The following is a 57,671-nucleotide window of genomic DNA, read 5'->3' on the forward strand; positions in this document are numbered from 1 at the left end:
ATAAGTGCCTTTTAAGACAAAATTAAAAGTACGCAGCACTGCGCAAGAAAATAACAAATTGAGCTCTTGTGCTGGGATAAGGACCAAGTTAATTAGATATAGACTTTACTGGCGTGAATTTTGCAGATGAATTTGGCAAATATCTGCAAATAAAAGCTATCGCGATACAATGGCGTCGTGATCTCACTGAAACAAAAAAGCTTCGTATGAGTCAACAATACAAACAAGGTTAATAGATAAATGGTAAATACAAAAGGTGATTTAAAAATTAATGGCGAGCAATCATTGTTTAGCGCCCTTGCTAAGTTGCGTCAGATATTATCGCTTTTATTCATTTTACTTTTCACTGGCGAGGCCCTTTCGTTCAATAGCCTTGATTTTAGATATTCAAATAGTAGCGAAAAAACCCGCATTGTTTTTGAATTTCAAGACATCGTTCGATTTGAACATAAGACAAGTGATGATAAATCAACTCTCACGCTTTCAATCTATCATGACAATAAGCTATCACGTATAGATAGCACGATCTTTAATGCTGTAAACTCTGAATTCATCAAAACTATCACTTACCATGACGCCAAAACGACAGAATACGCTGATATTGTTTTTGACCTCCAAAAACAACCTGAAGTGAATATTTTCTATTTGAAACCGATTGAGAATAAAGGATTTCGGATAATAGTAGATTTAATAAAAAGGTCTCGCTTTACTATTTTACTCGACCCGGGGCATGGCGGTGTGGACTTAGGTTCGACCCGCGCGAACACTTTCGAAAAAGACATAAACTTGCATCTTGCTAACTATTTACAAAGCAAGTTATCTGCCTTAGACGGGGTTGAGGTTTTGCTAACACGTAACGACGACCGCTTTTTATATCCCCATGAACGCCCCTCTACACACGATCAAATAGCCGATTTATTTATATCACTACACGGCGATGCAATGAATGCTGGTCAAGATACTAAGGTGTCAGTATGGGTTTATCAAGACGCGTCATCATCAAGCGAGCTTGGACAAGTGTTGGTCAAAAACGAGTCCGAAGCTATTCTTCTAGGGAATGTAGCGGATTTAATCAATAATGTAGACCAACAAGAAAACCTGTCAGCGCAGGCATTAGCTCAAATATACAAGCCCAACACTAAATCCAGTAAGCGATTTGCCAATCTATTGACACGCGAACTAAACAAACGATTAGCTTTTGACGTGGCGTCTCCACAATCAGCTAAGCTTGTGATTCTGGCTAGTACGTCATTGCCTAGCATTCTTCTGAATATAGATAATTTGCATCATTATGAGCAAAGCAGCCAGCAAGAAGACGAAGACCCAAGGGACAACAAAGACAGCTTGCAATATCAGTTATATGAAGCAATCGTCGCGAGCATGAGTGCTTTTAGAAACGGAATCTAAATAAGGCGTTTCTAGCGAGCTCAAACTCGCTTGGTTGTTTGCAACATAAAGGTCTTGTATTCAAGGGTGGTAAATTGTCTATCTAATAAAACCATACCAATAATTGTTGTTAGCATCATGGTAACAGCAAAGCCGTATCCGTAAAACATAGGGCCTAAATTGATACTCAAATGCGCTAGTGCAAAGTTAAGCATGGCCATAAAAATAGTCAAAGCAAGCGCTTCATAACGCTTATCGAGATAATACATTACGTTTAAGATTGCCATCACAACCACTTGTAAACTCACGCCTACAATATCAACATATAATAGGTGTAAATAACTGACGTCAATGCCAAGTAAAATAAGTATGTCTTTCGCGAAGAATAACAATAATACACACGTTATACCCTGAACCTTAAAAATGTAATATATACTCGCCTGACATGCTTCGGTCATATCATTTTTTAAAGTCACTATTTTTTTATAGCTTGCGCCTTTTCTAACGGCTGCATAAAAATTAAGGCATTTATCAGCGAAGTCTGTTTCCATCTTTAACATGAATACCGCCATGCCCGGAACGATCGCTAAATAAGCAATAAAGATCGGCACGTCGTAAATATATGAAGCTTTAAAAAAATCGATGACTCTGTGTGATGTTTCGTCACGAAACCAGAACACAAACTTATCTAGCCACACCCCTAAATTATAGAAAAACCCACAAAAAAGTAAGGAATAAAACGTAGATTTACGATTTAAAAACTCGAACAACACCAAGGTTTTTGGAGGAAAACCGCGCACAATTGAAAAAATAAAAATGAAGGTTAGTATCGCTTGACAAGCAGTGAAAATAAGCATCAAACCAAATAAGGAGTCAGGATTGATAAGGAAGGTCAGTAATACCATCAGCAAATAGCTCGCCATGATGGTAAAGAATATTTGGTAATACTCTTTCATACCACTCAAAAAAATAATCGCCAGCCACTGATTGCATAAAAGTAGAAATGACATAAGAATGGTAATCTTTGTTGGCATGCTGATAGTGGGTGCAAACAAAAGTAAACTGACCGCCACGATAGCGCCAATAACCGTCGTAACCAACATTGCACCAAATAAATTTGCAACGATGCGTTTTTCTTGTTCAGCAAAGATTAAATCTGAAATAAATCGAGTCAGCAATAGCTGAAACAGGCCGCTAATAATTAGGGAACCAGCCATCAAATAAGTGACTATGACTAGAAATTGAATAATCACATCTGCTGATGTACGCATACTGACACTAATCATACCAATACATAAAAGCGCGAGTATCGAAATGACCCAAGGCCCAGAGCCAATAATGCCAGCTAGTCCATAGGCCTCAACAACGGAAAGTAATGAGCGTTTGTTAAGTATTTTTTTTAGTTCAAAGCCTATGCCCGCCATGTTTGGCCTCCTCATAAAGCTTTCGATACGCATTGAACATATCTTTTTCTTCGTAGTAAGTAGTAACGCGGCGACGGCCATTGTCACCGTACTGGCGCCATTTCACAGGGTCAGATAACAATGTTTTTAAAGCCATTGCTTTTTCATTGGGATTAGCAATAGGAACAATTATGCCAGCAGGACCTATGGCTTTATCTTCGTCGTTAGCGCCAATCAACATTTCACTACAAGCACCAACATCAGTCGCAACACACGGCACGCCAGCAGCAAATGCCTCAAGCAATACTAGTGGCTGTGCTTCACTTATCGAACTTAAAATTACTACGCCTAATTCAGGTAAAATTTCAGCAACATTTTGATTTCCCGTGAACTCAATATTGCGCTGTAAGTTAAGACTTTGCACCAATAGTTCACACTCTTGGACATATTTTGGGTCTTCCTCTCGCGGCCCAATCACAAGCCCTTTAATAGTGGGAAAATCTTCAACTAAAGAAAATATAGTCCGAATAAATGTTTTAATATCTTTGATGGGCACAACTCTGCCAATTAACCCAACCACCAATGGAGGCGTTTGTTTTCTGCACTCAAGTGCCTGGTCAAATCGGCGCGTCTTGATACCATTCACGATCACTTGGGTGCGTTGGTCAGGTGCGCCATCTAAAATTTGTTTTTGCTGATAACCACCAAATAAAGAAATGATGTGTTGGGATTGGTGATAGGCTGACAAACCAAGTTGTTCAAAAAAACGAATCCACATTTTTCTGGTATTTTCTATGTCTCGATGAATAGAATGGTCTATCTCACTGTGGCTGTCGCGTATCCATGGCGCTTGTGCCAAATCAATCTTGCGCTCTTTAGTATAAATACCATGTTCGCTAATAATTAAATTACGTTCTTTTCGTTGTTTAGCCAAGGCCCCCAAAAAACCAGCATATCCCGTAGAAATACTATGAAATAATCTAGCATTGGGTAGCTTTCTTGAAATTTCTGCTAATAAGAATATAGGTTGATAAATATTGCGGAATGTCCAAAAATAATCAACAAAAGACTTGTCAACAGCAGTACTTGCGTAGCGCTCCAACAGCACATCCCACGAGGCTTCACTTTTAAAGAAATCATCCAAAGTGAAGCCGCCTTGCACACCTAACTCATTTGAAATCTGCTTAAGTACAGCAGAACTAATGGGGTCTTTGCTGTCGTCGAAATAAGTTAAGAATTCATTCCAGATTTCTGCATTCGACTTGTCTTTAATTAAAGCTCTTCGTTTTTTGCTTTTGCTGTCCAGTGGTTCTAATAAGTAATATTCATCAAAACCAACAACGTTTTCGGGAAACTCATAAAGCTTTTTTGATAAGCGTCGGGGCTTCCACCCAAAAATACAATATAAAAAGTATACTCAGGCAATCCATTTATAAGTTGATGAATCCAGCTTGATACTCCACCTTTTACATATGGATACGTGCCTTCGAGTAACAAGCATACATCTACCGTATCGATAGAAGTCTTAATTTCGCTTGTATTATTTATTTCATCACTCTTGAATTTAATCATGACCAGTAGGCCTTAATCTGCGAAAACTTGTCTGAGTTGGTGTCGGAAATATGACTTAAGTAATTTTTCATTAGGTCATAGCGGCCGGCGTCAAATGCCGCTTCAGCTAAATATGGGGCAACTTGATTTTTATGTATGCCCATAGCAATACATCTTGAGAAGACTTTTATCGCATCAATCGAGTTACCTCGCGCCGTTAGCACACGTCCCAGCAATAGTCTTGCGGCAGTGGTTGGTTTTAATCTTTCGGCTTTAATAAGATAATTTTGCGCATTTTTTAAATACAACTGACGCGCGGCATGTGAGGCAATACCTAAATAGCACAATTCCCAGTATTGTTCTGCAATGGTAAGCGCGTCTACGTGATTATTGTTTTCGTTGAAGCGTTTTTGCGTGTCTACCAGATTTTGATTGATGTCTGTTTCCATTTTTTCAAGCGCAGAAAACGCGAGTAAACGTACATCGTCTGACGCATCGCTTATGGCAATCTTTAGGACCGGTATAGACGCTTTTGCTGGCAGGTGAATTGCTGCTTGTACAACCTGTTGACGTTGATAAACATCATAGTGATGAAGCAAAATACTGTTCATCGAGCCGCCACTATATTGAAACAATGAAAACTCACCAGGCGTGTCGGGTAAGTCAATAGTCTCGGTAATATCCCAAGTGACTGGCTGCGTATATTTAGGCAGGTAGAGTGCCAGAATAATCGCAAAAACACTCCCTAGCGGACCCAAAATAGGAAGAAAAAAGTTGAATATAAAAAAGAAGAAAAGATATCGATATTGATAATGTTCATCAATATATTGTGAAGGTAAGGATAAATAACAAGCTAAACTGATAAACAAAGAAGTGAATAAATGCAAAATAAACAAACATGGCCAGTAATATTCAAAATCTGGCGCATAAAAATAGACTACGGCAATCGCACTTTGCAAAAGTAGAAACAAAATGGCAGCGATTAATTTCAATTTATGCTCCCAAATCTTTTAGTAACTCTTGTATTCGGTCCCAATTTTGATGCAGTGATAAGGGCCCGAGAATATCAATATTCTTGCTATGTTGACCTAACTGACTTTCTAGTATTTTCTCTAAGCGCAACACATATGCTTGGGCGTCAACTAATTCAGTTAAAGGTAATAGCACCGCGAGTGCGGGCATCGCCTCACCTCCATATGTATTGTGTTGACAATTCCAGTACACGTCTGCGCCGCGGCGGTAATCAACCGCGTGTTTCAAGGACATTTCGTATTTACCTGAATGGTCAATACAAATAATAATTGAGCTATCGGTACCAAACTGCTCCATATTTTCTAGCGCGCGAGCAAGATATTGCCTAAACAAGCTTCCTTGGCTTGGCGCGAGACTAGGCGTTGAAGATTCGGGTGAAATCAAATCAGCCGCGTAATTCGCAAGCACCGACATTAACGCAATATTGATTTTAGTGAGCATGAAAAACTTCACTTTCTCGGCCAAAATAACCGCTTGAAGCTGGCCGTTAGTGTCGGTCAAAGGAATGCATAACTGATAACGTGATTGATGCTCTTCGGGCGTAACCGCTTTTGCAATTGACGCTAACTTTTTCGTTTTTAGCATATCTAAGAGCATAGGATCATTTGCATCATATGCATGCTGATTACCAAGTTTAGATAAGGGTTTGGGAACAATACAATTATTCTCAACTTTGTATATGCCAGCGAGTTCTACCCCGCCGGTGTCTCTAAAAATATCCAAAAAAGGATCGGCAAGATTCGCTAGCTCATAATTAGGGTGTTTAGCGGCTATCAGTTGCAATGCTTGCATACTTGACCGTAGATTAACCGTGTCAGATGCGATTTTTTGCTCTAGTTGATCGTGAGAAACTTTTAGTAGGTGGTAGTTTTGAGTAAAGCTATTAAGCTTTCTGGCCATGTAATCATGGTTTAATTTATATTTTTCGGTGTTCTTGTACCACAAATCATGAAATTCACCAGCGCACATAGCACACAAACAAATACCAACCGCGCTCGATAAAGAAAACTGCAAACTATCAAACAACACTTCGCTCATTAACAAAAAGCCAAGCACTGTGACTAGTGCACAAACAAAGCCCTTTGCAAAACCATAGCGAAGTGCAATCAAAAGTGGCCCCAGGACCGGCCACAAAAATACAGACTGCGAAGCTTGAAGTGAACTAGATTCTTCTATCATATACCAAACAAGCAAAGACAAAGCCGCTACAACAAGCGTTTCTAGCCAGGCAAATTTATTTATTTTATAACCAAATAAACGTTGTTGAATATTTTGCACGAATCACCTAATAAAAATATGCGAAGTTGACTAGCTATTTAAGTGATAAACCGTCTATTATATTTTCAATCACTTTGTGACCTGCCGCAGAGACACTTTCACGTCCCCATCCAGCACGACTACCCGACGACTTCCAAAGAGTTTCGCCACTGCTTGCAGAAATTAATTCAAGAGTGATACCAACGGCTGGCTCACCATCTAAACCGGTTTTATAGTGCCATTCTTGTATAGTGCCCGTGAGAACATAGTCGTAAGTTTGATTTGCTAACCACTCTTGGGCTTGTTTACGCTTGGCATTTTCATCTAGCATTGATGCAAGATCTGTTGCTTCATTTGCCGGATACATATCGCTATTAACACCGAGCTTAAACATAATAGAGCTTAAAATTTGTTCAGCTTGTTGTCCTGCCATGGGCGTTGTTGAGTGATTGATTATAGGCATAATTACCCAGCGTGCGTTCTTATCAACGCCCGGGCTTTCGCTTGTTTGATAACTTGCGCATGATGCAAGCATTAGCACTGCACAAACAATTAATAATCTTTGCATTGTAAACACCCTATTCATTTTTTATACCTACATAATTTATAAGCCATACGTATAGCCTAAAGAAAAATTTAAATATTCATCGCCAAAGCGGTCTGAGCTTTGCCAGTCAACTTTAAAATACAATTCGTCATCACCAAACAAACTTGCTCCTAGCCCTGCACTTATGTTCAAGTCGAATTCTTTAATACTGTTGTTATAACCAAGTGAGGTATCTAGCCAATAATTTGGTGAAGGCAGTGTTTTCCCGGGCGTACCGGGCTCGCCATAACTTAACCTTTGACCAATACTAAGACGCTGAAAACTCTTTTTCGTAAAATCGTCCACTCGATAGGAATTAAACCTTCGGTTCGTAAAATAACGATTGAAGGTAGCTAAATCATTGTCACTGTGCGAGTAGCCTTGCAAATTTATATCGGCATAAACTTGAAAAGCTGGAATATCGAAAAGAAGTTGTTCTGTGGCGCGAATGTTGAGGGACCAGCCTTGTGCAATATCTTCATCAAAGCGGGTAGATAACTTTCTAACTGCCGCTGATACACTTACATGCTCGCGGGCTGTTGGCAGGAACAAAAGATCAAAGCCTACGCGGTCTTCCTTACCTGCAATGTGCATAAGTCGGCTTTGTGTATTGGGCATATTTATGCCAGCGTGGAGCTTTGCTGACAAATAATCATTAAGCATCCAATCATATTCGCCTGACAAGCCAAATCGCTCTTTCGCTATTCCATCAGCGTAGTCAAGCTTTAGTTGCCATGAACTATCTTCTAGTTGACGCAAATAAGATACTTTCAATCCAGTTTCGTCGAGTTGCTCGTACGACAAACCACGGCCTGCCAAGACCATTTGTTTTTTATAGCCTTGCACTCGATAGTTTCCGTATTTATGCGGAGCATAGTATTCAAGATCCAGGCGGTTCTCATTCCACGTTGAATTTCGACTTTTTCTAATGCCTATACTATGAGTTTTTACAGGATGTTGCTGCACATGCAACTTGCGCAACAAGCTCTGATCGTTTTCTGAAATATGAGAATTGCCCAGATTTGACTCGCCCAATTGCCAAGCAATATAGTGTCTGCCGGCTTCCTGATTTGCTACGTATTTATCAGCAATGGGCAGATTGTTTGGTTTATCTAACAAACGTTTTACGTTTGTAATGTCCTTTGTTTGCAACGCCAAGGACAACTGTTGCCAATCAGGCAGTTGAAATTCAGCGAAGGCTTTTTGTTCTTGCCAGAAAAGGATCTTATATGCTTGGTTGTCACGCAGGTTTTGGGCATAAAGTTCAGATATCGCCACTTCGCCGCGTCTATCCATAGCGCTTTGGGTCACCATGTGTTTCGCCACAGCAGGACTAATAAATGTGTCAATTAACGAACGGTAACTGAGTTCGCCACTTGGAGTTACTTGCAATACTTGGCTTTGATGGGCTAACAGGTATCTGCGAATCAAATGTGCTTTAGGCTTATTACCCGTGCGGTCAAGTAAACTTGCGTAATTGAGTAACACAGAGACTGTGCTTTTTTGTGCATCCAGTGTGATTTGCGCTGGTTTATTCAGCTTCCCAGATAGACTTGGGTCTGCCGAGAGGACTTTCTGATACCACAACAAGGCATCTTGGCTTTCCCCTAAGTAGTCACTCATACTCGCCATAGCTAACCAGCTTTCGGGCTTGTCAGTATTATAGCGTTTAAAATGTGCATAAAGATTACGTAAAAAAGTGTCTTCTTTATTGTCGAGTGCAAACCATATCAGATTATTAAGAACGAGCGTATTTTCGGGGTCAATGGCTAGCAGTTGCAATAATGTTTGCCGCGCTTTATCACCTTGTTGCTTACTTTCATAATATTTTGCCTGCCACATCAAAATGCTGGTATTTTGGGCGTATTTTGGATTATCTAGCGTAGAAGCGATTAAGTTATCTATCAAATCAACGTCATTATTTTTAAATGCATAGCTAAGTAGCTGCATGTGCAAGTGTTCGTCTTGATACTCATTGTATAAAGCCAGTATTTCTTCGACGTTTGTGCTATCAACTGGCAACAATAAACGCATATATCGGTACAGATCAAAAGCTTCACTGTTGGTGTTTCTGAGACGTTTGAATGCTTGTAAGGCTAAGCTTCGCTCGCCGTTGTCATAGGCAAGGCGTGAAAAAAGTTCGAGGAACTCTTCAGGGCCCTTAGACCAATTTGAGACATTTTTTAGTCCGTCAAATGCCAGTTTAATATTATCTAACATGACATAAGCATGAGCCATTCGATAAGCTTGTTTGTAACTTAAGTTTTGTTGCTTCGCCAATTTCCCCAAGGTAGCAACCACTAAGTCATGCTTGTCGGCATAACTATACAAGCGACCTAATTCACCTAATAGAACCGGATGTTTAGGCTGGTCGTTGAGCACAGCTAAGACTTGTTCAGTCGCCTCTGGGCTTCCTAAACCTTTCTCAATTGCATCAATCCATGGCTTATATTCATCTTCTGCAAGCCAATGGTTTTGTCCTAACAGCACATACAAGCTGGCTTCAGTGCCAATGTCACCCAATGCTCTGGACTCGCTAATCCCTTTACGAACAGCTTCTTGTGTTGGATTAAGTGCAATACTTTGTAAACTGCTGCGCTGAGCTAGTAATATTTCACCAAGCCAACTATATATTTTATTAAGCTGCAAATAACCATCTGCGCTCGGTTTTAGTTCAAGCGCTTTATTTTGATACTTTGCTGCTCGAGGCAAATTATTAGCAGCAAGAGAAAGAGTCGATGCATATTCATAGTTAGCCGCATTCGGCTGCATCGCAATAAGTGCATCAGTAAACGACAAGGCAAAATCCAAATAAGCACTTTTCTCAGCGTATTGGGCTGCCGTCATTAAAAACTCAGCGTCGTTAAGTAAGTCACCATGGTATGTTTCTAAAAAATCACCTATTTCTTTACTCTGGTTCGCGTTTGATAAAATGGCTAAATATTGTTTTGCGTTTGCAAGCGTTTGTTCTTTTGCAAATAAAGTTTTTGCAAAATATTGCGCTTGGCTAAGAAGATTAGATTCAAGAGCGAGAGAAATTAGCGTAGTAAATGAAGCCTCACCTGAAAGTGCGGCATGAGGAGTTAGCAAATTTAAGGAGATATCAGGGCGTGCCAAACTGCGCGCTTGGTTGGCTAAAACAAGCGCTGTTTTTAAATCAAGTTGATACGATAGCGTTGCTTGAAAATATGCTAGCTTTTCAAGGACGACATTATTTAAGCTGCCATCGAGCGCATTATTGTGTTTACTTAGCGTATCAATATATAAGGCGACTACCTCATTTTTGTGTTGATATTTAGGATTCGCTAACACCTTATCTAGCAAGTCAATCGCTTCTGAAAACTCAGCTTTCGCGGCATAGTTTTTTGCCATGCTAAGGTCTATTTCTAATGACGCTTCATCTTGCATATGCAGTGCTTTCAAAAAAGCTAAGGAAATATCAGCAGTAGATGACTCCTCAATAAGATCAAGTAAGGCTTGATTGTTGGGAAATAAGATACTCAATCCTAATATCGATACCAACGCCAAGGCGAGTATGGTATTTACCGAGAATAAGCGTTTTGTCTCTTGCGATTTCAAGATGACACCCCGCTATTAGCCGTTGTGGCGTCCTTACAAGTTACTGTGCCACTTATTTCCCCGGAAAATTTACTCTTAATTATAAGTAAGTTTGCCGTCGTTCTAGTGAGACTAACTGGCATAGTGGCATCAACTTCACATAACTCTGCTTTTTGCTCTTTTCCGATTTGAATAATCAGTTCTAGAGGAACGTGCGATGCAATCGCCCACGTGATCGAAGCGCGTCCAAGCTGCCAATTTAGCACTTTTCCATTTGCGCTTTGCATGTATGTACCATGAGGCATCGTTTTTTGAGTGTCAAATACCGTCTTTTTATTTAGTAAACTTACGTATTTACCGTCTTGTTCTTCGTTAAAGCCCACTACTTGCATGGTATTTGGGAAACCTAATTCATGGGGTAGTCTGACATTTTTTATTGACTGACTCGATATTTGCCACTGACCGGTTAAGGTTTTAGCCACGCCAGAATCATATAAGACACGGGCTCTATCTACATATTCACTAAGGTACATTGGATGAATCGACTGCGTGTACGCCCACTCATAAATACTCTCTAATGCCTTAACTGACACAGGATATTGACCTGAATACATATGATAATAAATGCTAATGGGTTTTAACCTGCGCGGACTCTCTAACAAGTCAAAGGTTTCGATAACGCGTGAAAATCCGTCATAGTGTTCTGTCCACAAGTTGGTGTACAAATTTTCATTGATGATAGGTGCATAGACTTGTACCGCCTTCGGATACCAAACAATTGAAGGATAAACCTGGGTCAAGGGTTGATTACCATTTACGACATAGGTACTCGCCCCATTTATATTTCCTAAATTATTTTGTTCCGCTAACTCAAGAATTTCCTCTGTAGGGTTAGCTAATCCAGTCCACAGTATTAATTTTGCCTTTTTACCTTCAGGCGCTAAGGACGTATTGATGTAATCTATCGAGCCAACTATTTCTTTGTTGTAGTCGAGTTCGTAACCTTGAATTTCTAAATGTAAGCCGTATAAAGAATCTTCAACTTCATTTTTACGCCAAAAAAACGGGTGACTATAGGAATGCGAAGCTAATTCAACATTAGGTAACTCAAAAATAGAACGGGCAATATTTTCTAAGGCTTCACTTTCTTGCGAGTGCATGCCACCGCTATAAATTTCACCCTGGATAATCGAAATAGTATGCGGCATTTTATAGCGGCTAAATACTTTATCTCGCAGTACTTCAGCAGTATAAGGATTACCTATGAACGAACTCTTACTTGGAAAACCATCTCCATCAACATAGCTAAGTAGGATTCTTCGACCAGACTCTGTTGTCGCATCTATCACCGGAATAGCGGGAAGCTTTAAGGTTTTTTGAATCAGTTTGAAAGGGTCTAGCAACCATACGTCTTTTTCATTCGCGAGCAATCTTACTGGAAAAGGCCTTAATGCCGCTCCGCCCCAAGTTGATGTAAATACATAAGCAGTTTGTGTGGCATCTGCATCTTCAAATACGACCTCGACTTGGTTCTCTGTTTTTGTGTTACTCCAGCTATCTGATGGCTCAAAGTGGCTAAAGTGTGCTTTTTAAAGCTGTTTGTCCACTGCTGCCCTTTGACTTGTGAAAGGGGTGCGTTTATCAAGCCCCTCTCTTCAATTCCTAGCAAAGCTTGTATTTTAGGACTATCAGGAAACCCTCCTAAAAATAACATCGGCACATTGTTATAAGCTCGGTGAATCAATTGCTCAATGTCAGGAAATTTTTGATAGTCGTCAACCTCAAGCCATAAAGTGACAGCCGCATAAAGGTTCAAATCGACATTTTTGAAATCAAACGCATTTATGTCGTGGCACTGTGGAATATATCCGAGGTATTCAATTTGCATCGAGAGCATACGATGGCAAGAAGATGCGCGTTTTGATTCCCGCTTACTATTGTAAAAACCCAGCACCTTTCTGGCAGTTGGGATAATCGTGCTAACCCCCACCTCATATAACATGCCATCACTTATATAAGGCGTATAGCCCTTATTTAGTAAGGTTTTTGCAGCCTCGATTTGTGCTGGTTTAGCACTAGCAGGCACGTAGTCAATAACAATGACCTCTATACCTAGCGCTTTAATTTTGTTTAAGGTATTTTCTAACCATAAAGAATCTGAATCCTTTACCTTGATATAGCTGTCGGTAAGCGGTAAATACGCATGATGCATGGATTCAGCAACAACAGCATAAGGCTTTGTGCTTAGTTTACTAACAAGGTCAAACCCGCGATTCAGGATCAGTTTAGCGTGATCATTTGAAGGTGCAGGCAAGCGCTGAATAGTGTTAATGATGTCAAGCAGATGCTGTTGCTGTAGCGCGCTATCAGCTATAGCCTTAGGAAGCAGTTGGTAGCTATCTAAAGTATCTAAGAATATACCATCAAACCCTCTTTTTAAAAGTGCCTTCGCGCGAGTATACAAGTGACTTTGCCAATCACCTGACCCTAGATCCATGACTTTACTTTGCCAAGCCTCATTAATAAGCAGAACGTCATCTGATAAATCGTCCGGGAGGGTTTCGCTGCCAAACTCACCCACACTTAAATAAGCGAAGACTAAGGTATCACTTTGTTTAATCGTTTGTATTTGTCTGTCAGAGACTAATTGGGGCGTGAGTACGACACGATCAAAATTGACAAGATCATTGAGTCCTTCAACCTTATTGTAGTAGAAAGATATGGACTTTGTTTCTTTTATGGCTTGCTCTAGGCGATCATGTTGACTCTGGGCAAAGCTATTGTGAGTTATAGCAAGCGTAATAATCAAGATCGACTGTGACAGCCGACAACAGGCGGCTTTAGCAATAAAAAGAACAACGTTTTGAATGCTTGTTAAACAATTCACTGAGTAAATTTATCCGTTAAAAAATGATCATGGATTCCTATGCATTCCTTTATCGGCAATTTACATCGATTACTTAGCTTATTGAATTAGTTAAAAAGATAGCCTATTTCACGGCAATCACGCGTGTGCTTAGACTATGAAATAATTGCTAAGGTGCTTATTAGATTCATAAATAGTGGGCGAAAAAAACCACGCTAATTATGCGTGGTTTTTAATGTGGTTGCGGGAGCAGGATTTGAACCTACGACCTTCGGGTTATGAGCCCGACGAGCTACCAGACTGCTCCATCCCGCGCTTGAATTCTGGTGCGTTAGAAGTATCTCTCTTCAACGTGGGGCGTATTATACATACGAAAGTTCAGTATGCAACTGCTAAAATAATTATTTTTTCTAGATGCCTAAACTTTACACAAATCCTCGATATTAGCTCGATTTATGAACGAAAAAGCTCCATTTTTGTGGCCAACTCGAAATCAAGCTCGCTTATTCCATCCACATCATGAGTAACCAAGTCAATAACGACCTTATTATAAACATTTGACCATTCAGGGTGATGTTTTAGTTTTTCAGCCCAAATAGCAATTTGTGACATCCAACCAAAAGCACGAATAAAGCTTTTGAATGTAAAGGTCTTATGTAGCTTATCGCTTTTTATAACCCACTTGTCTTCTCCTGCTTTTTCGTTTAATAACTGCAAATGTTGTTCAATTTCACTGTCACTTAGCTTAGTCGCCATGCTTTGCTCCTATTTCTATGTTTGATGTTGAGTCTAACTTGGTGTTTTAAACTACGAAGCTAGTTTTTAATCACTAAGGTTAAAAACGTGCCGATTAAGGCCGGTTTCTCGCGCCCTTCAATAATAACTTTGCCTTCAAACTTATATAGTTCACCTAAGCCTTTTCTTTCAATATCTACTAGGGTGAACATATATTTAATTTTGTCATTTACTCTAACCGCTTCAATAAAGCGTAGATTTTCCATCCCGTAGTTTATCATAGTTGTGGTTTTCGGATTAAGCTCTATTGATTGTGCAAACATTTGTGGCATTAGCGATAGAGTTAAAAAGCCGTGAGCTACTGTTGTTTTATATGGACTAAACTTTTTACATTTCTCCACATCTAGGTGAATCCATTGATGATCACCCGTTGCATCAGCAAAGTCTTGGATTTGTTGCTGGTTAATGCAATGAAATTGTGGGCTCTCGTGTGAACTTCCTATGCTTAATTGCGTAATATCCATGATATCGCCTTATTAGTTATTGTAATCAAAATGTATTTTTACTATTAATTTGATTTATACATCAACTTTACTATAATGTTAATTACTTATTAATTACCATGATAGTTTACCTAGGAATTTGTTTTTATGAACCTGCATCGAATCGATCTTAATTTATTTGCTGTATTTGACGCCATTTATACTGCAGGTAGCCTAACTAAAGCAGCAGATGTTTTATGTATTACGCAGCCTGCGGTCAGTAATTCCTTAGCTCGTTTACGTGATATGTTAAACGACCCCCTATTTGTGAGAACCGGTCATTCAATGACGCCAACGCCCGTCGCACAAAACATCATTGTTCCTGCCCGTGAAGCCCTAGGTTTATTGCGTAAAAGTGTACAACAAAGCCATATATTTGAGCCTGAAACCTCGACAAAAGCTTTTAACTTTGCCAGTCGTGATTTGCTAGAGGTGAGCATTATGCCAAGGCTCTTGGCTAGATTGCAGCACCTTGCCCCAAACATCACATTGACGAATTATGAGGTAGGCCGTGAACACATCGTATCGTCGATGGCCAGCGGCAATCTAGATTTCTATGCTGACGCATCTACCTTCACCGACATACATTTGAAAAAACAAGTCATCGCCACTGACCGGCTCGTGGTGCTTGCTAGGAAAAATCATCCTGTTGTCAAAAACGAAATGACAATGGATGATTTTCTAAAACTGGGGCATATTCATGTTTCACAACGACGTACTGGCGCAGGCCCAATCGATATTGCGCTCGATAAACTAGGAAAAAAACGTCATATCGTTATGCGTGGCCAGCATTTTTTGACGGTTCCAAGTGCAATTTCAAAATCAGATCTCATTGGCTGTATCCCTTATCACTTAGCAAAGCATTATGATTTAGCAATGTATGAGTTACCTTTTGAATCACCACGAATAGAATATTATTTGTATTGGCATTTAAGTGCCGATCATGATGCCGCTCACAAATGGATGCGAGAACAAATTGCAGAAGTCGCCAAAGCTTATAATCCTACCTGATGTAGTCCCTTGTCTAGTGTAGTTATGGATTAATATACCTAATTATGAATAGTAGGCACACTCTTTCGCTATTTAAAGGTATCTTGAGTAAACCATAAACAAAATAGATAGGTTTACCATGAACTTAAAAAATATATTATTTGCGTCATCATTTATTGCTGCCACAAGTTTTGTAGCGCTTCCAGCTCATGCGAGTATCGAAGACGCGCTTGCAAATATTTGTAACATTGTTAAAGCCAATGACAAAGGCGAACTTCGCAAAAAAATGAAGAACGTACAAAAAAGTTATAGACTTCGTTTAGGTGATTACTATGAAGGCATCCAATGTGATGGTAATAGCTTGATCAGGTTTGCATTGATAAGTGATGCGGTAGATGCTGGCACCCTTTTAGTAAAAAAATTACCTAAATCTAAGCTAAGAGAACCCGAGGAAGATGGCATTGCGCTTACCGCTTGGATTGAATCCAAAGGCTTTTCTGACTCACCTATCGCCGCAGAAGTGAGCGAAAAAATCTAATTAACCCATTGTTTTATGCGCCGCAGGTACTACTGTGCGCGCTTAAAATAGTGTCCAATCAATACTTTTATGCGCAGTAAATGCGCGGTAGCACGCTAATGTTAAAATTATCTAAAATCCTTGTAGCAACCACAATCTTAAGTAGTCTTAGTATGCTTTCTCAGAGCGCAAATGCGGCTATTGAAGATGAACTAGCAAATATTTGCAACATTGTTAAAGCAAATGACAAGTCTGAATTACGCAAAAAATTGAAGGGGGTTCAAAGCAACTTCAATCTTCGATTATCAGACTACTACGATGGAATAACATGCGACGGCAACAGCCTTATAAGAACGGCTCTGCTAAGTGATGCAGCTGATACTGGTGTTTTTTTGGTGAAAAAGTTATCAAAATCGAAACTAAATGAACCAGAATATGACGGTATGTTGCTGTCAGCATGGATTGAAGCAAAAGGATTGTCGAACTCACTTATTGCAAGCGAAGTAAAAAGTAGAGCTTCCTGATTGCTGAGAACTCAGCATGCTTGCTAGGGAATATTGAGCAAAAATAAAAAGGTGAACAAATGTTCACCTTTTTTAGTTTTTGTCAGCTAACAAAGTAGCACGCTTAGCCTACTTTGAACAACTCAACGTCCATGTTCATCAAGTTATCAGAACCTGAATGTATCGCTGATACTAACGAACGGGTGCGCGTCAACATGCGATCAAAGTAAAATTTAGCGGTATGAATTTTTGCTTCATAAAATGCGATTTCTTCGCTGCCTTCATCTAATTTACGCTGCGCCACGACCGCCATTTGCAACCAAAAATAAGCAACCGTTATGTAGCCTGCATACATTAAATAATCTACCGACGCAGCGCCTAACTCATCAGGATTTTTTGCTGCCACTTGGCCAATGTCTTTAGTCATTTGTAGCCATTCATCTACGTGAGAATCAATTGCATTGATCCATGTGGTAAATTGAGATTCACTTCTTACTTTGGCGCAGTATTCTTTTATTTCCTTGGTGAATATATTCAATAACTCACCATTTGACCCCATGATTTTGCGCGCTAACAAATCAATCGCTTGAATACCGGTTGTGCCTTCATACATCGTGCAAATACGTGTATCACGGGCTAATTGCTCCATACCCCATTCAGCGATGTAGCCATGGCCTCCATAAACCTGCATACCATAACTCGTTGCTTCCTGTGCTGTTTCTGTCAAAAAGGCCTTAACAATAGGGGTTAACAGCGCTAATTTTGATTCGGCAAGTTTCTTTTCATCTTCATCATGACTGTAACTGCTAATGTCGACGAGCTGCATGCAATAGATTGCTAAGGCCCTATTGCCTTCAGCTAGAGATTTTTGAGTGAGCAACATACGGCGTACATCAGGGTGAACAATAATAGGATCTGCCGGCATATCAGGGTTTTTAGCGCCAGTCATTGCACGAAACTGTGTACGGTCTTGCGCGTAGCTGAGTGCACCTTGAAAAGCTGCTTCAATTGCTGACAAGCCTTCTACTCCAGTACCAATGCGGGCAACATTCATAAATGTGAACATGCAATTTAAGCCACGATTAGGCTGACCAATTAAATGCGCCTTTGCCGCATCAAAGTTCATGACGCAGGTTGCACTGCCTTTAATGCCCATTTTGTGTTCAAGTGAACCACATTTGACGGTGTTACGCTCGCCGACCTCTCCGTTCTCGTCGAGGTTGTACTTAGGCACAATAAATAATGAGATTCCGCGTGTGCCTGCGGGCGCATCGGGAAGCCTTGCTAAAACGATATGAATAATATTCTCTGACATATCGTGCTCACCTGCTGAAATAAATATTTTTGTGCCGGTGAGACGATAAGTGCCATCGTCATTTGGTTCAGCTTTACATTTCAGCATACCTAAGTCCGAGCCACAATGCGGCTCAGTTAAACACATAGTACCAGTCCAAGAGCCCTCTATTAACTTGTACAAAAACATGTCTTGCTGTTCTTTCGTACCATGGCTTTTTAGTGTTTCCATACACCCTTGGCTTAAACCTGGGTACATCGCCCAAGAGTGATTTGCACCTGAAAACCATTCAGCCATTGAGGTTGCTAGTGAATAAGGTAGCGCTTGTCCTCCAAACTCTTCTGGGTGTGCCATCGATGGCCACCCGCCTTCAACATAGGTTGCGTAAGCTTCTTTAAAACCATCAGGCGTGGTGACAACACCATCATCTATTTTACACCCCTGCTGATCGCCAATCGCATTTATCGGTGCCAATACATTTTCAGCAAATTTGCCCGCTTCGTTATAAATAGCCTTGACAAGATCTTCGCTGACCTCGTCAAAACCAAGCTTTTGATAGTGTGCTTGCATATCTAGAAGCTCGTGAGTAATGAACATTGTGTCTCGCTGGGGAGCTTTATAATTTTGCATTTGTATACCTATATCATTAATTTATTATGTTGATTATGCTTTGTAAGCTGAGAATTTCTGGCCTTTCTGGACAAGTTCTAACAAAAGTGGCGATGGCGTGAACCAATGCTTGCCATATTCACCTAAGGAATCGTGATAATGCTGCATACGCGCCAAAACGTGGTCTAATCCAATTTCGTCAGCATATTGCATGGGGCCCCCTCGATATACTGGGAAGCCATAGCCGTAAACGTAAATCACATCAATATCACTTGACCGCTGCGCTATGCCCTCAGCCAGAATGTTTGCACCTTCATTTATTAGCGGATAAATACACCGTTCAATAATTTCCTCATCGCTAATTTCACGTTGCGCTATGCCTAGTTCTTTTGCTCGGCGCTTGGCAATGTCCATGACACTAGGATCTGGGATTGGAGTACGACTCCCCTGCTCGTACAAATATACGCCTTTGCCTACTTTAAGTCCGACTCTGCCGGCTTCGACTAACTCATCAGACACGGTGCAGTAGGATGGGTCATGGCTAATAAACTCTTGGCGAGATTGCCTCACAAAGTAACCTATATCTAAACCAGCCATATCACCCATTGTGAACGGACCCATCGGTAGGCCAAAATCATAGATAACCTTATCAATTTGCTCAGGGCTTGCGCCTTCAAGCATTAAACGGCCCGCTTCACGCCCATATACCTCAATCATGCGGTTACCGACAAAGCCAAAGCAAACGCCTACAAGAACACCCACTTTCTTGATTGTTTTAGCTAGCTTCATTGACGTTTTTATCACATCATCTGCGGTTTTCGCTCCTTGCACTATTTCAAGCAGCTTCATTACATTGGCTGGCGAGAAAAAGTGCAGTCCAATTACATCTTGTGGCCTAGAAACGCACTCTGCAATTTCGTCTGAGATCTAATGTAGACGTGTTACTGGCTAAAATAGCGCCAGGCTTGCACACTTTATCAAGTGCTTGGAAAACTTGTTTCTTAACCGACATTTTCTCAAAGACCGCTTCTATTACGAGGTCTACATCACAAAGGTCGTCATAGCTAGTTGTGCCGCTAAGTAGCGACATTCTTTGCTCAACTTGCTGCTGACTTAACTTACCTTTTTTCGCTGAATTTTCGTAATTACGACGAATTAAGGCTAAGCCTTTGTCCAAAGCAGCTTGCTCTAACTCTAGTAACACAACAGGAATTCCTGCATTGGCAAAGTTCATAGCAATGCCACCACCCATAGTGCCGGCCCCTATAATCGCGACCTTTTCTATCGCGCGGACCGGTGTATCTTTTGCTATTTGGGGAAGTGCACTTGCCGCACGTTCAGCAAAAAAGAAATGCTGTTGTGCTCTCGCTTGCGGTGTTGCCATACACTCCATAAACAATTCACCTTCGCGTTTCAGTCCTGCCTCAAAAGGGAGTTGAAAGGCTGCTTGCACCGCATCGATACATTTTTGTGGTGCGAAGAAGCCACGGGATTTCGCCTTCACCATTGCCGATGTTTGCACACAAAGTTCTTCAATCTCTTTACTAGGCGATAATGCGATTTTACTTGTGGCTGGAATCGTTTTACCAATGGCATCTTTAGCCGTTTGTATCGCTTCCGGTAATAGTTCATTAGCCGCAACGATGTTAACAAACAGCTCGTTGATGCTTTTCACTGGCGTGGGTGCTCCCGTTACAATCATTTGCAATGCTTTTTGTGCTGCAATCAGGCGCGGCAACCGCTGCGTGCCACCGGCTCCTGGTAAAATGCCCAAATGAACCTCTGGTAGCCCCACGCGATTGTGCTCGCTTGTTACCCGATAGTGACATGCTAAGGCTAATTCAAGTCCTCCACCAAAGGCACCACCGTTTAGGGCCGCGACAACCGGTTTGCTGCTATTTTCGATGACCGCCAAAACCTCAGGCAACATCGGTGATAAATCACCACCAGAGAATTCAGTTATATCAGCGCCAGCGCTGAACAAGGCAAGTTCACTGGTAATAACAATCGCCTCGACCGTAGTATTTTCTAGCGCAGCGGTCATTGCGTCAATAAGCCCTATCCTTAGTGCTTTTGATAAGGCGTTTACTGGCTTATTTGCCATACTAATTACGCAAATGTTTTCATTTATTACGTGATTAACCACATTCATTTTCATCACCGTTGTGTTTTGAGCATTATTAAATTGATAGCAAAAGACTAAAACAAGTCGGCAATATCCACTAATTTATTGCTGTTATACTCCTGAATAAGCAAGTTTGATTATGCGTAGAATAATCTGATTAAATGACCGCAGCGCTTATTAAAGTTTATTGATTTTTGTGATTGGCACATTTTTATAAAGCACGCCATGATGTTAACATTATGTAAACTAAACAATCAGATGGTTGCGAACATATGGAGATTCTAAAAACCCCTGAATCCTGCTTTGAAAATTTACCCGGATACAGTTTTCAAGCTAACTATCAAGACGTAGGCGATACGCATGCCTTATTAATGCATTACGTTGACTACGGTCCTAAAACTGGCCCGATTATATTGATGCTGCATGGCGAGCCAAGTTGGAGTTATCTATATCGAAATATGATAAACGAAGCGGCAGCAACCGGTTATAGAGTTATCGCACCTGACCTAATTGGTTTTGGCAAATCAGACAAGTACGCCGACCCTGGCGCCTATACCTACAAAAACCATCTAAATTGGTTGGGCCGCTTAATTAGCAAACTAGACTTACATGACATTCATTTAATTTGCCAAGATTGGGGTGGACTACTAGGTTTGCGTCTTGTTGCTCAAGCGCCTGGTCAATATGCCGCTGTTGTAGCTGCCAACACTATGTTACCAACCGGTGAGCAAACACCCTCCAAAGCATTTTTAGCGTGGCAAGCATATTCTCAAACCAGCGAACGTTTTGACATTGGCGCAATCATTCAAAATGCAACCCACAAAGATATCATTGACGAGGTCATTGCTGCTTACAACGCGCCCTTTGTAAATGATCGTTTCAAAGCAGCAGCGCGCAGCTTTCCAATGTTAGTTCCAACAACTGAAGATGATCCTGAAGCTATAAATAATCGGGGCGCTTGGGAGGTCTTAGCAGAATTCAAGAAACCATTTTTAACTGTATTTAGTGACAATGATCCCATTACGCGTGGCGGCGAAAAAATATTTCAGCGCAAAATCCCTGGTTGCAAAGGTCAGCAACATACGATTATAAAAAATGGTGGTCACTTTTTACAAGAAGATTGTTCGCATGAACTAATTACCTTAGCAATTAACTGTTTTAAAGAGTAAATATATGGATAAATTATTAGATTTTAGTAAGCAAACAGCCATCATTACCGGTGCTTCTTCAGGCTTTGGTCGGGCTCTGGCAATCGCTTTGAACGCACGAGGATGTAGATTAGTTTTAAGCGATGTAAACGAACAAGGTTTGTCTGAGACCAAATCTATGCTTAGCGCGCCCCAAGATTGTGTCACCCTTACCCTTGACGTAGCGCTAGAAGAAAGCGCCCAGAGCATGGTTGCAGCCGCGCTTAAACATTTTGGAGAGCTTACCATCGCAGTTAATAATGCTGGGATAGCCCATAAACAAGCTGCTCTGCACCAAATGACCAACGACATTTTTGATCGTCAATTTGATATTAACGTGAAAGGTGTTGCATTTGGTATGAAGCATCAAGTCCAAGCGATGCTCAAACAAGGCCATGGCCATATACTTAATATTAGTTCTTTAGCTGGGCTTGGTGGCACACCAAAAGGAGCTGCCTACAGTGCTGCAAAGCATGCCGTGGTTGGCTTAACTCGCACAGGTGCTGTTGAATATGGTCGCTATAATGTGCGCTGCAATGCTATCTGCCCCTTCTTTAGCCCAACCGATATTATGAATATAGAGGGCTTGCATTCAGAAGCTGAAAAACAAAAGCTGGGAATGGGTAGCCCAATGAAGCGTATCAGCACCGTAGATGAGATTGTTAATGTTATGATTCTTATATTGTCGCCTGGCAATACTTATATGAATGGACAAACAATAGCCATTGATGGCGGTGTGACCGCATGGTAGAGACTCAAAAACACGAGTAATTTGTCCGTTGCAAGGCTTAATTTCGTGATTCCACATTTTTTTATCAATAGCAAACATTTTGTTTGCTATTGATACACAGAAATAAACATCATAAATACATAGACTTAACTTTTATCCGTATAAAGCCCAATACGCCGGTATTGCTTGCGTATCTTTTCACCACCTCTTTCTTTTGTATATTTAATCCCAAGACAACAACCAAGTTCGGGAAAGTATCATGTTGAAAAAATTACTTGTACCTACTTTAGCGATTGCATGTTGCTGTTTCTCAAACTTGGCGAACGCTCAGGTCGAAGAAGCATTAGCAAACATCTGCGCAATTGTGAAAGCAGACGACAAAAGCGAATTACGTAAAAAAATGAGACGAGTGCAATCGGATTACTCCGTAAAACTCAAAGATTACTATGGCGCCGTTACCTGTGGTGGCAACAGTTTGATTCGAGTTGCATTACTTAACGAGTCGACTAAAACAGGTACATTGTTGGTTAAAAAGATGCCAAAAAAGCTTTTAACCACGCCAGAGAAAGACGGAAAAACATTACTAACGTGGATTAACGAGCAAGGCTATGGCGAATCAGATATAGCGTTAGTAGTAAAGGACAGAATGTAAGCTCTTATCACCTTGTTGATAACCAGTTCAACATGGTAGGCAAAGGAGACTTTGCCATTTCGTGACCTCCTCCCCGGGGGTCACTTTTTTTGCTTGTAATTCGTGCTTTTGCACCAGCCGAAAGTTTTTTTAAGGCACTAAAATCACTTTGCCTTTTACCGCCCTTGAGGTAACTTTTTGTATCGCGCCTACCGCATTTTCAAGTGCGAAGGTCTCGTCTATAACGACCTTAACTTTACCTTCGGTGTACCAAGCTATCAGTTCTTTCATATTCATCATAAAATCTTGTGGCTGATGCTGGGTAAACGAACCCCAAAATACACCAACAAGCGAAAACCCTTTAACAAGTGCTAGATTTACCGCAAACTTAGGTATCTCGCCACCGGCAAATCCAACGACCAACAAGCGCCCTGCCCATGCCATTAACCTTGAGCAAGTATGGAACATGTCTGCGCCTACACATTCATAAACTACATCTACACCCTTCCCCTTAGTTAAGGCTTTTACTGTCTCCTTGAGGTCTTGTTCGGTGTAGTTAATTGTTATGTCAGCGCCATTTTGCTTTGCAACCTCACATTTTTCGTCACTTGAGCAAACTGCGATAACCTTCGCTCCCAAAATTTTACCAATCTGCACGGCGGCTAAACCAGTACCGCCTGCGGCGCCTGTTACTAAGAGTGTTTCGCCTTCACGCAATAGGGCACGCTGTTTTAATGCGTGATGCGCAGTCGCATGAGCCGTGACTAGGCCAGCCGCTTCTGATATTGGAATTGAATCAGGGATGGGCATAACTTGATTACATGGTATAGCTACTTTTTCGGCATAGCCGCCCAATTGACAAATACCGATTACCTTCATCCCTACTTTTAAATACGGGACGCCTTCTCCAATTTCACTGATTATCCCCGCCACCTCGCTACCCGGAATAAAGGGAAGCTCAGGTTTCATTTGATAAAGCCCTTGTACAAGTAAGCTATCAGGGAAATTAACGCCAGATGCTTCAACATCAACTACAACTTGTCCTTTCCCAGCGCTAGGTGTGGGAACTTCTTCGTAAGTTAAATCAGCTATTGGCCCAAATGCATTACATAAAATCGCTTTCATACTTAGCCCTTTTTTAGTGCTTGTTTGTTGTGACCCACCACCAAGTTTTTTCCTAATTGCATCATATGTACTTGATCTGGCCCGTCTGCTAACCTAATTGTGCGCGCATATGCCAGCGTAGCAGATAAGGTCGTATCTTGCGACGTGCCTGCTGCACCATGGATCTGAATCGATTCATCAATGACTTCGCATGCCATTTTCGGTGCGACTATTTTAATTGCGGCAATAATATTTTTAGCTACTTTATTACCGTATTTATCCATATTATCAGCCGCTTTTAGCGTCAACAGTCGTGCTTGTTCTATTTTGCAATACATCTGAGAAATACTTTCGCGAACCGACTGCTGTTTACTTAAGGCTTGCCCAAATGCAATACGTTGCTCTACTCTTTCGCACGCCATATCGAGGGCTCGCTGAGCGCAGCCAATCAAGCGCATGCAATGATGGATGCGGCCAGGGCCGAGTCTACCTTGCGCTACTTCAAAACCTCTTCCTTCTCCTAAGATAAGATTTTCTTTGGGTACTTTCACATTTTCAAATAAGACTTCAGCATGACCAATGGGTTCATCTAAATACCCCATTGCAGACATTGCTCTTACAATCGTCACGCCCGGTGTATCCATTGCCACCAATATTTGTGATTGTTGGGCATGACGAGCTGCACTTGGATCGGTTTTACCCATCACGATCATTATTTTACAATTATTATTCATCGCGCCACTGGTATACCACTTACGTCCATTTATTTCATAGTGATCGCCCTTGTCTTTAATACTGGTTTCAATATTGGTCGCATCAGAAGAAGCAACGGCCGGCTCGGTCATCGCAAATGCAGAGCGTATTTCGCCATCTAATAAGGGCTTTAGCCATGTTTCTTTTTGCGCTTGGGTGCCATATTTTGCGAGGACTTCCATATTTCCCGTGTCAGGTGCACTACAGTTAAAGACCTCGGAGCTCCATAACACTCTGCCCATTAATTCGCATAGTGGAGCATACTCAAGGTTACTTAGCCCCGCACCGTACGGTAGATATTCTTTGGGCAAAAAAAGGTTCCATAAGCCCTGTTCTTTTGCCTTTGCCTTTAAAGACTCCATTAGTTCTGGCGTTTGCCAACGGTCGCTATTGTTCGCCACTAAATCATGATATCTATCTTCAATTGGGTATATTTCTTGGTCCATAAATGCAGATAGTTTATCCATTAAAGCTTGGACTTTGGGACTATGGTCAAAATTCATTATTTTCTCCTTGCCACACATTAGCTATAGGTTATTTTCGCTATATGTTTTGGCGTATCTAAATGAGGAACATTATTGAAACTATTTAATTGAAAATTTTGTTTGTTAAAGTAAAACTGACTCACACTGGTATTTTTTATTTGCAAGTTAAAGGCAATCGCTTGTTCTACAGAGGTATTAAGAAGTGCCATCAAAAATACGGCCATAGCGCCGCCAGAACTCACGACTAATGCGTTTTTGTGACTGCCTTGACGAATAAATTCAGCGCCTTTTTTTACACGCTCGCAAAATTGTAACCAGGTTTCGCCGCCACTCAGTATTAATTCATCTTGTGACCACGCTAACATGGCACTTTTTAATACCTTATACCATTCACTCCGAGGAGATGATGGTGCCGGTTTACGGTCTGGATGTGCAGCTAAAAAAGCCGCGACAATGGTTTCAAAGTTAAACTCATTCCAGCAATTATCCGTTATAATTTTATTTTCTTGCCCAGACCTAAGAATGCCCATTGCGGTTTGTTTGTGCCTTAGCATATCACCAGTAACAACTATATCGAATGATTGCCCACGCTCGGCAAAATAGTCCCCGAGTAAAGCAGCCTGTTGATGCCCTAAATCACTTAATTTGTCGTAGTCTTTTGCCCCAAAAGAAGCCTGTGCATGACGTACCAAATACATTTGCGCCATTGTTTTGCCTGTCGAGTATTGTTATTGGAAGGTTAATAGGTTTATGAGTATAAGAGTAATTGATTATGTTGATATAGTCTTATTAGTTGAAAATATAGCGCTTGCTAGTCTGCAGTAGAAAGTCACTATTCATTAATATAGATCAAGTAAATATAACTAAAACGCTGGTAAAGTAAGCTCCATCAATAGTTTTGAGCTAAATATATGAGCGTTGCTGAGTTTTTTGACAAAAAAATATTAAATAAATACAACACGACTGGACCGCGTTATACCTCATATCCAACCGCGGTCGCCTTTTCGTCTGAATTTACCGATAGCGATTTTACACGTAGTATCTCATGTGTTAACAGTGAGGGGAAAAATCCTTCGCTTTCACTCTACCTGCATATCCCCTTTTGTCATTCTCTTTGTTATTACTGTGGCTGCAATAAAATTGTGACGCGAAATGAAGATAAAGTTGCGCAATATTTATCTTATTTGAAAAAAGAAATTCGAACACGAGCCAGTAAGTTTGATGGCTTTGTTGTTAATAACGTGCATTTTGGCGGAGGTACACCAAGCTTCTTAAGCGCACGGCAACTAGACGATTTACTGCAAGAAGCCCGTCAACACTTTAACTTTTCCAACGATATAGAACAAAGCATCGAAGTAGATCCTAGGCGAATAAGCTTAGATTACGTCAACGAACTCTATGCAGTTGGTTTTAATAGGCTGAGCATAGGGGTGCAAGATGTCAATAAATCGGTTCAAGAAAAAATAAACCGTGTTCAAAGTACCACCTTTATACGAGAACTCATTGCAAGAGCAAAAGTGGTTGGCTTTGCCTCAGTCAATATAGATTTAATTTATGGGCTCCCTGGACAAGATGAGTCAAGCTTAGAAAAAACATTGATTGAAGTTGAACGCATGGACCCAGACAGGATTTCCTTGTTCAGCTATGCTCACATGCCAAACTTATTCCCGGCCCAACGCAAAATTAAAGAGCAATGGATGCCTTGTGCCGATCTAAAGTTCTCTCTTTTTAGACAAGCCATTAATACTTTATGTAATTTAGGTTATGAATTTATTGGCATGGACCATTTTGCTAAACAAACTGATGAACTTAGCATTGCAGCAAAAGAGCGCAGTTTGGGTAGAAATTTCCAAGGATATACAACAGACCAAGCAGATTGCTTATTAGGTTTAGGCGTGTCGTCTATTAGTAGTTTAGGTACCGCCTATGCACAAAACGTTAAAAGCTTAGGGGACTATTATCGCGCCATTGACGGTAAACAGCCGCTCATTGAAAAAGGTATCAGTCTTAGCCAAGATGACGTGATTCATCGCGGGCTTATCAATCAATTGATGTGCAATTTTTTTGTCGACAAAAAAGCCTTTGAAAAAAAGTATCATATTCACTTCGATAGTTTCTTTGCAGATAATTTAGCACAACTACAGCCTTTTGAAGACGACAATCTAATCACCAACGACGAAACGAGTATTACTATTCATGCAAGAGGTCGATTGTTAGTGCGTAACATTTGTATGAGTTTTGATCAATATATTGAGTCACCCGCACATCTGCGTCGATACAGTCGCGTCATCTAAATGTAAAAAGCCGGTAAATATTGCAATTATTTACCGGCACATCCTTACTCAACGTTATAAGTAGGCTATATGGGTGAGCCCGGTGGCAATGCTTTTATCTTAAGTGACATCGGCCAAACACCATGTTCCCAATAGTGTTCAACATGCTTAAGCAATACTTTATTGGCTAACTTATTGTCGTACTTATCCAACCATTTTTGATAGTCCATCACTGTTTTTTGCATCTCTAATTTCACATCGCCACTCAATTCACTGTCGTTTAATGTGTCAAAAAAGACAGATAGTGCAATAAGCTTGATGCGTTGCGTAAGTACGTCTTTGTCGTTGTTTTTAATTAAGCGTGTAAACAGGAGTTCACTGACTTTCTGCACTGAAGGAATGTTATCATCGCTTGCATGCTGAAAGGCTAAGCGATTAAGACGTTCGCCTTGGAGTAAAATAGTAAGCGAATAGGCCGAAATTGATTCAGCAGCGCTAATAGGATCAAAGGCAATCCCCATTCTACTGGGCATACTTTCTCTTGAACGTGTACTGCCATAGGCTTTTGGTGGTATTAGTTCAATAATACGATTAGGTAGGCGCAAATAATCGGCGCCCGCACTCTCTAACATAAGGTCGAGTGCTTCGGACTGCTTTTCACCATCCACAAAACTCACCGGCGTCGGCTTTGTATTTTGTTTGACTGCATAGGTATAGTTCACACCAGAAATTTGCTTAACTAATGCATCGAGTTGATAACGATGAGCATAATACAAGGGAACAAGTCTTCTCTCTAAGTCAGAAAAATTCTCATTTAGCGGTAAATTAGCGCTGCCAAAATTATCCAGTGCAAAACGGCGAAGCTCAGTGACACGTTTAAACTCATCAATAGGGCTACTGCCATTGTCCCATAAATGTCCATTTGCAGAAGCGCGTTTTGGCGTTCTAGCATCTGGATCTGATTTGTATAAATAGCCTTTAGCAATCGCGCCATTTACTAAACTGCTCAGCATATCGGTTTCATCAAGGTTTTGCGCAAAATCTTGGTAACCATAGGCAATCGTGTATTTATCCCATTCTCCAATGCCATCCGCGTAGGCATTAGAAATATCTATAGTATTGTTTTTTAATTCAATTAAAGGATGAGGATAGTCCATTACCGAAGCGCGATCATTTTCACTAGCAGCAAAATTATGTGCTATGCCCAGGGTATGACCAACTTCGTGTGCAGAAAGTTGTTTGATTCTATTTAGCGCTAGTTCAAGTTCTTTGCTTGTGTCATGCACTTGGCCTTGTTCAAGCTCCACATAGGGTGCAGTAAAACCGGTTGCAATTAAATAATCTTGTCTAACTCTCAAGCTACCTAATGTGACATGTCCTTTAATAATCTCTCCTGTCCGTGGGTCAATGACAGAACTACCGTACGACCAACCACGAGTTGCCCTGTGCACCCACTGGATAACGTTGTAGTTAACATCCATTGGGTCTGCATCATCGGGTAATACTTTTACTTGGAAAGCATTAATATAGCCTGCCGCTTCAAATGCTTGATTCCACCACAAAGCACCTTCTTTAAGCGCACTCATCACTGGCTCTGGTATACCGGGGTCTAAATAATAAACAATTGGCTCAAGGGCTTCGCTTTTATCTGCGTTTGGGTTCACTTTGCTTAGGCGGTGGCGTGGAATAAAACGTTGTTCCATGGGAGCTTCAATTGGGACGGAATAATCGATATAGCTATGCTTCCAAAACCCAGAATAAGGGTGAAAGGCCCGTACCTGATAGCCGTCATCGGGCAAAGCAATGAAGGAATGATGCAAATGCACACTCACACTTTTTGCATCAGGCGTGACGTCTTTGATGTATTGTCCTTTTGGAGAGCCACCAAAAGTCACCAAAGCTTCAAGTTCGGTGTTGTTTTCAAAGGATTTTGTGCGTGCTAAGTAAATACCAGAACGCGTTTTATCAAGGCTATAGGCGCCCTGATTACTCGTACTTAAACGTTCTGAAATACCGTGAATATCAGATTGTAAAAAGTGTGTGTAATCAATGGCGAAACTTTCGTTTGTTTCATCACTAATTTCAAAACCCGCGATAACTGAGTCAGCAAACGCTTCGTCTATACTTTTTTTCTCAGCTGCGTTATTGCTGTTTGCACGATATTGCGTATTGATTTGTTTTAACAGTATTTTATTGCCAAAACGTTCAAACTTAACCAGTCTAGTTTGCCCTAACTGACCTCGATCCAAACCAATATCGTTTGAGCCAATCCCTTGTGGCAGACTGCTCTGAAAGATGAAGGCATCGGCCAATTGGTCTTTGTCTATGCGTAAATAAACAGTGTCTTTTGTGGCATCATGTAAAACATCTATCATCCCTGACATCACAGTTTTATTTGCCATAAACTCTTCCGGTTCTTGGGACAAAATGCTTGTGGTATAAGTACTTAACAATACAAAAGCGACTACACTCAAAATGCGCATCAAAAATGACTCCTTATTTATGTTAATCAATTGATCTGAATCACAGAACGTTTTATTCAATGACGTATACTAAAATTCTAATATTACGTAGTAAATACATCAACGATACTTGTTAGGTCTGCAGATCACAACCACGGAAGTTCTTCGAGGCAAAACAAGGCTAATCGCGCATCTTTGTCACATAAGGTAAAAGGTGCACTAAATTTTTTAATGGACCACAGTTAAATGGACCAAATAAAATGATACACGAAGCACAATTTTCGCCAACGCCAATACGAGCTCAAATGACGAAACCGGTAATTAAGTTAATGCTTGATTGCACAACCGTAATCCAATTAGGCGACAAACCTATTTTTGGTGTCGATATAACAATTAATGAAACTCTACGTTCTCTAGCGGGCAAAATAATCTTGCCAGGTGTTATCCTTGGGTGGGTTAACTACTTAGATATAAGCAAATTCGCGTGCATTACACCTGATAATCGTTACCTTGAAGCTAACAACTACTTATATACGGCACATAATCAAATAGTGGTCTCAAAAGCGATTAAAATTCACGAAATTGATGAAAATATGGCAAAAAGTAAGTACATACTGAGTTTCTCAGAAGTTGCCTAATCGCTGCTTTTAGCCTCATTTTCGTCAAAAGTTTCACTTAATTTAGACTCTATGCCGCTTACTCTATTTGCAGCATTTAATACCGTTTTCGTAAAGCGTTCTATGCTTGTAAAAATGTTAACTCGTGTTTCAGCGCGCGTCACGCCCGTATATAAAAGTTGTCTATTCAAAAAATCGCTATCCAAATGAGGAAGAAGGATATCTACGCTTTCAAACTCTGAGCCTTGTGTTTTATGGATAGTCATTGCGTAGTTCGTGCTAAAGGCGGGAAGATTATAAACTGGAAAAGCTTTGAGTTTATTTTCTACGCTAAAGTAGGCAACAACTTGTTTGTCTTTACCTTCCCAAATAATCCCAACATCTCCATTGAACAACGATAACTGATAATCGTTATGCAAAACCATAATAGGTTTACATTTATAAAGTCCATTGGGGTTAACCCACGCATAGTGGTTTTGTAATTGTGCTTCTATTTGATGATTTAGCGCATCACTGCCAAAAATAGACTGGCGAAAAGGCGTCAGTAAGGCATATTTGCTCAAGGCATCAAATGCGTCCTCGGGTGTTACTGCAGTTAATAAGCCTGTTAAATTAGGAATTACATGTTGTTCAACCACATCCTTTAACACTGACGTTAAGACTCCAAGAGTGTGGGGTTGTGAGGAGAATAAAGGAAGAATATTAACATCACTATATGCTTCAGCATGTTTCACAGTAGTGTTATCAAGCGTCTTGGTCATGTCATCAGGAAGACAAGCATACGATAAGGCTTCATCTACCTTGCCATTAAGGATTGCGTTAGCAAAGGCATCTATTTGCACACTATTGCGCCGACTTCCCAATAGTCGATTTACCGCACCTTTAGCGTAAGGTGATTCGTTCACAAGTGTGTCTAAAGCAAACTCTGTACAAGAAGATAATACTGGAAAAGCTTTGCAAAGTGAGTGCCAATGAGCATTACTAAATTGCCCAAAAGGATGCCTAACTAAGTCCGCAAGTAAACAACCGGTTTCTACAGAGGGCAATTGATTTGGATCGCCTACCAACACAACTTGTGCATCTGCTGATACTGATTCGATTAGCTTGTTCATCAGACTAATATCAATCATCGAGGTTTCATCAATAATTAACAGTTTTGCTTTCATTGGTCGTTGTGCTGAGTAGGCACTGATACCGGTTGTTGGATTCGTTTTTAGTAGCCGATTGATTGTTTTAGGTTGTAGTTTTCGCAATTGCTCGCATGTCGCATAGAGTTGCGGGATTTTTGCTAAGATATCAAGTTCTTTTGCCAAGGACCTAGCCATTCTGTTGGCCGCTTTGCCCGTTGGCGCAGCCATTTCAATAGCGCTAATATCCACCTCATTAACAATGCTTATCAAGATCACTAAACGACTAATGGTATAGGTTTTGCCCGTACCAGCTCCACCAGTAATAATAGAAAAGGGTAAGCTAAGTGCATTAAGTACGGCAATTTGCTGTAAATCTGCTTTTTCGTTAGCAAACACCGGCAAGGGAAATAACAAAGACATCGTATCATTTAGTACTTGCTGTTTGTTATCTCGCTTATTTTGCCATTTCAATACATGCTCACGGTCAAGGCTTGCGGCAATATAACGGCACAAGTTATTTTCGTAGTGCCAGTAGCGCTTGCTATATAATCGTCCTTTCTCTAGCACAATATAGGCATTTGTGGGCAATGCTTGAATTAATTGTAGGATGTTTTTTTGTAAAAGCGCTAATTCAGAAAAGAGATACGTCGTCCTAACAGAAGAAGTATCATCTATAGCCACTTGACTGTTTTCTACATCTTGCTCACTAGACCAGTATTCTGCACTAGCAAGGGTGTCTAGTGCCAAGCAAACACTCCCCTTGCGTTGAGCTTCTGACAAAGCTAGCAATATGTGAAAGACCTCTTCACTTGCTTGCTGACTTAGGGCAGCGAGCTTTTCATTTTCATCGTGTTGAGCTACATAGTGCTGATGGCTATAAATAATTTGGCGTGCAAAAAAGTAGTCAATTGCTTCGATGCCCGCTAAGGCTTTTTGACACTCAGCACTGCTTTTGTATGGGATACCCTCGACTAATGAAAAAATACTCATAGTTGCGTATCCTCAGCAGCGCTTTGTTCTTCAAGTAGAGAATCCGCAAACAACTGGTGTAAACGTAGTAAGAGAGTTTGATCAATCATCTCAAAAAATACCCCGTTCGCGTAAGGTAGTCCTTGTTCAGACCGTTGAACATCTCCTTGCATGCCTCTTAAGTATAAATAACATACGCCTCCAAAGTGTTTTTTGTAATCGTAATCAGCTAGGTTTGCTTGTAAATATCGATGCAGTGCAACACTGTAAATCAAATACTGAATATCGTAGTTGTGATGGACTATATCTTGAGCCAGAACGTCAGGATGATATTCATCAGCACGGTCGCCTAGATAATTAGATTTGTAGTCAGCAACGAAATACTGACCATCATACTCAAAAATCAAATCGATAAACCCATGCATAGCGCCTTCTATTAACTCCTGATTCAGCTTTAGTGGCGGCCAGCTTAAGGCACTAAACTTAGTCCTTAGTTGTTTGCGATAGTCACCGACTATGTTTGCCATTTGTGTAATATTGGTCGCTTTGATTGGAAAATAAAACTCAGCTTCTTTTAAGGTGCTTGATTTTGCTAAATCATGTAGGCGCAGAAAAGTGCTATCACTGCGCATTAAAATTGGGCTTGTAAGTATTTTTTCAAACCATAGACTCAATTGCGCTTCATCAATCTTATGCTGATTGATGGTGTGCGTATTGAGCTCACTTAAGGCCTCTGCAATATTAGCTCGACTAAAATCGATGTATTCCAAAATATCATGTAGCAGCGTTCCTGCGTCGGGGCCTTTCGGGAAGGTATAGCAATACTCATCACTTGTTTGAGTAGACAGGTCAAGGGCCATTGACTCAAGCCCAGCATCGATTTGTACTACACCTGCCGAAACACCTGCTCTTGCCCGATTTGTGGCTTCTTCAGCGTCTCTCTCAAAGTGCATACTAGCATCGCCGTTTTCTCCCATATTGTTAGAAAATTGTTGGACATAGACGCTATTTTCAAATTTGTTCGACAGCTTGCTAAACGATGTTACTTGCCAACGCCTGTTTACCGTCGTGTTAAACTGCAAGAATTCAGTGTCGGGTAAGTTCTCAATGGGAATTTCATTTTCAATAGCAAGTGGCACGTCAGCCATCGTTAAAAAGATGTGCTCAGCAATATCAGATAGGTTTTGCGCAATGTTATTTAGTGTAGTTCTGCCGGTGTCATCATTCTCTTCATTTGCATCCACTGGCGTATTTAATGCCCTTGTAAGTGCGCTAGAATTACAAGTAACCGCACTAAAGACACCTAAATAGCAGCGCAAAATAGGACGAGTCAATGAAACATAAAGTAAACGCATATCTTCTGCTTGGGACTCTGCAATGATCGACTCTTTTGCTTTAGCGCTCATGCCTAACTCAGCAATACTATTGTTATTGTCTGAATAGTAAACGGCCACATGCTTTGGTGTTCGCGTATTCACGTAATTCGCGAAGGGTAAAAATACAATAGGATATTCAAGTCCCTTTGACTTATGCTGCGTAATAATTTTGATTAATTTTTGGTCGCTCTCTAAACGCAGTTCATTGGCTTGAGTTTGATTTTTCCCCGTAATCTCTTTATGTAGATGATAAATGAGCTGTAGTGGTGATGTTTCAGTTATGGATGCTTCAGCGAGTAACTCAGCGATATGCATGTAGTTTGTAAGTTGTCGTTCGTAATCACTGCTATTTAGTGTTGATTTTTGAATCAGCGTTAAGAGTAAAGCATGCACTCCTTTTTGTTGCCATAAAAGCAGGTATTCGCCTAGGCTTTTATAGGTATATTCCCATGCAGGATGCTCATCATTTAACAATAGTTCTTTGGGATCTAGTTTTAGATCTGGACTCATCTCTACAAGCCCTGTACTAATTGCTCGTCGAACGTTATCCCTACTTGCTTGATGCACAGCTTGTAAAAGCCATAATATGTGTAAGGCTTGTTGCGATTGAAACAAAGGCGACCGTTCACCTAAAAAGACACTTGCTATACCATGCGTCGCAAGTACCTTTTTAACTTTCGCTACTTGCTTGTGCCCTCTTACCAAAATTGCGATATCTTCACTTTTCACCAGGCGCGTTTCGCCCTTTTGTTCAATGTACACATCAGCAAGTAGTCGCTTTATTTCATGCGCTATCCAATTGAGTATCTCATCAATTTGAATATCGCTGGCGGTATCGTATTTTTGCTTCCTTTTGGCGTTGGGTTTAACTTCCCTTGCCGCGTTTGCACAGATGAAAGAAAATGCCGCATTGCCCTGTAAGGGATTGTTGTCAATTAAATTAAGCGCACTTTCTAAGACTTTCTTAGGTGACTCAATAATGGGATAGTGGATATTAGTATCAAATAGAGGCTTTGCTTGCTCTTCTAAAGGTGCACCGTGGAAAATACGATTGTAGGCAGCAATCACCGCTTTACTTGAGCGATAATTAACATCCATACCAAATGGACTCTCTACCTTGTCTTTTGCTCTCATATAGGTATGAATGTCGCCCCCACGAAAAGAATATATAGCTTGTTTAGGGTCGCCAATCATTAATAGGAGGCGCGCTTTATCTTCTTTTGGGTACAAGTGTTCTAGTATTTCATATTGATGTTTATCGGTATCTTGAAACTCATCAACTAATGCTGCGGGATATTCTTGCTGTAGGCTTTCAATCAGTGCCTTGCCATCGTCGTTCATGGCATTGGCTACACCTTGAATTTGGTCGTCAAAACCAATAACGCTGTAGCTTTGTTTATGTTGTTCAACTTTTTCTTTTAAGGTCTTTACTATACTGTATACCAACTCATAAAAAGGGACGCTTTTAATACTCTCTTTTAGACTTGTTTTGGCTGGTGCCATTATCCCTACATCTTTAATCCCTAAAAGTAGCGCTTTTCCATCGAGCAAAAGCGAATGCTCCTCGCTCATACCGCTTTCTAGATAATTTTTGATTCTTGCATCACTAATCAATTTTTTAAAAGCATCATTTAAGAGTCTGTCATCGATTTTTTTACTGTCATCACGTGTGTAAGTACCAAGAGCAAGCCATCGTTCAATAAGCTCTTCGCCCTCTGCCAAGGGGATTAATTCTTCTTGTTGTACCCATTCGATCGCCGCATCAATTAAAGCTTCATTGGCTTTATGACCCGTTTTAGTGCCTTTGATAAGAATTGCTCGTTGTGCATCAAGCTCTAGCGCTAGCCTAGCCCTTGCCGCTTTATGCTTTTCCCAACACGCATTAAACTGAGCCACCGCCTCTTGCTTAAGCGAACTTACGCTATGGACTTTCAATGCACCTGCTTGGTCTATGGCATTTCGAAAATGCTTCATAAAGTTGACAGGATCGTGTAGCGATTCATTTTCTAATAGCAGATATTGATCTGGTGAGGTACGCAAACTCCTGATGATATCACTTAGATAAGCGAGTTTTATGCCGTCAAAATCACTTAGCAGTTCAGCATGTTGCGGCAAGGACATACTTAGACCAAAGCGCCCTATTATTCGTTGGCAAAAACCGTTAATCGTATAAATTGAGGCTAAATCAAGCTCTAATTGGGCGAGTTTGAGTAAATGAAGGGTTTCTTGCGCGCCAACCTTAGCTTGCAAAGACAAAGAGCAATCGCAAGGCGCCCTATCAAAATCATTAATTAATGTATCGATGAAAGACGCAATTCTTGCTTTGATTTCTTCGGTGGCTGCCTCTGTGAACGTCATCACCAAGATTTGTTGCACAGACAATTTCTTTTCAACCAGCAAGCGCACGTAAATCCGAGTAATATTGTGGGTTTTACCCGTCCCTGCGCTCGCCTCAATCATATGGCGCCCGCTTAAATCGATGCTTAGGGGATTGAGTATGTCATAGTCTTTCATATCCATTCCCCTCCATCGTTACGGTCTCGTTGTTGCTTAAGTCCCAAGCGCTTAAATCAATATCTTTTGTATTTTCGAAGTGCTGACGCATATCACCAAAACAATCAAAATATACTTGTAGGTTGTCAATCGTAAATGCGGGCATTTCACCCAGCAAAAACGCAAATTCATTGTTAGGGAAAAAGTTAGGTCCGCTCTCGGGTGGATGAGGGCAAGCCGCCCATTTAGCCATTAAAGACTTTGACTCAAAAGCCTCTTTCGCCGATGCAAACTCTAGTATTTCTTCTGCTAAAGACAAATCAATCAACATTGGCGCTTCAACAGCGCGTTGATAAACCTTGACCAAGGTCGCTAATGCTTTACGAGGATTCGCTTGTGGAGCTAACGTTAACCTGCACACGCCTATCGATTTGCCCGCTCCTCCTTCAACAAAATGCATACCTGCGCCAAAACGAGGTAGAGTATTTACTTCATCTTCTGCATTCTTTTTTAGATCGCTCGCTTGCATATCCTCATTTTCATAGGCCACAAAGCTATTCTCATTTAACACACTCTGGGATTGCAAAAACTCACTATATTCTTCATCTTCTTGTACATGAATAAGGAGTATCAGATAGTGCAACCACAGTTCAAGCAAGTGGCGTAATGATGGTGGGTTTGGGTTAAGTTTAATCTGGCGAATACCCTCATTCAAATCATAATAAAAATCATAGTCTATGTTGCAGTCATCAAGGTTTATTTTCCCTTTAGCTCGGCGTTTGTTTTCGTTGCTCGGTAAACTAGCCTGCAATGCTAGCGTATCAAAAAACGCCGCATTCAAGTCGTCTTTTATGCCAATTAAAAATGGTAAGTTCCCTGATAGCAACCATGTTTCTCGCGTTTTCAACCATGACGCTAATACCCTTTCTATTTTCTCTTTATTGGCACTATCAACAGCTAACACTCCCTTGCCTTCGCTGTGCGCCTGTAACATAGAAAGTATGTCAGCGCGCAAACTGTATTGATTCAATCCGTCAATGCTGTAGTTTGGTTCGTAATCTCTTACTTCAGGTGAATCAATATACAAATTGAGCTGGTTTTTTGCGTAAAAACGTAAACTTGCTTTCAAGCACTTGATAATGTCTTGGCTTGTAATAAAGGGACTTAGCTCTGCAGGTGGGAGGCTACTGCGTTTTTCAATTCTTCGCGGGGGCGCGCCGTTTTGCACAGCAGTCAAACAACCGTACCAAGCACAATCATAACTTCCTTTATAGCCTTGTTTGGGCACAAAGCTGGCACTACTAAATGGATGAAGGGCATGTTCAATAATAGGCAAAGAGGCTTTAGAAAAGTGTTGATGGCAATAATCAAGCAACATCTTTATGACTAATGAAGGCTCTCTAATATTATTATTTTTTATGTGCCTGTGCTGAAAACTGAGATGTAAATAATGCCTTGCCGATACCAATGACTCAAGAAACAAATAACGGTCATCTCCTCTTCGAGACCGATCACCACGGCGACTACTAGTAGCTTGCATTAAGTCGATTTCAACGGGGTTATCTTGGCGAGGGAAATCACTTTGATTTAAGCCTAATATAGCAATGACCTTAAATGGAATGCTACGCATCGGCAACATAGAACAAAAGGTAATGTTACCAGAGTAAAACTGTGATCTGACCTCGGGTATACTCAAAACACTTTTTAAAGCTTCTTTTATTATGGGAAGTTCGATGCAGTCGTGATACTTGGCAAGCATGACGTTTTGTTCAATAGTAGAGATAGCATCAATCAAAAGCTTATGCGCAAAGTTATCGGTCTCGTCTTTTTGTAAATAGCTTTCGCATACAAATAGCAGGTTTTCAGTCCATTTTTCAATCGTTTGTGGCGGCTTTAATAATTGGCTGACGTGCTGTAGTGCTTCTAACGCTTGCAAAAAACGACCAAAGATCAGGGTAACCTGCCCTTCAAGATAAGAAATGGGGGCAAAACCGTCAACTAATGCATCATTCAGCGTATTAATCATGCCAACCAATAGCCGAGAAAGCCCCCAATCCCAAGTGTGCATATCGTCATCTATATGCGTACCAATCTCTTGCGATAGATGCGCTGCATTTTTACCCCAATCAATACCTGCATCTTTTAACCAATTAGCACACATATCAATATCTGAAGGTGATAACGCGAATTTGTTGGCAAGTGCTGGCAAAGACAATAAATCAACAATATCGCCTGCATCAAAACGGGTCATCGGTAGCGACAGCAATTGTAAGAATGCCACAATGTATGCTTGTGATTCAATAGGTTGCCGATCACTTATACTCACCGGTAGATTCAACTTAGCATCACAACTTTGCGTAAATATAGAACGAATATAAGGGGAGTAGCTTTCAATACTCGGACACATAACTAATATATCTTTGGGTTGTAAGTCAGGTATTTGAGTGAACTTATCCAACAATATGTCTTTTAGCACTTGTAATTCACGCACTTCACTATGGCATGCATGGATAGCGATACTCGCATCAAACTCTATCGTTCTGTTGTTGCTAACGCCACTCAAAATATCTTGTTGTAATTGACCAAGCAAATGAAGGCTGCCATTGTTGTTTGCACCTTGTTCTTGGGCACTAATATCAAAGGCCGCTATTTCTTGATGGGTCATTTGAGCGAGTAAATTGTTTAAATCGCGACCTTGTGCGCCTAAGTTTCTAAGTAGAGGGTGCACTTGGTCTTCATCTAAAGACTGCGCCATGGCTTGTTTTCGTTGTAACTTTGCAATCGCCACATCAGATTGAGAGTCTCCCCAATAATTTACGCAAGGGTTTAACTGGAACATATGGACGTTTGTATATTGGCTAATTGCGTCAAAAAAAGTCAGATAAATTGGCGATAAACTGTTGATTGAAAAAATATAGATGTCGTTAGGCAAAATATGCTGACGTGAGGACAATGCCGCAATAGCCTTATTTTGAAGACTCACAGGATGCTCGTGCGTCCACTCAAGCAATTGATTCCAAAACCATAACTGCCATTTTTGGAAATGTTGATAACGGGGAGAATCAAAATGTTGACTTTGCTGTTGTTCCCATGCAAGCAGCCAATCGGGTCTAAACACAAGATACTGCTCGAATAAGTCAGCGAGTTCTCGTGCAAAGCTAAACATGCGCCGGTGTTTATCTATTGAAGTGTCAGCATGACGCCAATAAAGACGCAATTGAGCATAAAAGTCACATTGTTTGCACGCGTCGCTTTGCACTAATTCGTATATTTTCCATGTAAGCACATCACGTTTGTACGGGCTTTTTTGGGGTATATTCTCTGCGCCAACCAAGTCTCGACACAAATCCCATATATACCGTGTAGGCATTGGGCAATCAATATTCATTGATACCCCAAGGTGGTCACACAATTGCATATTTAACCAGTGCTGCATGCCCGGGTTTGGCACCAGTACCTTGGTAGGACTGAGGATGTTTTTAGGCCGTACTTTAACTACTTCGGCCAGCAGTATCGCTAAATCTTCTAAACGGTTTGAGGGATATAAATAAAGCAATTTCTACTCTCTTATGAACACACGTGGCGTCGAAAAAATTCCATTTTGAACAAAAATGAAGGGGCCTATAGCCCCCTCATTTAGTGGTTCATATACTAGCAAATTTACTAATCAATCCACACTACTTTATCGGTGTGTTGGTCGACAATAACCGATTTGAATTTCTCTTCAATAATGTGCCGTTTTACCTTAAGGGTTGGGGTTAACAAGTCATTTTCTATAGACCACTCTTCTTTAAATACGACAATCCGGTCTAGTCGTTGATGACTCTCCAACGTTGCATTGACTTCCCCTAAGGTGTCTTGAAGTGTTTGGGTTACCAAATCTTTCGAATGCTTGCGAGCCTCTTCCGACAAAACCAGCAAAGCAATTGGTTGTGGCAGGCTCGTGCCCGTCACGCATACTTGCTCAACAACGGAGTTTTCCATTATTTTCGCTTCAATGGGTGCGGGGGTAACGTATTTGCCTTTTTCTGTTTTAAATATGTCTTTAAGACGTCCGGTGATGTAGATAAACCCTTCGTTATCCATAACGCCCTTATCACCAGTGCGCAAATATTCATCATTTGTGAACACCCCAGAGGTTTTTTCTGGGTCCTTATAGTATCCAATCATATTACAAGGAGATTTAACCTGTATTTCACCATCATCTGCAATACGGATGCTCACGCCAGGATAAGCCGAACCTATGGCGCCAATCTTATCGGTTCTGAAAGGTACACTGCTGGTTCCATAGGCAGAGTTTTCGGTCATTCCCCAACCTTCAGATATGTCTATTCCTATTTTATGAAACCACTCTATGGTTGCCGGTGCTAATGGCGCCGAACCCGAGGCCCATAAACGCGCAGACCCCAAACCCATTTCATCGCGTATTTTATACGCAACTTTTTTGCCAACAAAAGGAATGTTCAGCAAGAAGTTCAGCTTCTTCTGTGGAATTTTGGCGAGAACACCCATTTGAAACTTCGTCCATAACCTCGGAACAGAAATAAACAAGGTCGGTTGGCACGCCTTCACATCACGAGTAAAGGTCTCAAGCGACTCTACAAAGTGCAATGTCATTCCCGAATAGAAGCTTGCTAACTCAATCAACACTCGCTCTGTAATATGTGCTAAAGGAAGATAACTCATCGCTCTGTCTTGATCACAAACACTTAAAGCATGCAGTGAATTTTGGGCGGCCCAGCAAATAGTTTGGTAAGTATGCACAACCCCTTTGGGTTGTCCCGTGCTGCCTGAGGTATAAATAATTGTCATGATATCGTTTAGATCAGGTATCGGACTTTTATCCAAGGGCGCTATATCTATAAACTCTGACCATTTTACCTTTGCTTCGATTGAGTCGTAGGGAAGTCCAACTGTCACTAGTTCCTCTGTCGTAGCTTCTTTCGCAGCGCTGTTGTCATCAAGCTTTCCAATAAACATCATAGGACACTCGGCATGCGCTAACACAAACTTAATAGTCTCAGTGCCTGCTGTGGAAAAAATAGGCACCGACACATGGCCTGCAAGCATGATGGCAATATCAGTGATAATCCACTCTGCTGTATTTTTACCCAAAATGGCAATACGCGTACCCTTTGGATAGCGATAGCTGTTGATGCGCGCGGCTAATTTACGCGCTAAGTTCATGGTTTCGCCCCATGTGAAGATACGCTCTTCTCCATTTACAGGTTGGATCATGAACTTTTCATCGGGTTTTTCGGCTTCTCGTTGATAGAGCATTGCCAATGGTGAAACAAGGTCTGTCGTTATTTCTACGGTGTTATCTAATGGCATACAAAGTCCCAATAATATTTTACATAATTTTTACATACGAATTATAATGCGTTATTGAGCAGATTTAACAACAGTTTTTTACAAAAGAAATCATTAACTTTAATCGATGAATGAATATTTAGCGATTTTGATCTTTTATATTGTCTAAATAACGAACGTTGTCTGAGCGAAATTCCGGTAAATTTTCATACCACTTTTTGTGTATTTGTTCAGCAATATGCTCATAAGGCAGTGGTCTGGTGAAATAATAGCCTTGAACATACTGACACTTTTGTTTTTGAAAATAACGCAATTGCTCGATAGTCTCTATGCCCTCTGCCACCGTATCTAGTTGTAATAAATTGGTCATCATTAACGTTGACTCCATGATAGATTCAGTACCTTTATTGTTAACAACATCTTGCACAAAAGAACGATCTATTTTCAGCACATCTAGCGGGAAGTCTTTAATGTACTTAAGTGATGAGTAACCTGTTCCAAAATCATCTAACGAAATTTTAAAGCCCAGCGAACGCATTTCGTGCATATAATCAATGGTTGTTTTGTCATTACTGACTAACAAGCCTTCGGTAATTTCGAATCGCAGACAACTGCTTGGTAGTTGATACTTTTGCAACCAGCCTAATATCGTTTCGAAATCAGGTCGTTTGGCAAATTGTTTTGCAGATAAATTGATTGCCACATAGCCCGTAAAACCACCTTTGTACCAGGTAGCCAAATCGATAATAGCAGTATTAATAGCGTGCATGGTCATGTCAACAATACAGCCGACCTGCTCAGCAATGGGGATAAACTGCTCTGGAGAAACATACGTACCGTTGTCGTACCAGCGCATCAACATTTCAAAGCCAGCGGTTTCGCCTGTTTCTATATCGACGATCGCTTGATAGTAATTCTCAAATTCTTTTTGAGATGCAGCCGCTTTTAACCTATTTTGCAATATTGTGTTGGATTGCAACTCAGTGTTCATCGATTCCGTAAAATGAATATATTTATTTTTGCCTTCTTGCTTTGCGCTGTACATTGCAATATCAGCATTTCTCAGCAGATGCTGGGCGTCGGTTGCATCGTTAGGATACATAGCAATCCCTATGCTTGCAGATACGCTAACGGCTTGCTTACTGATGGTAATAGGAAGCTCAATTATTTGCAGCAATTCTGAGACAATCACATTGACATCTTGTACATCTGAAATTTCTTCTAATACAACCACAAACTCATCTCCTCCGAGACGAGCAACACTGTCTTGCTCTCTGAATTTTTCACGCAAACGATTGGCAATTTCAGATAAAACCGCATCACCTGCAAGATGACCAAAACTATCATTGATTGGTTTAAAGCCGTCTAAATCAATAAATAAGGTTGCCAATTGGGTTTTGTGACGCCTGGCAAAATGAATGGATTGCTTAAGGCGTTCTAGCAGCAAAGTCCGGTTTATTAGGCCTGTAAGCACATCGTAGTTAGCGAGTTTTTGTAATTCTTTTTGCGCACTAATTTGATCTGTAATATCGGTGGCTATTATTAAATAGTAGTCAATAACCGAGGGATCATCTTTCATTGCTATGGCATTAAAATCGGTGAGCAAGGTGAGCTTTTTACCCTGTAAATCAATGCTGAATTCACTCTTCCAATGCTGTCCTGCTTGCATTTTAGCTAATTGCTTTAAGGTCCTATGATAGGCCTCTTGGTATTCAAAACTATTAGAATTTTGGTCTTTTTCAAAGCCAAACGCTTTTTGCAAGGCTGGATTGGTAGCAATCAACTCTCGGTTTTCGTTAAAAATTAAGACCCAATCCCGCGTGTGCTTAAATGCGTTGCCAAACAACTTAAGCTTTTCTTGCGAAACCAAAGAACTCGTCAAGTTGGTGTACGTTCCTTTCACATTAACATCGCCGCTTTCAGACTTCACGATGCTTCCCACATCGCGATAGAAGAAAGTCTTGCCATTACGCGCCTGCATCCTGTAGCTAATATCGAGGGCTTCTATCTTACCTTGCATAAAAGCAGACCATTGGCTTTCAAACTGCCCTTTGTCGCTCTTGTGAATAAGGGCAATGTAGTCATCTAGGGGCATAGTATCGGTGATGTTTCGCGTTTGCGCATTTTCGCGCAACAATTCCACTATGCGTTCGCCGCGCACTAAATTGCTATTTGCGTCCCACTCCCAAATATTCGCATTGGAAGCGACTAAAGCGTCTTTTAAGCGTTTGTTATATACCGACACTTGCTTATTTGCCGTTTTGATAATCTTTTGTGTACGACGCTGGCCGTAGTAAAAATAGCTAAACAAAAGGCAGAGTATTATTGCATAGCAAAAATAGGCAAAAGGAGATGCAAAAAGCGGATAGGCTACATTAATATTCAAAGAGGCTATGGCTAATGGAGATGTGGTATTTGCTCTAAAAATTTCAATTTTGTGTTCACCTGGCGATAACAAGGGCAAAGATATCTTATTACTTTCGGTACTAGGGTAATTTATTATTTCACCACCACTATTAATGCGATATTGATATCGCGTTCTTGCAAAAACATCAAAATTAAGCGACGAAAAATACAAGGTGATGCCCACATCTTCAGCATCTAAATTTATCGTCCGCCCGTTTAAACTGGCTAAAGGCAGCGCTAAGTCGCGAGTACTGAGAGTAACTTCAGTTATAGTAGTAGCCGCTTGAGTCAGTCTGTTGGCTCGTTTTATGTCTTGTGGATTAAATATCGTAAAACCTAAATTCCCACCGTACAGCATGCGACCATCCGACAATAAAAAGTTTGCACCTTCATTAAATTCTGAAGAAGCCAAACCATTGATAAAGCCCAATGACTGGGTTGTCATTGTTTGTGTATCAAGTACATGGATACCTGAGTTTGAAGAGAACCACAAATCGTCTTGCTCATCAAACATGATGCCGTAGATTAAGTTGGTGGGTAAAAATCTATTAAGGCTGAAACTCTCAATAACCTTAAAACTATCGCCGTCTAATTTATACATGCCGTGCCCAGGATAACTAACCCAGACCTCACCATTTTTAGCTCGCAACCAATTTCCAGGGAAGATAAAGTGTGAATTTACAGAATCTATCCCATGTATTTTTGTTAACGCTAAGGTCTCTACATCAATTGCCCACACACTCTTGGCTACCGATAATATTACGCTATTCGTTTTTTTATCCATTCCTAAGAACGTGTTTGCAGTTAAAAAGGAGACATCAAAAGGAGCTAAATCAATTGTCTTAACCGCTTGCGTTGACAAATCGATCACATATAAACCATCACTTGATATCAGCATAAGTTCGGATTGGTTTATAAATTGAATTCCATAAGAGAATTGGTTAAATAGTTGTAAAATCTCATCACTTAAATAAGCTAAATCAGCATACTTGTTGGCCTTTACATCAAACTTCCGAATACCCGCCCCGGTCCTTAACCACAAAAAGTCTCTGTCGACTGCGGTGATGCTATAAATATCAGATTCGGTGTACTGTGCGAAACCAAAATGTTGACGCAAGTATTGCGTAATTTCACCACTGTCTAGTAAGTATTTATTGAGTCCGTTTGCAGTAGCAACGTAGACGGTATTTGCATCATATTGATAGGTCGCATACACCTTATTATGTGATAACGAATGTTCAGCTTTTGTAAAAACTGAATTGTAAACATTGGTAAAAAGTAAACTAGTTGGTGACCAATACATTGCCCCGCTGCTATTGGTCCCCATCCAAATATTGTGGTGACGGTCACTGGCAATACTCTTTACATCCAAAGAAGATAGCACTTCTAAGTTTTTACGCGGCTGAAATAAATAGTCAAATTCAAAACTACTCAAATCTAAAGTGTAGACACCAATATCAGTTGCAACGTAGGCCTTATCTTCTGGCGTAGCAACGATATCCCAAATATTTCGGTTTTCGTTGATTATTTGAAGCTGAGGTATAGGCCAAGCATCATTAAACACTTTGTCAATCTCGCCTAGTGCATAATAGTAAAGGCCCTCAACAGTGCCTACAAGTAGGGTTTTAGCATCGAATGAATGCAAATATTTTACATTTTTCTTATCAGAATCGACGTTCAAACTCTCAAACAAGTCAATATTTGTGTTTGTAGATAATTGATGCGCAATAAGTCCACTTACCGACCCCACATACAAGATATCGTTGAACAAGTATATTGAACGAATTCCATTGCCTATGGCCTTATCATCGTCTGGAAGCTCATATACTAAGGTGTTTTCTTTGGTTTTGACATTGTGTTCGTATACGCCTTCGCTTAACGGCACAAGAAGATTACCATTTGGCAGCTCAATCATATCCTCAGCGTACTGAAACCACTGCTCATTATCAGCATAAGATTTAGCCAATACCGTAGTCACGGTCTGCGTATTTGTGTCTAAACTTACAATACCTAAATTTACTGTACTTAAATAAAGTAGACCACTACTATGTTCCAAAATATGAAAAACACTATTCGCGTTTAAGGCTGAGTTTTTGCCCAGCACGGGGAGTACTTTCACGCCATCAAATCGATTTAGACCTTCATCGGTTCCAATCCATACAAAGCCTTGTTTATCAACAACAATATCGTTAATGGTATCTTGGTTCAGACCGTTGTTTGTATCTAAATACGACAAACGAGGAGCGGTAACAGCTGGCTTTGCATCCTTGGCGTAAGCATGAGGTAAAAACGCAAAGCACGACAGCAAAATGCTAAGCCCAACTATAACTAGCGGCTTACTATATATTGCGCATATATTACTTATAAAATTCAAACACTTACCCCGAAAAACAAAACTACGTTAAGCGCTCTTTGCGGCTTATTTACAAAGCGCATTTAAGTTGTTAACACCTAGTGTATAGTTTGTCGGGACTTAAGTCATTGTACAATTAATGGCAGCATTGACAATTCCGCTGAGTTTTTTCCATTTTGCCTACGCCAGGATTAAAAGAGTTTGTGGGATCAAGTTGCTTGTAAAATTGTTTTAATGGGCCTTCAGCTTCGTAGAGGTGGCCAACATTGTGCTCAGCGGGATATTTTGCCCCCCTTGCATCTAGCAAGGTTAACATTTGTTTTTTCAGAACTATCGCATCTACCCCCTTTTTAAGCACATAATCTTGATGAAAAACATGACAGAAAAAGTGACCATAATATAATTTTTTATCGATCTGTTGTTCAATTTCAGCTGGCAGATGTTCAAACCAGTTTTGTTCATTGCGAGGTACGGCGATATCAAGAGAAAGAATGTCTCCCAGTTGGTTGGCATGCATAGTTTGATAGCGCACTGCTGCTCCTGCAGCTGCAAATCGATGCAAATAAGCTCTTTTAGCTTCATTTTCACTACATTCAAAGAAATTACCTGTATTTGATTTACTAAAGTAGTCGCTGAGGATTTGGCGTCCCTTAGCAATAGCAGCATCACTTAGCTTGAGCGTTAGGTGATGTTCGTACAACGCCCTGTATTTTAGCATTCTATCGGGCAAATGCTGCGAAAAAGCACGACTTGAAAACTGCATAATTTTGTCGGTAAGGTAATTTGGCAACCAAGAAACACGATTAAAAATACTATCTACCCTGCCCTTTAACGCAAACATTTTTGGTAGTCGTTGGGTTCCCAAATACAGTACGCTTAGGAAAGTGTCTTTACCGTACTTTTCAGCTACATCGAAAATATCACGATGCATGTATTCCCCAACGTCAGGTAGTTCGTCTAATTCGCTCAACAATTTACGACGAATTTCATAAAGCTCTCGGGTATCGTTTGTGCCTATGTAAAAGCTAGCTTCTGTTTGAGCGACTGGGTGACTATCGACTCTCACCGCAAAAACAGCCAACTTACCTGCGCAACCACTGCTTTCGTATAAACGCCTCGGATCTGCGTTAAAGCGGCTAGGAGTATCAGCATCAACATCTTTGATGCGCGCCTGATAAGATTCATCACTTGCTTGCCGTGAACCTTGTGTTAGTTTTTCCTTGCTAAAATTTCCGCTGCTTAAGTTGTTAACAATTTCATCTGGAGTATCCCCTAAATAAATTCCCAGATGATTAACAAGGTACAAACGGCCATGTTCATCAACTTTTGCAAACACAGATAACTCAGTATACGCAGGGCCTCGTTTTACTAAAGCTCCCCCTGAATTATTGGCAATTCCACCTACAATAGAGGCACCTAAACAAGAAGATCCAATCACAGAGTGAGGTGCTCTTTTAATTGCAGCAAGTGATTGCTCTAATTTATGTAAGGTAGCGCCTGGCATGCTAATGACTTGTTCACCTTCATTAACTAAATAAAGCGCGTCCAGAGCGAGTGTGTTGATCACCACCACTGGGCGGTCGTAATCATTACCACTTGGCGTTGACCCTTCGGTTAGTCCAGTATTCGCGGCCTGCATTACAATGATCAGATTATGTTCCACCGACACTTTAATGACTTCCCATAAATCAATCAGCGATTGTGGAAACAGCACCGCCAAAGCACTACCACCACCGGAACGCCAGCCTTTTCGATAGTGTGCGTTCTTTTTTGGATCAGCACTTATATTCACGCTTCCCAGTATAGTTTCAAAGCTTCTCAATAAGGCCGCTTCATCAAATGATGATGGGGCTTGAGACTGGCTTACGCCTGTTTCAAACTCAATATCAAACTCACTACAATGAACTACAGTCTTATCTGCGTTCTTTGACATATTTTTTATGTTTACATCGCTATTTTGTGAATGATGAGTATTAATTAAGCCTTCATTTGTTTCACTATCAATACCGGACGCATCGCTTTTAATTTCGTTCATTTGTATTCCTACCTAAAGTAAAATGTGGAAGCATAGTAATGTTTAGGACAACATATCGGTAAAACCAAATCCATAGAGTGCGAGCACCGCAATAATACCTGCAAAAACCACATAATAAATAGTTGGTAATATTGTTTTACGCAGAGTTGCTCCTTCTTGACCAAGCAATCCAACCGTTGCCGACGCCGCCACGACATTATGAATCGCTATCATATTACCTGCGGCCGCACCCACCGCCTGCGCTGCAATGGTAATGGAGGGCGCAATGTTCAAACTCATTGCCGCTTCATATTGGAATTGGCTGAACATCATATTTGATACCGTATTTGACCCGGCAATAAATGCACCCAGGGCGCCTATTGTTGCACTGACCATAGGAAAACCAGCGCCAAACACGCCTGCGAATAATGCTGCACCCGAGACTGGCATACTTGGTATATCAGACAAATTCACACCCGAATTAATAAAGATACGCACCATAGGTATTGTAAATATCAATACAAAGCCAGCTCCTAATATTGTCTTACTTGACTCCTGAAAAACAGCACTTAATGCTAGCGTCGACTTTTTCGTCTGCACCAGCGCTGCAATTAGGGCACAAACCATTAATATTCCACCAGGTAGATACAATGGCGAAAAACCTGCGCTTATACCCGCCTCACCTAAAATTGACGAGAAAGATAAAGTAAAGTCCGTTAATAGGGTTTTAAACTCAACAAAAACTCGCGAACAAACGAGCAATAATGCGACAAGTAAATATGGTACCCATGCAAGCAGTGGTGACATTTTCTCTGCGCTTAGTGAAGCTGCCCCATCGGTCTCTTGATTAAGGGATAACTGGCCTAACCAAGAGGCAGGCCATTCACTTGACGCAGGAAAATCCCAAGTTTTTTTAGGAATTAAAAAGCCGTGTTTTGCGGCGGTCACAACAACGGCCATGCTAACTAAGCCGCCCATTAATGACGGAAACTCTGGCCCTAAAAAGATACCGGTAAGTGCGTAAGGGATCGTGAATGAAAGCCCAGCAAACAAAGCAAAAGGAGCTATAGCAAAGCCTTCTTTCCAGCTTTTATTGCTACCAAAAAACCGAGTCAACATAATAACCATGAACAAAGGTAAAAATGTACCTATCAAACCATGCATTAAGGCAACCTGAGAAGTAATCAATTGCATAAACGCTTCCCAGCTGCTGCCGTTTGCAATTAATAGTTCGCTTATAGCTGGCGCATCAAGCCCTTTGTTAACACCTATCACAATTGGCGTACCCACGGCGCCAAAACTAACTGGCGTACTTTGAATCATCATCCCCATTAACACCGCTGCTAGCGCTGGAAAACCGATGGCTACCAGCAAAGGAGCGGCTATTGCAGCAGGTGTACCAAAACCAGATGCACCTTCAATGAAAGTACCAAAACACCAAGCAATAATGATTGCTTGTACACGGCGGTCTGGCGACACTTGTGTAAAACCACCACGAATAATTTTTATAGCACCGGTATGTTTTAAGGTATTTAATAAAAATATTGCCCCAAATACTATCCACAATACCGATACGGTAATTACCAATCCTTGCAAGCCTGATGCAAGTACGCGATTAACTGTCATATCCCAAGCAAATATCCCTAATCCTGCCGTCAACGCTAACACTATTGGCATTGCGCGTTTGGCAGACCATTGCAGCCCAAGCAACAATATGCCAGTTAAGACAATTGGAAATAAGGCAAGTAGCCCATAGCTCAGTTCATTCACAATCTTTTCCTCTTTTTCGATCACATTTTGTTGATTAATTGCCCTAACACTTGCAAATGAATTGTTAATGCTAGACTGACGTCTACTGTAGCTAGCTTTAATTTATTGATATATATACACTATTGAACTTCATTTTTTCTTTTTATTACATAATCATGTTGTTAAAAAGGAAATATCAACTAGGTAGACAAACAAATGATTAAAGCAGATGACGTCCTTTTATTCGTCCAAGTAGTTGAAAATGGGTCATTTTCTAAAGTAGCTGAGTTACTTTCATTGACCAATTCTGTGGTCAGTAAGCGTATTACTAGGTTAGAAGAAAGCCTCAACGTGCAACTATTGTATCGAACTACCCGCAAATTAAGTCTAACAGACGCGGGGCGCTTGCTATACGGCAAAGGAAAGCTGGCAAAATCTGCTATGCAAGATGCGACCAATGTCGTAAATGGATATGGTGACGAAGTTCGTGGAACGATAAAAATTACCATGCCTGTCGTGTCTGCTAACTTGTTATTAAGTAAAGCGCTTGCTGAATTTTGTACAATATATCCTAAAGTAAATGTCAATTTACAAGTAAATAATCGCGTTGTCGATTTAATTGAAGAAGGCTACGATTTGGCAATCCGTACAGCTCATTTAGAAGATTCAAGTTTAGTGGCACGACGCCTCGTTGATTCGCAGTGGGTTGTGTGCGCCTCACCTGAATATTTAAAAGCCAATGGAACACCGCTACATCCAAGTGAACTGCATGGACATGAATGCTTATTATATAAATATGATGGCGCAGGTACTGATACTTGGATTTTTGCAGACAAGGGGCAAGAGCAACAGGTTCAAGTTAAAGGACGGTTTAATACAAATAGTTTACATGCTATCGCTGCCGCAGCCTCAGCGCATCTAGGTATAGCCTTCTTACCTCAAGCACTGGTCTTTGAAGATATAAAAAACGGAAGGTTAAAACCAATATTAGAGAGCTACGCAAGTAAAATGTTGGGGATTTATGCGGTATATCCAAATTGCCGTCAACCTGATAAAAAAATCAAACTGGTCATAGAACATTTACGTAAGGCATTTGTAAAACAAGAGTCATATTTTCATTAAAGATAGCGACATAAAGACTGAGTTTTTTGTTCAAATTGATATGATAAAGAGCATTTAAAGTGCAATTCTGGGTGCGCTGATTTCTTTTCTTTTAATAGACATACGTGGCGCCAAGCTATATAAATCGCCATTTAAGCCCACTAGTGATTTCTCTACCCCATGCTTTTTGGCGACTTCAGAACAGGCTAATAAATGCTTTGGTTCACCATGCACCGGGACTATACATTTTGGTCGTACCCAGTCGAATAATTGCCCTAAATCGTCTTCATTCGGGTGACCAGACGCGTGGATTGTGTAATCACAATTTGCCGATTCGATAACATTTATGTCTCGTTGTGTTAGAAGGCTTGTTAATCGTTTGACGGCATTTTCATTTCCGGGAATAACAATACTGCTAAAAATAACGGTGTCATCTTTGTCTAAATCACAATCTCGGTGAGTATTCATTGCAAGTTTATATAAACCTGCTCTTGGTTCTCCCTGACTGCCTGTCGCCACAATCAGTACTTCATGTTTTGGAAGGTAGCCAATATGTCTGCGGGGAGTAATTTTAAATTCTTCAGGCCAAAATCCTGTGCTCCTAGCAATACTAACCATATTCTCAAGTGCTGGGCCGAGTAAACACATATATCTATTGCTTGCCTGTGCGATTTTAGCCAGTGTGATGAGCCTAGCAATATTGCTAGCAAAGCAAGTCACCACTACCCGCCCCTTTGCACGGCTAATAATACTACCTAAGCCATATTCGCAGTCTTTTTCTGATACCGAGTGTCCTGGGCGATTAGCATTAGTAGAATCACAGACCATTGCACTTATGTTTTTACTTGCTAAATTTTTATATAACTGTTTATTGAAACGTTTACCCACCACCGGACTGTTATCTATTTTCCAGTCTCCAGTATGCAATACTCTCGCAACGGGCGTGGTGATTAAAAGTGCATTGGCTTCAGGAATAGAATGGGTAGTGGGTATCCATTCTATCGTAAATGGGCCAATATCGAGTACATCTCCTGGGCTCACGACAACAATAGGCAGGTCGTAAGGTACTTCTGCTTTGTAGGCTTTACGCCTTAATACTTCCGCGGTGAAGGCAGTGGTGTAAATTGGACATTGCAGCTGCTCCCATTGGCTTACTACTGCACCGAGATGATCCTCGTGAGCATGCGTTAAAATCATGCCACATAAGGCGTCCCGACGGTTGGCAATAAAGGAGATATCGGCACTCACCATATTATGGCGAGCTACGCCGCTATGTTCATCTTGTTCACGCAGCAGCGGCACGTCAAAAGTAACGCCGCAATCGACCATCAGCCACTGTCGACTGTGGCCATATAGGTTTACATTCATGCCTATTTCGCCCGTTCCGCCTAAGGGTAGAAACCACAGATCATGTTCAGTTGGTAAATATTTCAAGGGAACAACCTTTTGCAGTGTTTGCCTATGGCAATAAATAAAGATGAAACGCACTAGTTAGCAATACATTAAGTTGCCATGGAGTTGTGCAATCACAGCCCGATATTAATCAAATTGTATCACAGGACTTTTCTTATTAAGCCTTCAGATACAACCTTCTACGCGGCCTAGCGAATTTACGTTCATTAACTAGTAAGACCAAGTTCATTAACAAAATTTAATCTAAATCAGCCCTTTGGTGCTAATCCATTCAAAAAAAAACGAGGTAGAAAATATCCGGAAGTTTCATCATTTAAATAATAAGGAAAAAACCATGAAATTATTAAAGGCAGTTCCAGTTGTTATGTTAAGCGGCTTGTTACTTGCGGGTTGTGGTAACGATCTTGACGATCCACCTGTTAACGTAAATACTCCACCACTTGTACCCGCAGAGTTTGCTAATGTGAGAGTCGTACACGCCTCACCTGACGCGCCTTTAGTTGATGTATTTTCAGGCACTACTGCAGTTGCGTCAATGCAAGATGTTGATTATCAAATGGCGTCTGGCTTATTAAATTTAGATGCAGGCACGTATACGTTCAGAGTTGAGGCAGAAACGCCGGCAGGTAATGTTGAGGTACTAAACGTGCCAGCAACGCTAAGTGATGATACGGTTTACAATGTGCTCGCCGTTGGCGACGTTGCTGATTTAGAGGCATTACTGGTAACAAGTCCAAAGGCTGATATTGGTGACGGTAACATTAGAGTACAAGTGGTACATGGCGCGCCTGAAGCGCCTATGGTTGATGTGTATGTAACTGCCCCAAATACAGCAATTGACGCAGAACAAGCCCTTGCTACTTTATCGTTCAAAGAGTTTACGCCACAAGTTGAAGTGCCCGCTGGCGACTATCAGGTACGCATCACTGTAGCTGGGACAACAACGGTAGTGTACGACTCTGGCAGCCTATCATTAGGAGCAGGCGCAGACTTTTTGGTAACAGCAACTGAAAATGTTGCAACCGGTCCTTCACCGGTTGCTTTACTTGTGGCTGATGGCACAGCTTCAGCTGTCATTTATGACGTGAACACGAAAGCAAACGTTCGCGCTATCCACGGCATTGCCGATGCTCCCGCGGTTGATGTTTTCGCAGTTGTACCCGACGCAGACGATATATTATTGTTTGACGGCGCTCCCTTCAAAGGAGTAACACCTTACATCGAGGTCGCTGGCGGAGACTATATCCTGGATGTCGTTGCTGACGCAGATAATAGCATCGTGGCAATAGATGACGCAGCGATTAGCATAATGAACGCAATGCGTTACACGGCCTTGGCTAACAACACCTTAGCATCAGCAGATCTAGACCTGATTGTAGATGACCGACGTGCCTTAGCGACAGCCGCACAAGTGAGAATATTTCATGCTTCGCAAGCTACTGGGCCAGTCGACATTTACGTAACTGCTGATGGAATGATTGACAACGTAGAACCTGCTTTTGCGGGAGTTGAATATATGACCGCTGCCTTGGCAGAAACAGGCTACGTGCAATTAGCGCCAGGCAGCTATCACGTAACGGTAACCGCTAATGGCTCAAAAGAGGCAGCTATTGCAACCGGTGAATTAAACCTGATGGCAGGTGGTATATATACTGCCCTAGCGGTTGACGGCGATACAACCGACATGGGTCCACAGCTTATCCTTGCTGATGACTTTGTGGTGCCACGTAGAGCTCAGTAAAAACAAATCAAGATTAAACAACTGACACATCTGTTGTTATACTTCAAAAACGCCTCAATTTATTGCAAACTGAGGCGTTTTTTATCACTTAAGATGATACTGTATTGTCATGCAACGAAATCTCACACTCGACATCATTCGCACTTTAGCCATCGTATTGATGGTAATCTTCCATTTCATTTACGACCTAACTTTTTTTGGCTATGCGAGCTGGGATATTCCAGATGGAAGCGGCTGGCGAGAGTTTCGCTGGATCATCATTAGTTTGTTTTTTATTTGCTTAGGCATATCGCTAAGCTTTGTGCACAAGTCATCCTTTAAAGCTAGAAAGTTTTTAAAACGACTTGGACAAATTAGTCTTGCTGCTTTGTCAATTTCAGTGGTTACCTATATTGCTATCCCCAAAAATTGGATTTTCTTTGGCGTATTACACTTTTTAGCTCTTGCTAGTTGCATCGTCGTGTTTTTTGTTAGGTTGCCAAAAGTTTGCTTGTTAATATCGATTTGTTTTTTAAGTGTTGGTGCGATGCAGATATTGCCAAGTCGCTGGCCCTTTGATTTGTTTTTCGATAACTTGCCACGATACACAAACGATTACGTCGCCTTATTCCCATGGTTAGGTATGGTATTTCTAGGTGTAGTTATTGCCCATTCAACTTGGTTCTTAGCTGATCCTTGTTTAAAACACATCGATCAAAACAAAGTATCGACAAGATATTTAGTTTGGCCCGGACAGCATAGCTTGAGTATTTATTTGTTGCATCAACCCATTTTGATGGGCTTGGTTTATTTGAGCACAAAAATCTAAACAACTTACTTTGTGCATCTTATCTACCATTCTTTATATGGAAGGCTTTTAGCTTGCAATTGAATAAACTTAATATCAATTTTATTGTCTGCATTTCGCAGCAACACCTCAAAGCCTAGATGGTCACTTGTTTTCTGTAGGTTGTTAATTAATAAGGCTTTACTTGCTCCGTAAACATAAAGCATCTGTGTATCAACCGAATTTTGTTTTATCACTTGCATCGACACATATTGACTATATACGCGCATGAAAGATTGCATTTGGGCGACTTGCGCTGGTGTGAATTGAGAGAAGCTAAGCACATATTCAGTGTGTGAGTTTGTATCGCGTTGACTTGTTAATGCTGCCTTATAAACAGACATATTGTTACTTGACGAGCTGTAAGCACATGCATCGTTTTTAATACAACAAACAAAGGAAGCGACACATACAATAATGTTTATATAGTTCATTCAGGACTTAGCCTTAAAGATAAATTGTAGGCAAAAAAGTAGCTAAAAAAGCGCACTCATCTTTGTATATTAACCGACTATATGAGTCAATACTATATACCTGCATTTACTTTAATTTAGAGAAGCTTGCCCAAACACCAAATGACGTTTAACATCCACTGGTCAATTGCCATTCATCTAACACGGCGATTTCATTTACACGAAGTTTGCTTAACCACAAATCATTGCCTTTTAATACATATTCGCCGCTTAACTGCGTTAGAGGCTTTTGACCAAGATGCCTGGCGATAGCCCGTCCCAACACTTCATCAAAGGAACGTGGGTATAAACGAACTAAGGTTTGTTGTGGAGCATATAAATCCATAAGAGCTTGTTCTTGGGGCGTCTTATAGCCACTGGCAAGTCTTACTATCTGGCTATGCTGTCTGTTTTTATGAGAAATAACCGTTAAATGATTTTGCTTCACCGCCCCTACATCAATGCCGATGCAAGAATGCATATATTCCAAAATTTGTTTGGTGCTTGAGCTTGGAAATTGTAAAGACCGGTCAACCCCCTTCAAAGAAGACAGTTGACGCAAGCGCTCTGAGATTTGTGCTGAATTTACCTTAACTTCGCCTCTTTTCGTTGCTTGAAAAATAGCATTAGCATCAATCTCAATTGGTGCTACTTGCTCTATTTCAGCTATATCATCAGTATTTTCATGTATTTTAGGCGCATTTAGTGCCAAAGGTGAAGATCGTCGATCTTGCTCAACTTTGCTTGAAGGTGGAGGCGGCAATTCGATATCTACAAATGCCATTTGATAAACTTGTGGCTCATTAATAGCTACGTAGGCTTGTTGTTTTGCCTGCACTTCTTTAAGTTCTGCATCTTGTTTCACTTCAACAAAGTAAAACACATCTAACATTATAGTGAGCAGCAACACTAAAAGCGTCGCTGCACCATACATTAAAGATTGACGCGTCATAGTCATAACGATTAGTTAGACAAGCTGCTTAACGCTGCCAATTCCATTTTTTGGGCAAGATCGCGCAATATCGCTTGTTGCTGCATTCGCTTTTGTTGCTGAGTATTTATTTGCACATTTTGCACACTTTGCTCACTTTGCACACTTTGTGCACTTTGCTCACTGCTATCTGTAATGGTTGAACTGA

General features: G+C 40.9%; 39 protein-coding genes, 1 tRNA gene and 1 pseudogene (1 of these 41 only partly in view). 12 read left to right on the forward strand and 29 right to left on the reverse strand.

The genetic code is table 11. The features are described from left to right. The first annotated feature begins 240 nt into the window (after positions 1–240). Positions 241–1,407, forward strand: coding sequence for an N-acetylmuramoyl-L-alanine amidase family protein (locus AC0L6H_RS17040; protein ID WP_473390383.1), 1,167 nt, complete (start codon positions 241–243; stop codon positions 1,405–1,407). Positions 1,408–1,427: 20 nt separating this feature from the next. On the opposite strand, the gene pelG is transcribed toward AC0L6H_RS17040, so the two are convergent. The 12 genes from pelG to AC0L6H_RS17100 all read right to left on the reverse strand — a co-directional run bounded on the left by pelG (position 1,428) and on the right by AC0L6H_RS17100 (position 14,898). After that, positions 1,428–2,810 carry an exopolysaccharide Pel transporter PelG gene (pelG, locus tag AC0L6H_RS17045; RefSeq protein ID WP_473390384.1) on the reverse strand — a complete coding sequence of 461 codons (1,383 nt, stop codon included), beginning with the start codon at positions 2,808–2,810 and terminating at the stop codon, positions 1,428–1,430. Next, positions 2,791–4,188, reverse strand: a complete 1,398-nt coding sequence (pelF, locus tag AC0L6H_RS17050; RefSeq protein ID WP_473394567.1) for a GT4 family glycosyltransferase PelF — start codon at positions 4,186–4,188, stop codon at positions 2,791–2,793. Before pelF ends, pelG begins: the two co-directional genes overlap by 20 nt. Beyond that, a complete protein-coding gene (locus AC0L6H_RS17055) occupies positions 4,101–4,361 on the reverse strand; it encodes a DUF3492 domain-containing protein (RefSeq protein WP_473390385.1) in 261 nt (86 codons plus the stop codon). The genes pelF and AC0L6H_RS17055 overlap by 88 nt, the downstream gene beginning before the upstream one ends. Continuing rightward, the gene (locus AC0L6H_RS17060) at positions 4,358–5,332 is read right to left on the reverse strand and encodes a hypothetical protein (protein WP_473390387.1); all 975 of its coding nucleotides are present in this window, start codon (positions 5,330–5,332) and stop codon (positions 4,358–4,360) included. Before AC0L6H_RS17060 ends, AC0L6H_RS17055 begins: the two co-directional genes overlap by 4 nt. Before the next feature lies 1 nt (position 5,333). Then, complete coding sequence (locus AC0L6H_RS17065) at positions 5,334–6,650, reverse strand: PelD GGDEF domain-containing protein (RefSeq protein ID WP_473390388.1); 1,317 nt, start codon at positions 6,648–6,650, stop codon at positions 5,334–5,336. Between the two features lie 34 nt (positions 6,651–6,684). After that, the gene (locus AC0L6H_RS17070) at positions 6,685–7,197 is read right to left on the reverse strand and encodes a hypothetical protein (RefSeq protein ID WP_473390389.1); all 513 of its coding nucleotides are present in this window, start codon (positions 7,195–7,197) and stop codon (positions 6,685–6,687) included. A gap of 36 nt (positions 7,198–7,233) precedes the next feature. Further along, the gene (locus AC0L6H_RS17075; RefSeq protein WP_473390391.1) at positions 7,234–10,794 is read right to left on the reverse strand and encodes a tetratricopeptide repeat protein; all 3,561 of its coding nucleotides are present in this window, start codon (positions 10,792–10,794) and stop codon (positions 7,234–7,236) included. Further along, positions 10,791–12,203 carry a polysaccharide deacetylase family protein gene (locus AC0L6H_RS17080; RefSeq protein ID WP_473390392.1) on the reverse strand — a complete coding sequence of 471 codons (1,413 nt, stop codon included), beginning with the start codon at positions 12,201–12,203 and terminating at the stop codon, positions 10,791–10,793. Before AC0L6H_RS17080 ends, AC0L6H_RS17075 begins: the two co-directional genes overlap by 4 nt. A 17-nt stretch (positions 12,204–12,220) precedes the next feature. Continuing rightward, positions 12,221–13,660 (reverse strand): endo alpha-1,4 polygalactosaminidase, encoded by a 1,440-nt coding sequence (locus AC0L6H_RS17085; RefSeq protein ID WP_473390393.1) that lies wholly within the window; start codon positions 13,658–13,660, stop codon positions 12,221–12,223. 217 nt (positions 13,661–13,877) lie between these two features. Beyond that, positions 13,878–13,954: transfer RNA gene (locus AC0L6H_RS17090), tRNA-Met, on the reverse strand. 138 nt (positions 13,955–14,092) lie between these two features. Continuing rightward, positions 14,093–14,395, reverse strand: a complete 303-nt coding sequence (locus AC0L6H_RS17095) for a 4a-hydroxytetrahydrobiopterin dehydratase (protein ID WP_473390395.1) — start codon at positions 14,393–14,395, stop codon at positions 14,093–14,095. Positions 14,396–14,454: 59 nt separating this feature from the next. After that, the gene (locus tag AC0L6H_RS17100) at positions 14,455–14,898 is read right to left on the reverse strand and encodes a MaoC/PaaZ C-terminal domain-containing protein (protein ID WP_473390396.1); all 444 of its coding nucleotides are present in this window, start codon (positions 14,896–14,898) and stop codon (positions 14,455–14,457) included. 126 nt (positions 14,899–15,024) lie between these two features. Here AC0L6H_RS17100 and AC0L6H_RS17105 point away from each other — a divergent pair, with 126 nt between their 5' ends. From AC0L6H_RS17105 to AC0L6H_RS17115, 3 genes are all read left to right on the forward strand, one after another. Further along, positions 15,025–15,927: a LysR family transcriptional regulator gene (locus tag AC0L6H_RS17105; RefSeq protein WP_473390397.1), complete on the forward strand. Its 903-nt coding sequence runs from the start codon at positions 15,025–15,027 to the stop codon at positions 15,925–15,927. A 118-nt stretch (positions 15,928–16,045) separates the two neighbouring features. Continuing rightward, positions 16,046–16,444 carry a DUF3718 domain-containing protein gene (locus AC0L6H_RS17110; RefSeq protein WP_473390399.1) on the forward strand — a complete coding sequence of 133 codons (399 nt, stop codon included), beginning with the start codon at positions 16,046–16,048 and terminating at the stop codon, positions 16,442–16,444. Positions 16,445–16,542: 98 nt separating this feature from the next. Beyond that, a complete protein-coding gene (locus tag AC0L6H_RS17115) occupies positions 16,543–16,947 on the forward strand; it encodes a DUF3718 domain-containing protein (RefSeq protein ID WP_473390400.1) in 405 nt (134 codons plus the stop codon). 103 nt (positions 16,948–17,050) lie between these two features. On the opposite strand, the gene AC0L6H_RS17120 is transcribed toward AC0L6H_RS17115, so the two are convergent. Both AC0L6H_RS17120 and AC0L6H_RS17125 read right to left on the reverse strand, forming a co-directional pair. Further along, positions 17,051–18,850, reverse strand: a complete 1,800-nt coding sequence (locus AC0L6H_RS17120) for an acyl-CoA dehydrogenase C-terminal domain-containing protein (RefSeq protein WP_473390402.1) — start codon at positions 18,848–18,850, stop codon at positions 17,051–17,053. A gap of 33 nt (positions 18,851–18,883) precedes the next feature. Then, positions 18,884–20,981 (reverse strand): annotated as a pseudogene (locus AC0L6H_RS17125) (3-hydroxyacyl-CoA dehydrogenase NAD-binding domain-containing protein). Positions 20,982–21,226: 245 nt separating this feature from the next. On the opposite strand from AC0L6H_RS17125, the gene AC0L6H_RS17130 reads away from it, so the two are divergent. The 3 genes from AC0L6H_RS17130 to AC0L6H_RS17140 all read left to right on the forward strand — a co-directional run bounded on the left by AC0L6H_RS17130 (position 21,227) and on the right by AC0L6H_RS17140 (position 23,523). Then, positions 21,227–22,123, forward strand: coding sequence for a haloalkane dehalogenase (locus AC0L6H_RS17130; RefSeq protein WP_473390403.1), 897 nt, complete (start codon positions 21,227–21,229; stop codon positions 22,121–22,123). Between the two features lie 4 nt (positions 22,124–22,127). Beyond that, positions 22,128–22,892, forward strand: a complete 765-nt coding sequence (locus AC0L6H_RS17135; protein WP_473390404.1) for an SDR family NAD(P)-dependent oxidoreductase — start codon at positions 22,128–22,130, stop codon at positions 22,890–22,892. A 241-nt stretch (positions 22,893–23,133) separates the two neighbouring features. After that, positions 23,134–23,523, forward strand: a complete 390-nt coding sequence (locus tag AC0L6H_RS17140) for a DUF3718 domain-containing protein (RefSeq protein ID WP_473394569.1) — start codon at positions 23,134–23,136, stop codon at positions 23,521–23,523. 129 nt (positions 23,524–23,652) lie between these two features. Here the strand turns inward: AC0L6H_RS17140 and AC0L6H_RS17145 are convergent, their stop codons facing one another. From AC0L6H_RS17145 to AC0L6H_RS17155, 3 genes are read right to left on the reverse strand one after another with little or no spacing between them, the layout of a single operon-like run. After that, entirely contained in the window at positions 23,653–24,627 is a 975-nt protein-coding gene (locus tag AC0L6H_RS17145; protein ID WP_473390405.1) for an NADPH:quinone oxidoreductase family protein, read from the reverse strand. Positions 24,628–24,629: 2 nt separating this feature from the next. Next, on the reverse strand, positions 24,630–25,862 hold the full coding sequence (locus tag AC0L6H_RS17150; RefSeq protein WP_473390407.1) for an acyl-CoA dehydrogenase family protein: 1,233 nt from the start codon (positions 25,860–25,862) through the stop codon (positions 24,630–24,632). A gap of 20 nt (positions 25,863–25,882) precedes the next feature. Continuing rightward, positions 25,883–26,551 carry a histidine phosphatase family protein gene (locus tag AC0L6H_RS17155; protein ID WP_473390408.1) on the reverse strand — a complete coding sequence of 223 codons (669 nt, stop codon included), beginning with the start codon at positions 26,549–26,551 and terminating at the stop codon, positions 25,883–25,885. Positions 26,552–26,755: 204 nt separating this feature from the next. On the opposite strand from AC0L6H_RS17155, the gene hemN reads away from it, so the two are divergent. After that, on the forward strand, positions 26,756–28,138 hold the full coding sequence (hemN, locus tag AC0L6H_RS17160) for an oxygen-independent coproporphyrinogen III oxidase (protein ID WP_473390410.1): 1,383 nt from the start codon (positions 26,756–26,758) through the stop codon (positions 28,136–28,138). A 65-nt stretch (positions 28,139–28,203) separates the two neighbouring features. On the opposite strand, the gene AC0L6H_RS17165 is transcribed toward hemN, so the two are convergent. Next, positions 28,204–30,600, reverse strand: coding sequence for a zinc-dependent metalloprotease (locus AC0L6H_RS17165; RefSeq protein ID WP_473390411.1), 2,397 nt, complete (start codon positions 30,598–30,600; stop codon positions 28,204–28,206). Between the two features lie 284 nt (positions 30,601–30,884). On the opposite strand from AC0L6H_RS17165, the gene AC0L6H_RS17170 reads away from it, so the two are divergent. Beyond that, positions 30,885–31,217 (forward strand): hypothetical protein, encoded by a 333-nt coding sequence (locus AC0L6H_RS17170; protein WP_473390412.1) that lies wholly within the window; start codon positions 30,885–30,887, stop codon positions 31,215–31,217. On the opposite strand, the gene recD is transcribed toward AC0L6H_RS17170, so the two are convergent. From recD to AC0L6H_RS17205, 7 genes are all read right to left on the reverse strand, one after another. Continuing rightward, the gene (gene recD / locus AC0L6H_RS17175; RefSeq protein WP_473390414.1) at positions 31,214–33,316 is read right to left on the reverse strand and encodes an exodeoxyribonuclease V subunit alpha; all 2,103 of its coding nucleotides are present in this window, start codon (positions 33,314–33,316) and stop codon (positions 31,214–31,216) included. The two genes, AC0L6H_RS17170 and recD, sit on opposite strands and share 4 nt — an antisense overlap. Then, on the reverse strand, positions 33,313–37,191 hold the full coding sequence (gene recB, locus AC0L6H_RS17180) for an exodeoxyribonuclease V subunit beta (protein WP_473390415.1): 3,879 nt from the start codon (positions 37,189–37,191) through the stop codon (positions 33,313–33,315). The genes recD and recB overlap by 4 nt, the downstream gene beginning before the upstream one ends. After that, positions 37,172–40,720 carry an exodeoxyribonuclease V subunit gamma gene (recC, locus tag AC0L6H_RS17185; RefSeq protein WP_473390416.1) on the reverse strand — a complete coding sequence of 1,183 codons (3,549 nt, stop codon included), beginning with the start codon at positions 40,718–40,720 and terminating at the stop codon, positions 37,172–37,174. Before recC ends, recB begins: the two co-directional genes overlap by 20 nt. A 107-nt stretch (positions 40,721–40,827) precedes the next feature. Further along, on the reverse strand, positions 40,828–42,498 hold the full coding sequence (locus AC0L6H_RS17190; RefSeq protein WP_473390418.1) for an AMP-binding protein: 1,671 nt from the start codon (positions 42,496–42,498) through the stop codon (positions 40,828–40,830). Between the two features lie 118 nt (positions 42,499–42,616). Next, positions 42,617–47,191, reverse strand: coding sequence for an EAL domain-containing protein (locus AC0L6H_RS17195; protein ID WP_473390419.1), 4,575 nt, complete (start codon positions 47,189–47,191; stop codon positions 42,617–42,619). Between the two features lie 181 nt (positions 47,192–47,372). Continuing rightward, positions 47,373–49,271 carry a D-lactate dehydrogenase gene (gene dld, locus AC0L6H_RS17200; RefSeq protein WP_473390420.1) on the reverse strand — a complete coding sequence of 633 codons (1,899 nt, stop codon included), beginning with the start codon at positions 49,269–49,271 and terminating at the stop codon, positions 47,373–47,375. 42 nt (positions 49,272–49,313) lie between these two features. Continuing rightward, positions 49,314–51,020, reverse strand: a complete 1,707-nt coding sequence (locus tag AC0L6H_RS17205; protein ID WP_473390422.1) for an L-lactate permease — start codon at positions 51,018–51,020, stop codon at positions 49,314–49,316. 195 nt (positions 51,021–51,215) lie between these two features. Here AC0L6H_RS17205 and AC0L6H_RS17210 point away from each other — a divergent pair, with 195 nt between their 5' ends. Next, complete coding sequence (locus tag AC0L6H_RS17210; RefSeq protein WP_473390423.1) at positions 51,216–52,121, forward strand: LysR family transcriptional regulator; 906 nt, start codon at positions 51,216–51,218, stop codon at positions 52,119–52,121. A 54-nt stretch (positions 52,122–52,175) separates the two neighbouring features. Here the strand turns inward: AC0L6H_RS17210 and AC0L6H_RS17215 are convergent, their stop codons facing one another. Then, complete coding sequence (locus tag AC0L6H_RS17215) at positions 52,176–53,468, reverse strand: ribonuclease J (protein ID WP_473394570.1); 1,293 nt, start codon at positions 53,466–53,468, stop codon at positions 52,176–52,178. A 379-nt stretch (positions 53,469–53,847) separates the two neighbouring features. On the opposite strand from AC0L6H_RS17215, the gene AC0L6H_RS17220 reads away from it, so the two are divergent. Next, positions 53,848–55,254 (forward strand): DUF4397 domain-containing protein, encoded by a 1,407-nt coding sequence (locus AC0L6H_RS17220; protein ID WP_473390424.1) that lies wholly within the window; start codon positions 53,848–53,850, stop codon positions 55,252–55,254. 109 nt (positions 55,255–55,363) lie between these two features. Beyond that, positions 55,364–56,062, forward strand: a complete 699-nt coding sequence (locus tag AC0L6H_RS17225; RefSeq protein ID WP_473390426.1) for a heparan-alpha-glucosaminide N-acetyltransferase — start codon at positions 55,364–55,366, stop codon at positions 56,060–56,062. A gap of 23 nt (positions 56,063–56,085) precedes the next feature. Here the strand turns inward: AC0L6H_RS17225 and AC0L6H_RS17230 are convergent, their stop codons facing one another. The 3 genes from AC0L6H_RS17230 to AC0L6H_RS17240 all read right to left on the reverse strand — a co-directional run. Then, positions 56,086–56,424, reverse strand: a complete 339-nt coding sequence (locus AC0L6H_RS17230) for a hypothetical protein (RefSeq protein WP_473390427.1) — start codon at positions 56,422–56,424, stop codon at positions 56,086–56,088. Between the two features lie 238 nt (positions 56,425–56,662). Then, positions 56,663–57,490, reverse strand: coding sequence for a hypothetical protein (locus tag AC0L6H_RS17235; RefSeq protein ID WP_473390428.1), 828 nt, complete (start codon positions 57,488–57,490; stop codon positions 56,663–56,665). Positions 57,491–57,495: 5 nt separating this feature from the next. After that, on the reverse strand, positions 57,496–57,671 hold the end of the coding sequence (locus AC0L6H_RS17240; RefSeq protein WP_473390430.1) for a hypothetical protein. The gene runs 394 nt beyond the window's last position; 176 of the gene's 570 nt are visible here — the last part of the coding sequence; its start codon lies off the right edge, out of view; it ends in the stop codon at positions 57,496–57,498.

This window comes from Glaciecola sp. G7-5 (assembly GCF_055808975.1).

What these genes read in the sequence shown, in the direction of transcription:
- AC0L6H_RS17040 (WP_473390383.1), top strand. Translation starts at nt 241, where the DNA reads ATGGTAAATACAAAAGGTGATTTAAAAATTAATGGCGAGCAATCATTG.
- pelG (WP_473390384.1), bottom strand. Translation starts at nt 2,810, where the DNA reads ATGGCGGGCATAGGCTTTGAACTAAAAAAAATACTTAACAAACGCTCA.
- AC0L6H_RS17055 (WP_473390385.1), bottom strand. Translation starts at nt 4,361, where the DNA reads ATGATTAAATTCAAGAGTGATGAAATAAATAATACAAGCGAAATTAAG.
- AC0L6H_RS17070 (WP_473390389.1), bottom strand. Translation starts at nt 7,197, where the DNA reads ATGCAAAGATTATTAATTGTTTGTGCAGTGCTAATGCTTGCATCATGC.
- AC0L6H_RS17095 (WP_473390395.1), bottom strand. Translation starts at nt 14,395, where the DNA reads ATGGCGACTAAGCTAAGTGACAGTGAAATTGAACAACATTTGCAGTTA.
- AC0L6H_RS17100 (WP_473390396.1), bottom strand. Translation starts at nt 14,898, where the DNA reads ATGGATATTACGCAATTAAGCATAGGAAGTTCACACGAGAGCCCACAA.
- AC0L6H_RS17105 (WP_473390397.1), top strand. Translation starts at nt 15,025, where the DNA reads ATGAACCTGCATCGAATCGATCTTAATTTATTTGCTGTATTTGACGCC.
- AC0L6H_RS17110 (WP_473390399.1), top strand. Translation starts at nt 16,046, where the DNA reads ATGAACTTAAAAAATATATTATTTGCGTCATCATTTATTGCTGCCACA.
- AC0L6H_RS17115 (WP_473390400.1), top strand. Translation starts at nt 16,543, where the DNA reads ATGTTAAAATTATCTAAAATCCTTGTAGCAACCACAATCTTAAGTAGT.
- AC0L6H_RS17120 (WP_473390402.1), bottom strand. Translation starts at nt 18,850, where the DNA reads ATGCAAAATTATAAAGCTCCCCAGCGAGACACAATGTTCATTACTCAC.
- AC0L6H_RS17130 (WP_473390403.1), top strand. Translation starts at nt 21,227, where the DNA reads ATGGAGATTCTAAAAACCCCTGAATCCTGCTTTGAAAATTTACCCGGA.
- AC0L6H_RS17135 (WP_473390404.1), top strand. Translation starts at nt 22,128, where the DNA reads ATGGATAAATTATTAGATTTTAGTAAGCAAACAGCCATCATTACCGGT.
- AC0L6H_RS17145 (WP_473390405.1), bottom strand. Translation starts at nt 24,627, where the DNA reads ATGAAAGCGATTTTATGTAATGCATTTGGGCCAATAGCTGATTTAACT.
- AC0L6H_RS17150 (WP_473390407.1), bottom strand. Translation starts at nt 25,862, where the DNA reads ATGAATTTTGACCATAGTCCCAAAGTCCAAGCTTTAATGGATAAACTA.
- AC0L6H_RS17155 (WP_473390408.1), bottom strand. Translation starts at nt 26,551, where the DNA reads ATGGCGCAAATGTATTTGGTACGTCATGCACAGGCTTCTTTTGGGGCA.
- hemN (WP_473390410.1), top strand. Translation starts at nt 26,756, where the DNA reads ATGAGCGTTGCTGAGTTTTTTGACAAAAAAATATTAAATAAATACAAC.
- AC0L6H_RS17165 (WP_473390411.1), bottom strand. Translation starts at nt 30,600, where the DNA reads ATGCGCATTTTGAGTGTAGTCGCTTTTGTATTGTTAAGTACTTATACC.
- AC0L6H_RS17170 (WP_473390412.1), top strand. Translation starts at nt 30,885, where the DNA reads ATGACGAAACCGGTAATTAAGTTAATGCTTGATTGCACAACCGTAATC.
- recD (WP_473390414.1), bottom strand. Translation starts at nt 33,316, where the DNA reads ATGAGTATTTTTTCATTAGTCGAGGGTATCCCATACAAAAGCAGTGCT.
- recB (WP_473390415.1), bottom strand. Translation starts at nt 37,191, where the DNA reads ATGGATATGAAAGACTATGACATACTCAATCCCCTAAGCATCGATTTA.
- AC0L6H_RS17190 (WP_473390418.1), bottom strand. Translation starts at nt 42,498, where the DNA reads ATGCCATTAGATAACACCGTAGAAATAACGACAGACCTTGTTTCACCA.
- dld (WP_473390420.1), bottom strand. Translation starts at nt 49,271, where the DNA reads ATGAACGAAATTAAAAGCGATGCGTCCGGTATTGATAGTGAAACAAAT.
- AC0L6H_RS17210 (WP_473390423.1), top strand. Translation starts at nt 51,216, where the DNA reads ATGATTAAAGCAGATGACGTCCTTTTATTCGTCCAAGTAGTTGAAAAT.
- AC0L6H_RS17215 (WP_473394570.1), bottom strand. Translation starts at nt 53,468, where the DNA reads ATGAATGTAAACCTATATGGCCACAGTCGACAGTGGCTGATGGTCGAT.
- AC0L6H_RS17220 (WP_473390424.1), top strand. Translation starts at nt 53,848, where the DNA reads ATGAAATTATTAAAGGCAGTTCCAGTTGTTATGTTAAGCGGCTTGTTA.
- AC0L6H_RS17225 (WP_473390426.1), top strand. Translation starts at nt 55,364, where the DNA reads ATGCAACGAAATCTCACACTCGACATCATTCGCACTTTAGCCATCGTA.
- AC0L6H_RS17230 (WP_473390427.1), bottom strand. Translation starts at nt 56,424, where the DNA reads ATGTCTGTTTATAAGGCAGCATTAACAAGTCAACGCGATACAAACTCA.
- AC0L6H_RS17235 (WP_473390428.1), bottom strand. Translation starts at nt 57,490, where the DNA reads ATGACTATGACGCGTCAATCTTTAATGTATGGTGCAGCGACGCTTTTA.